At 45.9% G+C, this 43,030-nt stretch carries 42 protein-coding genes and 1 pseudogene; 26 read left to right on the top strand and 17 right to left on the bottom strand.

Annotated elements, in window-relative coordinates; genetic code table 11:
- Positions 1-154 precede the first annotated feature (154 nt).
- Entirely contained in the window at positions 155-2,152 is a 1,998-nt protein-coding gene (gene uvrB, locus AC5JL3_RS18195) for an excinuclease ABC subunit UvrB (protein ID WP_496075823.1), read from the top strand.
- A 91-nt stretch (positions 2,153-2,243) separates the two neighbouring features.
- On the opposite strand, the gene AC5JL3_RS18190 is transcribed toward uvrB, so the two are convergent.
- Positions 2,244-2,471, bottom strand: a complete 228-nt coding sequence (locus AC5JL3_RS18190) for a hypothetical protein (protein ID WP_496075822.1) — start codon at positions 2,469-2,471, stop codon at positions 2,244-2,246.
- 334 nt (positions 2,472-2,805) lie between these two features.
- Between AC5JL3_RS18190 and AC5JL3_RS18185 the strand changes: the two genes are divergently transcribed.
- Positions 2,806-3,174 carry a type II toxin-antitoxin system RelE/ParE family toxin gene (locus AC5JL3_RS18185; RefSeq protein WP_496075821.1) on the top strand — a complete coding sequence of 123 codons (369 nt, stop codon included), beginning with the start codon at positions 2,806-2,808 and terminating at the stop codon, positions 3,172-3,174.
- 13 nt (positions 3,175-3,187) lie between these two features.
- Positions 3,188-3,517: a helix-turn-helix domain-containing protein gene (locus tag AC5JL3_RS18180; RefSeq protein WP_496075820.1), complete on the top strand. Its 330-nt coding sequence runs from the start codon at positions 3,188-3,190 to the stop codon at positions 3,515-3,517.
- Between the two features lie 352 nt (positions 3,518-3,869).
- Here the strand turns inward: AC5JL3_RS18180 and AC5JL3_RS18175 are convergent, their stop codons facing one another.
- Together AC5JL3_RS18175 and AC5JL3_RS18170 are read right to left on the bottom strand one after the other, a co-directional pair.
- Positions 3,870-4,115, bottom strand: coding sequence for a helix-turn-helix domain-containing protein (locus AC5JL3_RS18175; RefSeq protein ID WP_496075819.1), 246 nt, complete (start codon positions 4,113-4,115; stop codon positions 3,870-3,872).
- 43 nt (positions 4,116-4,158) lie between these two features.
- On the bottom strand, positions 4,159-4,401 hold the full coding sequence (locus AC5JL3_RS18170; protein ID WP_496075818.1) for a hypothetical protein: 243 nt from the start codon (positions 4,399-4,401) through the stop codon (positions 4,159-4,161).
- Positions 4,402-4,428: 27 nt separating this feature from the next.
- Between AC5JL3_RS18170 and AC5JL3_RS18165 the strand changes: the two genes are divergently transcribed.
- From AC5JL3_RS18165 to glgX, 8 genes are all read left to right on the top strand, one after another.
- Positions 4,429-4,575, top strand: coding sequence for a hypothetical protein (locus AC5JL3_RS18165; RefSeq protein WP_496075817.1), 147 nt, complete (start codon positions 4,429-4,431; stop codon positions 4,573-4,575).
- Positions 4,576-4,641: 66 nt separating this feature from the next.
- Complete coding sequence (locus AC5JL3_RS18160) at positions 4,642-4,902, top strand: hypothetical protein (protein ID WP_496075816.1); 261 nt, start codon at positions 4,642-4,644, stop codon at positions 4,900-4,902.
- A gap of 30 nt (positions 4,903-4,932) precedes the next feature.
- Positions 4,933-5,307, top strand: a complete 375-nt coding sequence (locus tag AC5JL3_RS18155; RefSeq protein WP_496075815.1) for a hypothetical protein — start codon at positions 4,933-4,935, stop codon at positions 5,305-5,307.
- Between the two features lie 422 nt (positions 5,308-5,729).
- A complete protein-coding gene (locus tag AC5JL3_RS18150) occupies positions 5,730-5,855 on the top strand; it encodes a hypothetical protein (protein ID WP_496075814.1) in 126 nt (41 codons plus the stop codon).
- A gap of 162 nt (positions 5,856-6,017) precedes the next feature.
- Entirely contained in the window at positions 6,018-6,731 is a 714-nt protein-coding gene (locus AC5JL3_RS18145; protein ID WP_496075813.1) for a Crp/Fnr family transcriptional regulator, read from the top strand.
- Between the two features lie 340 nt (positions 6,732-7,071).
- Positions 7,072-7,785: a Crp/Fnr family transcriptional regulator gene (locus AC5JL3_RS18140; RefSeq protein ID WP_496075812.1), complete on the top strand. Its 714-nt coding sequence runs from the start codon at positions 7,072-7,074 to the stop codon at positions 7,783-7,785.
- A gap of 162 nt (positions 7,786-7,947) precedes the next feature.
- Positions 7,948-8,109, top strand: a complete 162-nt coding sequence (locus AC5JL3_RS18135; protein ID WP_496075811.1) for a hypothetical protein — start codon at positions 7,948-7,950, stop codon at positions 8,107-8,109.
- Between the two features lie 896 nt (positions 8,110-9,005).
- Positions 9,006-11,135 carry a glycogen debranching protein GlgX gene (glgX, locus tag AC5JL3_RS18130; protein ID WP_496075810.1) on the top strand — a complete coding sequence of 710 codons (2,130 nt, stop codon included), beginning with the start codon at positions 9,006-9,008 and terminating at the stop codon, positions 11,133-11,135.
- A 169-nt stretch (positions 11,136-11,304) separates the two neighbouring features.
- Here glgX and AC5JL3_RS18125 read toward each other — a convergent pair whose 3' ends face one another.
- The gene (locus AC5JL3_RS18125; RefSeq protein ID WP_192217377.1) at positions 11,305-11,505 is read right to left on the bottom strand and encodes a hypothetical protein; all 201 of its coding nucleotides are present in this window, start codon (positions 11,503-11,505) and stop codon (positions 11,305-11,307) included.
- 81 nt (positions 11,506-11,586) lie between these two features.
- On the opposite strand from AC5JL3_RS18125, the gene AC5JL3_RS18120 reads away from it, so the two are divergent.
- Positions 11,587-12,159, top strand: a complete 573-nt coding sequence (locus AC5JL3_RS18120; RefSeq protein WP_496075809.1) for a cysteine hydrolase family protein — start codon at positions 11,587-11,589, stop codon at positions 12,157-12,159.
- Positions 12,160-12,489: 330 nt separating this feature from the next.
- Here the strand turns inward: AC5JL3_RS18120 and AC5JL3_RS18115 are convergent, their stop codons facing one another.
- The gene (locus AC5JL3_RS18115; protein WP_496075808.1) at positions 12,490-13,419 is read right to left on the bottom strand and encodes a hypothetical protein; all 930 of its coding nucleotides are present in this window, start codon (positions 13,417-13,419) and stop codon (positions 12,490-12,492) included.
- 545 nt (positions 13,420-13,964) lie between these two features.
- Here AC5JL3_RS18115 and AC5JL3_RS18110 point away from each other — a divergent pair.
- Together AC5JL3_RS18110 and AC5JL3_RS18105 are read left to right on the top strand one after the other, a co-directional pair.
- Positions 13,965-14,681 carry a Crp/Fnr family transcriptional regulator gene (locus tag AC5JL3_RS18110; protein WP_496075807.1) on the top strand — a complete coding sequence of 239 codons (717 nt, stop codon included), beginning with the start codon at positions 13,965-13,967 and terminating at the stop codon, positions 14,679-14,681.
- A 243-nt stretch (positions 14,682-14,924) separates the two neighbouring features.
- Positions 14,925-15,641, top strand: coding sequence for a Crp/Fnr family transcriptional regulator (locus tag AC5JL3_RS18105; protein ID WP_496075806.1), 717 nt, complete (start codon positions 14,925-14,927; stop codon positions 15,639-15,641).
- Positions 15,642-16,233: 592 nt separating this feature from the next.
- Here the strand turns inward: AC5JL3_RS18105 and treY are convergent.
- Positions 16,234-19,053, bottom strand: coding sequence for a malto-oligosyltrehalose synthase (gene treY, locus AC5JL3_RS18100; protein WP_496075805.1), 2,820 nt, complete (start codon positions 19,051-19,053; stop codon positions 16,234-16,236).
- A 322-nt stretch (positions 19,054-19,375) separates the two neighbouring features.
- Positions 19,376-21,205: a malto-oligosyltrehalose trehalohydrolase gene (treZ, locus tag AC5JL3_RS18095; protein WP_496075804.1), complete on the bottom strand. Its 1,830-nt coding sequence runs from the start codon at positions 21,203-21,205 to the stop codon at positions 19,376-19,378.
- Between the two features lie 501 nt (positions 21,206-21,706).
- On the opposite strand from treZ, the gene AC5JL3_RS18090 reads away from it, so the two are divergent.
- Both AC5JL3_RS18090 and AC5JL3_RS18085 read left to right on the top strand, forming a co-directional pair.
- Complete coding sequence (locus AC5JL3_RS18090) at positions 21,707-22,513, top strand: YdcF family protein (RefSeq protein WP_496075803.1); 807 nt, start codon at positions 21,707-21,709, stop codon at positions 22,511-22,513.
- A 3-nt stretch (positions 22,514-22,516) separates the two neighbouring features.
- Entirely contained in the window at positions 22,517-23,404 is an 888-nt protein-coding gene (locus tag AC5JL3_RS18085; RefSeq protein ID WP_496075802.1) for an alpha/beta fold hydrolase, read from the top strand.
- A gap of 6 nt (positions 23,405-23,410) precedes the next feature.
- On the opposite strand, the gene rsgA is transcribed toward AC5JL3_RS18085, so the two are convergent.
- The 7 genes and pseudogenes from rsgA to AC5JL3_RS18050 all read right to left on the bottom strand — a co-directional run bounded on the left by rsgA (position 23,411) and on the right by AC5JL3_RS18050 (position 30,166).
- Positions 23,411-24,562 (bottom strand): small ribosomal subunit biogenesis GTPase RsgA, encoded by a 1,152-nt coding sequence (gene rsgA / locus AC5JL3_RS18080; protein WP_496075801.1) that lies wholly within the window; start codon positions 24,560-24,562, stop codon positions 23,411-23,413.
- Positions 24,559-24,828 carry a sulfurtransferase TusA family protein gene (locus AC5JL3_RS18075; RefSeq protein ID WP_496075800.1) on the bottom strand — a complete coding sequence of 90 codons (270 nt, stop codon included), beginning with the start codon at positions 24,826-24,828 and terminating at the stop codon, positions 24,559-24,561. The genes rsgA and AC5JL3_RS18075 overlap by 4 nt, the downstream gene beginning before the upstream one ends.
- Positions 24,825-25,946 carry a molecular chaperone DnaJ gene (gene dnaJ, locus AC5JL3_RS18070; RefSeq protein ID WP_192217366.1) on the bottom strand — a complete coding sequence of 374 codons (1,122 nt, stop codon included), beginning with the start codon at positions 25,944-25,946 and terminating at the stop codon, positions 24,825-24,827. The genes AC5JL3_RS18075 and dnaJ overlap by 4 nt, the downstream gene beginning before the upstream one ends.
- A gap of 157 nt (positions 25,947-26,103) precedes the next feature.
- Positions 26,104-28,074, bottom strand: coding sequence for a molecular chaperone DnaK (gene dnaK / locus AC5JL3_RS18065; protein ID WP_496075799.1), 1,971 nt, complete (start codon positions 28,072-28,074; stop codon positions 26,104-26,106).
- Positions 28,075-28,223: 149 nt separating this feature from the next.
- A complete protein-coding gene (gene grpE / locus AC5JL3_RS18060; protein WP_496075798.1) occupies positions 28,224-29,036 on the bottom strand; it encodes a nucleotide exchange factor GrpE in 813 nt (270 codons plus the stop codon).
- Between the two features lie 478 nt (positions 29,037-29,514).
- Positions 29,515-29,787 (bottom strand): annotated as a pseudogene (locus AC5JL3_RS18055) (zinc ribbon domain-containing protein); the annotation flags it as partial.
- A gap of 250 nt (positions 29,788-30,037) precedes the next feature.
- Positions 30,038-30,166, bottom strand: coding sequence for a hypothetical protein (locus AC5JL3_RS18050; RefSeq protein ID WP_496075797.1), 129 nt, complete (start codon positions 30,164-30,166; stop codon positions 30,038-30,040).
- A 321-nt stretch (positions 30,167-30,487) separates the two neighbouring features.
- Between AC5JL3_RS18050 and AC5JL3_RS18045 the strand changes: the two genes are divergently transcribed.
- The 4 genes from AC5JL3_RS18045 (at position 30,488) to AC5JL3_RS18030 (ending at position 35,849) form a co-directional block, all read left to right on the top strand.
- Positions 30,488-32,485 (top strand): GspE/PulE family protein, encoded by a 1,998-nt coding sequence (locus AC5JL3_RS18045; RefSeq protein WP_496075796.1) that lies wholly within the window; start codon positions 30,488-30,490, stop codon positions 32,483-32,485.
- A gap of 107 nt (positions 32,486-32,592) precedes the next feature.
- Complete coding sequence (locus AC5JL3_RS18040; protein ID WP_496075795.1) at positions 32,593-33,717, top strand: type IV pilus twitching motility protein PilT; 1,125 nt, start codon at positions 32,593-32,595, stop codon at positions 33,715-33,717.
- A gap of 136 nt (positions 33,718-33,853) precedes the next feature.
- Positions 33,854-35,071, top strand: coding sequence for a type II secretion system F family protein (locus tag AC5JL3_RS18035; RefSeq protein ID WP_496075794.1), 1,218 nt, complete (start codon positions 33,854-33,856; stop codon positions 35,069-35,071).
- A 190-nt stretch (positions 35,072-35,261) separates the two neighbouring features.
- Positions 35,262-35,849 (top strand): hypothetical protein, encoded by a 588-nt coding sequence (locus AC5JL3_RS18030; protein WP_192217360.1) that lies wholly within the window; start codon positions 35,262-35,264, stop codon positions 35,847-35,849.
- A 95-nt stretch (positions 35,850-35,944) separates the two neighbouring features.
- On the opposite strand, the gene bioU is transcribed toward AC5JL3_RS18030, so the two are convergent.
- Positions 35,945-36,985, bottom strand: coding sequence for a (S)-8-amino-7-oxononanoate synthase BioU (gene bioU / locus AC5JL3_RS18025; protein ID WP_496075793.1), 1,041 nt, complete (start codon positions 36,983-36,985; stop codon positions 35,945-35,947).
- Between the two features lie 363 nt (positions 36,986-37,348).
- On the opposite strand from bioU, the gene AC5JL3_RS18020 reads away from it, so the two are divergent.
- The 3 genes from AC5JL3_RS18020 to AC5JL3_RS18010 are packed head-to-tail and all read left to right on the top strand — an operon-like array spanning position 37,349 to position 38,435.
- Entirely contained in the window at positions 37,349-37,558 is a 210-nt protein-coding gene (locus tag AC5JL3_RS18020) for a DUF2997 domain-containing protein (protein WP_496075824.1), read from the top strand.
- A gap of 41 nt (positions 37,559-37,599) precedes the next feature.
- Complete coding sequence (locus AC5JL3_RS18015; RefSeq protein WP_496075792.1) at positions 37,600-37,986, top strand: DUF1257 domain-containing protein; 387 nt, start codon at positions 37,600-37,602, stop codon at positions 37,984-37,986.
- Complete coding sequence (locus tag AC5JL3_RS18010; protein WP_496075791.1) at positions 37,986-38,435, top strand: ferredoxin; 450 nt, start codon at positions 37,986-37,988, stop codon at positions 38,433-38,435. Before AC5JL3_RS18015 ends, AC5JL3_RS18010 begins: the two co-directional genes overlap by 1 nt.
- A gap of 87 nt (positions 38,436-38,522) precedes the next feature.
- Here the strand turns inward: AC5JL3_RS18010 and AC5JL3_RS18005 are convergent, their stop codons facing one another.
- Positions 38,523-38,804 (bottom strand): YiaA/YiaB family inner membrane protein, encoded by a 282-nt coding sequence (locus tag AC5JL3_RS18005; RefSeq protein ID WP_496075790.1) that lies wholly within the window; start codon positions 38,802-38,804, stop codon positions 38,523-38,525.
- 463 nt (positions 38,805-39,267) lie between these two features.
- Here AC5JL3_RS18005 and AC5JL3_RS18000 point away from each other — a divergent pair, with 463 nt between their 5' ends.
- On the top strand, positions 39,268-39,486 hold the full coding sequence (locus tag AC5JL3_RS18000; RefSeq protein ID WP_496075789.1) for a hypothetical protein: 219 nt from the start codon (positions 39,268-39,270) through the stop codon (positions 39,484-39,486).
- A 145-nt stretch (positions 39,487-39,631) separates the two neighbouring features.
- Here AC5JL3_RS18000 and AC5JL3_RS17995 read toward each other — a convergent pair whose 3' ends face one another.
- Positions 39,632-40,507 (bottom strand): sugar kinase, encoded by an 876-nt coding sequence (locus tag AC5JL3_RS17995; protein WP_496075788.1) that lies wholly within the window; start codon positions 40,505-40,507, stop codon positions 39,632-39,634.
- Between the two features lie 148 nt (positions 40,508-40,655).
- Here AC5JL3_RS17995 and AC5JL3_RS17990 point away from each other — a divergent pair, with 148 nt between their 5' ends.
- Both AC5JL3_RS17990 and rsmI read left to right on the top strand, forming a co-directional pair.
- Entirely contained in the window at positions 40,656-42,092 is a 1,437-nt protein-coding gene (locus AC5JL3_RS17990; protein ID WP_496075787.1) for a sensor domain-containing diguanylate cyclase, read from the top strand.
- 5 nt (positions 42,093-42,097) lie between these two features.
- Entirely contained in the window at positions 42,098-42,976 is an 879-nt protein-coding gene (gene rsmI / locus AC5JL3_RS17985; RefSeq protein WP_496075786.1) for a 16S rRNA (cytidine(1402)-2'-O)-methyltransferase, read from the top strand.
- Positions 42,977-43,030 lie beyond the last annotated feature (54 nt).

Raw genomic sequence — 43,030 nt, 5'->3', positions numbered from 1 at the left:
AATTGGGAATTGGGAATTGGGAATTGGGAATTGGGAATTGGGAATTGGGAATTGGTAAGGTGGATGACACAATAGACGACCGCTCCGGCTAAACGCAATTACGTGAGAAGTTACTTAGCATAGGTAATAGAGGCACCTCTTCATCTTCACTTCTATGGCGCAATTTAATCTGCAAGCTCCATTTAAACCGACGGGTGATCAGCCACAGGCGATCGCACAACTGACCTCCAGTCTACAATCCGGTCATCGCTTCCAAACTCTGCTCGGTGCAACAGGAACAGGCAAAACTTACACCGCCGCTAGTGTGATCGACAAGATAGGCAAACCGACGTTGGTGCTAGCTCACAATAAAACTTTAGCTGCCCAACTCTGTAATGAGTTACGCGAGTTCTTTCCCAACAATGCAGTTGAGTATTTCGTTTCGTACTACGACTACTATCAGCCGGAAGCTTATATCCCGGTTACGGATACCTATATAGAGAAGAGTGCAGCGATTAATGATGAGATTGATATGCTTCGGCACTCGGCAACGCGATCGCTTTTTGAGCGGCGTGATGTAATTGTTGTTGCGTCAATTAGCTGTATCTATGGTTTGGGGATTCCCTCGGAATACTTGAAAGCTTCGATACCCTTGCGGATGGGGAAGGAAGTTGACCAACGCCAGTTGTTGCGGGATTTAGCCTCGGTGCAATATTCTCGTAACGACATGGAGATGGGGAGAGGTCGGTTTCGTGTTAAAGGCGATGTTTTGGAGATTGGTCCGGCATACGAAGACCGGATTATTCGTGTGGAATTCTTTGGTGATGAAATAGACGCAATTCGCTACGTTGACCCTGTAACGGGTGAAATTCTCCAAAGTTTGGATGCTCTAAATGTTTACCCAGCGCGTCACTTTGTTACCCCGGATGATCGACTAGAAGAAGCGTGTGATGCGATTGAGGAGGAACTGCGTCAGCGTTTGGAGGAATTGGAGAAAGCAGGGAGTTTGCTGGAAGCTCAACGGCTGGAACAGCGTACTCGTTATGATTTAGATCTCTTGCGAGAAGTGGGTTACTGCAACGGTGTTGAAAACTATTCTCGTCACCTCGCAGGGCGCATTGCTGGAGAACCGCCAGAGTGTTTGATTGATTACTTCCCTAAAGATTGGCTGTTGGTGGTGGATGAATCCCACGTCTCGGTTCCTCAAATTCGGGGGATGTACAACGGCGACCAAGCCCGAAAGCGAGTGCTAATTGAGCATGGCTTTCGCTTACCCAGTGCAGCAGATAACCGTCCTCTAAAGTCAGAGGAGTTCTGGGAGAAGGTGAGTCAGTGCATCTTTGTTTCTGCCACACCAGGAGATTGGGAGATCGAACGGTCAGAAGAGCGAGTAATTCAACAGGTGATTCGACCGACGGGTGTGGTTGACCCAGAAATCTATGTGCGCCCGACGGAAGGACAAATTGATGACCTTTTGGGTGAAATTAAGGATCGGGTTGATCGGAAAGAGCGAGCGCTAGTGACTACCCTAACGAAGCGCATGGCGGAAGATTTGACGGAATACTTGCAGGAACGCGGCATCAAGGTACGCTATTTGCACTCGGAGATTAACTCGATTGAGCGGATTGAAATCTTGCAAGATTTACGTGAGGGTATGTTTGATGTCTTGATTGGAGTGAACTTGTTGCGGGAGGGATTGGATTTACCGGAGGTTTCTCTGGTGGCAATCTTGGATGCCGATAAAGAGGGGTTTTTGAGGGCAGAGCGATCGCTAATTCAAACGATTGGGCGGGCGGCCCGTCATGTCCGAGGGCAAGCAATTTTGTATGCTGATAATCTTACCGACAGCATGGCAAAAGCGATCGGGGAAACGGAACGACGTCGAGCAATTCAACTGGAATACAACGAGAAACACGGCATTACACCGCAGTCGATTATCAAGCGATCAAATAATTCGATTCTGGCGTTTCTGGAAGTGTCGCGGCGATTGAATGCTCAACAGTTAGAAGAGGTTTATGAACAGGCGGATGAGTTGCCTTTGGAGCAGATTCCGGGATTAATTGGTCAACTGGAAGAATTGATGAAGGATGCGGCGAAGAATTTGCAATTTGAGGAGGCGGCGAAGTATCGTGATCGCATTAAGCATCTGCGAGATAAACTCATAGGTCATTAAGCAGAATGGCATGAAGATAATTTGATTTGTAGTCGGCGCTTTAGCGTTAAAGCGCCAACTACGAATGGTGATGCTCGGCTTCATTGAGCAATTAAAGAGGTCGCTTAAAATAGGCAACAATTCCGGAGATTGAATACTCTCCGCCTCCCAATGGAGCTACTGCGACAAGCTCCCAGCGGTCTTGTGCCATATAATTCAGAAAATCCGTCCAGTATTTCCCTTTCCACTCGGCAACTTCCTCTCCTTGTATACGCAGCCAGTTAATCTCTTGAGTCCATCCTCTGCCTATCCAGGAATAGGCAACACTGCAATATTCCATTATTCGTACCTCTCCAATTGAGCTTCCAAAATTGAGGTGTTGTTTGGGAAAGCACCAGAGTTTAGAACTCCAAGGGTTGATCTTTCCCTATCTAAATTCTGCTAAAGCCTTATGAGAGCGATCGCACTCTGCCAACCTCTCAAAAAAGGCGATCGCTTCCACCTTACTGACTTTTAAAGAGCGATCGCCATCCTGCCCACCTGATGAGTGCGTAAAGCGTAGCTATCTCATAGAAAATCGTGGTTTAGATTTGGCATTTTTTTAATGCTCCATTATCACTCAAGATGCACAGCTTCGATTGACAATAATATGCCAGAACTAGCATATTTAAGGGATGAGTTCATCGTTGAAACCAGTTGAATGGGTTGGAAGTTCCCTTGAGGATTTGAAAGATTTCCCAGAGGAGGTTCAGCAAGCCGTTGGCTATGCCTTGTACTTGGCTCAATGCGGTGAGAAGCATCCTTGGGCTAAACCACTCAAAGGATTTAAGGGGGCTGGGGTGCTTGAAGTTGTGGAAGACTTTGATGGAGATACGTACCGAGCTGTATATACAGTGAAACTTGCTGGCGTAATTTATGTCTTACACGCTTTTCAAAAGAAATCAAAGCAAGGAATCGCTACACCACAGCAGGATATTGAGTTGATTGAAACAAGACTTAAACGAGCAAAAGAGCATTACGCAGAAAACTATAGCAAGCAGTAAAAGGGAGAGAGAAATGGCTCAGGAAATTAGAGTGCAAGCAAGTAGCGGTAATGTATTTGCCGATTTGGGTTTAGAAAATTCGGATGAATTGCTTGTAAAAGCTGAACTCGCACGTAAGATCAGCAGCATTATTACTAAGCAACACATGACGCAGGCCCAAGCAGCAGAGCTTTTAGGAATTGATCAGCCAAAAGTATCTGATCTAATCAACGGAAAGTTATCAGGATTTTCAACTGTACGGTTGTTTCGTTTTTTGAATGCTTTGGGTCGAGATGTGGAAATTGTAGTGAAAACCAAACCTAAATCTCGTTCACAAGCTCGAACACGAGTTGTTGCTACATAATCTTGGATACTTACAGATCGCCTTTCTGTGTGGCGATCGCACTTGCAATTGATTTTAGATTATCGTGGTTTCGGTACAACGGTTGTTAGAGGGAGAAAACTTGAGTAAAATCCCCTGCCTGGGGATACTACGAGCAGCACCGTGAAGAAGGCGATCGCACTCTCACTCCCATCAGCACGATCGCATTTAGTTCCTCAGTCAAACACACGAAGGAGCGCCTGAGGTGTGTTTTAGGTGGCTGAAAGTGAGCGCGTTTCCCCCTTAGCATCACTGCTAGCGTGCGATCGCATTCACAAGCACTTAATTAAAGTCAAAAGCCAGCAACACGAGCGCTACTGGCTACACATTTTTGCTAAGGCTGCTCCTCATCCTCAATCAGCTCACCTAGATATAATTCGATAAACTTCTCGGCGGCAGCTCGATTGATTCCCTTCAGCGCTTTGACAATATCTGCAACTGTCTCAGCCGTAGGGTCTGCCCGTTCGTGAAACCAACGATTAACAATAGTTCGCTCAATGCCTAACGCCACTGCCAGTTTGTTCTGGCTGATACTGTAGGTTTCCAATGCCTGCTTGAGGGCTTGCCCTGCTCTTCCCATGCCTCTGATCGTGTCAGAGGAATATAACCAAGTAAATGTGAATTTATTTGTTCACATCGTGTATGATTGAGACGTAAACAAGTAAGTTAACATTATCGACCACAAATAAAGTAAAGCCCCATGCAAGGAGGTGATGTCTAGACGGAAATCGTTTAGATGCAGCTTTGTATTGGTCTTCCATGGGCGATCGCTTGCCTGTGTATGTGTATGCGATCGCCTTTCCTAAAAAATGCAGATTCTGACTCCCCTCTCCTCGCAGGAGAGGGGCTGGGGGAGAGGTCTCCATGTCCATCTACCAACCGTAATAAAACTGATGAAGCATCGTGACTGGCTTCGCCTGAAAACTGAAGGCGAACAAATCTGTTCGCGCCTGCGACAGCAAAATTATCAATGCCATAAACAAACTCGCCGCTTGACCTGGAAAATCAGCGTAGAAGGCACATCTTATTTACTGACTTAGCAACCAGCACCCGTAAATGACTGGAGTCTCATCCCAAACGACACCACTCCAGCACGAGAAAAGCTCATGCGCGTCATTCAAAACACCCTCAACACAGTTACAAGAGAGGAAGTCAAAACCTACCAACGCATCGAGCAACCCGAAGACTTTACTCGTCCTTGGGCGATTGTGCGTCTCTTACCCGACCTAAGACGCTACACAGTTGCCAGATTCCACAACAGAACCGATGCCCAAGACCATCTCAGAGTCCTCAATCGCTTCATACCCGTTGCAGAATTTGAAGTCATCTTCGACACTCCTCCAGATTTAGAGGAAGAAGAGAACTAGCGCGTAAGTTCTATAAACACTAAAGTAACCATGACAACCTTATTTCGCCGGATTAAACCCTACTCATTTCCCATCACCCTCGACCTCATCGCCAAATTCCTGCACATCCCAAAATCACTACTTGTACGAGCTGAATGTTGGGCTTATGTTCTATTTGTCCATCGTTGTGACAAGGGAGGACAATTCATCAGCTACCGAAAACTTGCTATGTGGATTGAAGCTGTTGTTTCCCTAATCAAAACTTGCACTACCCTCGAAGACCTTTGGCAAATGGGGTTATGGATTAAACAAGAGTGCGACAAGTTTGACTACGAAAAGCCTGTTTTGGAATACCTACGCCGTGTCTGGGCAAAACACAGAGACTATCTCAGAGACTTGCAACAAGGAAGTGATGCAACAGCTTGAAAGATTGTAGCCATCTGCTGTTACTTTAACGTCATAAATAGCACTGAGCAGTTCAGCTAGAGAATTACTGGTAATGGGATGGTTCGCGATCGCCTTTGACGAGTGTGCTTGGCGCGACCGCCAAGCGTCACGCTAACTCTAAGAACGTTGCTATGCAAAGAAAGCTAATGCTGGTGTCGTTTGCCGAGGATACGCTCTACTAGCATAGGCTGATCGCAAAGCCTCCCAACGTTCTTGGTCGTGTGGCGGTTAGAACACGTTCGTCCCTCTGCCGACAGACAACCTCACCCTGTATTATCTGTTACTATGTAAAGTAGCGTACATAAGTTATTTAATAACCAAAGAATTCAACTGGCGACAGGAGTCCTCACCGATGCCGTTGGCTGTCTGCTTTAAGCAAGACTGGCTCGGAGAAGCTCCTAATGTCTGTATCTCAAAGCAACCGTAATCCGGTTGGTAATAAGTTGTTGGCTACTCTAGCTGCCTGTGAGTGTTATCAGGTTCTAAAACAGGAGTGCGATCGCCTGCGACTGGCTACATTGCTCTAGAACCCTTTGTCCGAAAGCGTACAGACTAACCTTCCCAAGCACCAATACTATGTACGTTAAAGGGCATAAACTGTCCAATTAAGTAATTCAACCCGCGACAAGAGTGTTCACCGATGCCGTTGGCTGTCTGCTTCAAGCGAGATCAGCTTAAGGAGGCTCCTCATGTCATCATCCCAAAGTTCGCGTAATCCCGTTGCTAACAAACTTCTAGCTGCTATACCTAAGGAGGAATACGATCGCCTCCTGCCTCACCTAGAACTTATCTCCCTGCCTTTGAAGTACGTCCTCCACGAAGCCGACGAACCAATCAAGTACGCCTACTTCCCCCTTAGTGGTGCCGTCTCTGTACTTAGCCTTATGGAAGACGGTGGAGCGATCGAAGCAGCGACGGTGGGTAATGAAGGCATGGTTGGCATCCCCCTGTTGTTGGGAACCAAGCAAATTCCCACTCAAGTGATAGCGCAGATTCCTGGCGATGCCCTACGCATGAAGGCAGAGGTGTTCATTCGCGAGGTCTACTGGGGTTGCCCACTTCATACCCTACTGCTACGCTACACGCAAACACTGATGAACCAGTTCGCACAGACAGCCGCTTGTAACAGTCTGCACTCGGTAGAAGAGCGATGCTGCCGTTGGCTGTTAATGACCCAAGATAGGGTAAACTCAGAAGACTTTCTCCTCACCCAGGAGTTCCTTTCGATCATGCTGGGAGTGCGCCGCGCTAGTGTGAGTGTGGTTGCCGCCATTCTTCAACAGGCAGGATTCATCCGCTACCATCGCGGCAAAATTACAATCCTCAACCGAGAAGGTCTAGAATCGGCTGCCTGTGAGTGTTATCAGACAATCAAACAAGAGAGCGATCGCTTGCTTGGGTGACAATACGTCAGTACGGTAAGGGACAGACAAAGCATTCGTACAGTTTATAAATTAGGAGGCTATCTTAATCGCCAAACAAAATGGAGTAGTTGTAATAGGGAGCATGTCAGTTTTGCAAATGAACTTTTGCCCTCGCCCCCCTCTCCCAAAATTGGGGGAAGGCGTTAGGGGATGAGAGCTTAAGCAGATAAAGCTGTCCTGCTCTCGTTGTAATGTTTATAGCGGTTCTCCGTTGCCTAAATCGCATGGTAGGGGTTAAGGCATTCGTGCCTTGACGGAGTCCTGCAAGAACCTCCAATTGAACCCCGCTATAGACGCGCCTACAAGACTTCTAGTGTCAATGTCCAAAGACCGTCCCCATCTAATTGAGAACCAACTTTTATCTGCCTTACCTACAGAAGAATACAAACGTCTCCTTCCTAACCTGGAATTTGTTTCCCTGAATTTTAAGCAAATCATCTACGCGCCCGACGAACCGCTCGAGTATGTCTATTTCCCTAAAAGCGGGATTATTTCTTTGGTGAACGTCACGGAAGATGGCAGGACAGTCGAAGCGGCTATGGTAGGCAATGAAGGAATGGCTGGCATCCCCGTCTTCCTGGGAGCCGATAAAATGCCTGCTCTGGCGATTTCGCAGGTTGTTGGCGATGCTCTGCGGATGAAGGTGGATGTCTTCAAACGCGAGGTTACCCCAAGTACTTCACTTTACAAGCTGCTGCTGCGCTACACGCAAGCACTACTTAACCAAATCTCGCAATCGGTTGCCTGCAACTGCCTACACCCGGTAGAAGGGCGATGCTGCCGCTGGCTGTTGATGTGTCACGACCGAGTGAAGTCAGACCAGTTTATGCTTACTCAGGAGTTAATCTCTCAAATGTTGGGTGTGCGCCGTGCCAGTGTCAGTGAGGTTGCCGCTACTCTTCAGAAGGCGGGGCTAATCCGCTACAGTCGTGGCAAGATAACAATTTGCGATCGCCAAGGTCTGGAATCAGCTTCCTGTGAGTGTTATCAGGTCGTTAAAGAAGAGTTCGATCGTTTGCTTGGCACTCCCTAGTGGGTAAAGTGCAATTCAACCCAAGGCTTAAGCACCTAGGCGTTCGACGCAGAATTCTCTAAAAAATGTACGGTGACGGACGGACAAATAATTGCCAAAACCATACATTAAAAAGAGTACAAATAAGTGTTACAGCGCTTGCTGAACTTTCCTCAGACAGTTATGCAAAGCCTCCAAAACCAAATCATTGAAAACCAAGCCATCTCCAAGAAAACTAAAGACTTGATTGACAAACTGCTGTTAGGAAAATTTTCCTTTGCTGAGGTTGCCAAGATTGTGGGCGTTTCAGAGCAGTGGCTACAGGCTTATGTCAATCCTAAGTAGAAGTTGCTATTTCAACTTGTGCTTTCTTACACATAAATAAGAGAGCGAAATTGCTAAAAGTTTAGCTGGCTATTAGGAGCCTATCCTAAACTAGAGAAAATATGTGATTAGAATAACCAAACCTTCTTATCTGCCGCCAATTTTCAGTGCGGTAGGGATAAGCAGGCTTGAAAAGTAGTTAATCGTTGCTGATACACTCTTGGTACAACTAAGTAGGTCGGCACTAATATTTACTGTTGAGGCAAGGTAGAGGGCAGAAGGCAGAAGGGAAGAGGATTTTAGTCTCTTAACATTTGTTGACATACCGTGGTTTATCTGTGTCTACCTACTTATATAGAAGCGAGAAGACTACCGAAAGCGTGTACAAAGCTTCGGTAGATTTTTATTTTTAGCTTTGTCAAAAACTCAACACGGAAGGTCTGGAAATAGATATAGCGGTTCTTTTAAAGGATGAGGTACAAGGTTCTGAGTTTTTGGGAATTGGGAATAGGCAAGAAAGTTAAGATGTACTCACTCACTGATACGAGAATCACTATAGCTTTCTATCCGTAGGCAGATTGGGTTTCTACCAAGAGTCGGTAAACTGGCTTGAGGTTGCCGCTTTATCTAAATCTAAGGAGTAGGTTTGAAAAGCCTGAGTTAGAAGACTTCAGGGTATTTCCGTTGGGTTTAAAAGCACTGTGAAAGAGAAAATTTGTCTTTCGTATTGAAAAGCCATTGATACCCTAAAAAGCTATCTAGTAGGCTACTCTTCAAACCTATTCTAAGAGTCTCCAAGCATTAAAAACAAGAGCAATTATTATCAGGTTACGCTTGGAAACTATTTTTGTTTTATCAACTCCTCAAAGCGGGGAGTTGATTCTGGCTGAATATTGGTTTTTATGGGAGATTCATGTATGCATATAGCACTCTGGCCTGGTAGAGTTTATCCCTTAGGATCGGACTGGGATGGCAAAGGTACAAACTTTGCGTTGTACTCGGAAAATGCCACAGGTGTCGAGCTTTGTTTATTTGATAGAGAGGACAAAGAGACACGGGTAGAGTTGACTGAGGTCAGCAACTTTGTCTGGCACGGCTATCTGCCTGGGATCAGTCCCGGTCAACGCTATGGGTTCCGCGTGCATGGGCCGTGGGCACCCCAGGAGGGTCATCGCTTCAACCCCAACAAACTGCTGATTGACCCCTATGGCAAGGCAATTGATGGCGAAGTTGGCAATGGTCCGGAACTGTTTGCCTACTCTTGGGATTCACCTGAAGAAGATCTATCATTTTCTGATCTAGATGATGCCCATCTGGTTCCAAAGTCTGTTGTTGTGGATGAGTCCTTTGATTGGGGTGGTGACAAGCTGCTGCGAATCCCCTGGCATGAAACGGTTATTTATGAGACTCACGTCAAGGGTTTTACTAAGCTGCACCCGGATATCCCGGAAAACCTGCGGGGGACTTATGCAGGAATGGCACACCCTGCTGCGATCGCACATCTTCAGAGGCTAGGAATCACAGCGGTTGAGCTGATGCCGATTCATCACTACTTGTCCCAACCCGGACATCTAGTTGACAAGGGACTAAAAAATTACTGGGGCTACGATTCCATCAACTACTTTGCTCCCTTCTCCGGCTACAGTGCCAGTGGGACTCTGGGAGGACAGGTTAATGAGTTCAAGCAGTTGGTCAAGGCGTTGCACAGTGCTGGGATTGAGGTGATTCTGGATGTCGTCTACAACCACACGGGCGAAGGCAATCATCAGGGTCCAAATCTGACTCTGCGAGGCATCGACAATGCCACTTACTACCGTCTGGTAGAAGACGATCCCCGTTACTACATGGACTATACAGGCTGCGGCAACTCCCTAAACGTGCGCCATGCCCAAGTCCTGAAGCTAATCATGGATAGTCTGCGCTATTGGGTGACGCACATGCACGTCGATGGCTTCCGCTTTGATTTAGCCTCAGCGTTGGCGCGAGAACTCTATGAAGTGGATAGTCTGGCAGCATTCTTTGACATCATTCACCAAGACCCAACCTTAGCAGGTGTGAAGCTGATTGCTGAACCTTGGGACATTGGAGAAGGTGGCTATCAAGTTGGGAACTTCCCAGTCCTCTGGTCGGAGTGGAATGGTAAGTATCGCGATACCATGCGGGACTACTGGCGCGGCGAGGAGAGTGGATTAGGGGAATTTGCTTACCGTTTCACGGGCAGTCCTGACCTGTATTTTCAGACGAATGGACGGCAACCCAATGCAAGTATCAACTTCATCACTGCTCACGATGGTTTCACCCTGAACGACTTGGTTAGCTACAACGAAAAGCACAACGAGGCGAATGGGGAAAACAGCATGGACGGTGAAAGCCACAACCGTTCTTGGAATTGTGGCGCGGAAGGTGAAACTGATGACCCAGAAGTGCTGCGGTTGCGGGAGCAACAACGGCGAAATATGCTCACTACCCTAATCCTGTCCCAAGGCATCCCGATGTTGCTGGGGGGAGATGAAATGGGGCGCAGCCAAAAGGGCAACAATAATGGCTACTGCCAGGATTCAGAGATCTCCTGGTTCGACTGGGACTTGGTTGAGGGAAATGATGAGCTGTTGAATTTCACCCGCGAACTCATCTACTTCCGCCGTCAGCATCCGGTATTTCGGCGACGCAAGTGGTTCCAAGGTCAAGCAATTCACGGAAAAGCCATTAGTGATATCGCTTGGTTCAATCCCGATGGCAGCGATATGACTGACGAGGAGTGGGAGGTTGGTTATGCCAAGTCGATTGGGGTGTTCTTGGATGGAGGTCAAATTCCCAGTCCCGGCCCCCAAGGTCAGCGCGTCAGCGATGATAGTTTTCTCCTGTTCTTTAACGCCCACTATGAAACGATCGAGTTTGCCTTACCCGATGGGCTATCTACGAAGGAGTGGTCTGTTGTGATTGACACCAAGGAGCCTCGCTTCGTCAAAGAGGAGAAGGTTTACACAGGCTCTCAAGCGGTGCTAGTGACAGGGCGATCGGTTGTAGTGCTACGTCGTACTGCTTAGATCGTATTGCTACCAACTTACGGTCGGCTCAGCGGTTGGAAGCGACAACCTGACAAAGGATACTATTGAAAATCCCACCTCTTAAAGGGGTGGGATTCTTTTGGGAATATGGAACAGTTGCAGGTGAAACGTCTTTTAGCCTACTTAACCCTACTTTGGGTTAGGTCGTTCACTCTTGCTCGTTGTTGTCTTCAGGACGTTGAGTAGCAGCCACATTCTCCGGAGCTTCATCGGGTCGGGTTGGAGTGCTACTTTGGGTAACAATATCAGGAATGTCTACTGGAGCATCATCCGTAGAATTAATTACACCCTCAGCATTGGTATTGGGTTTTATGGAAGACCCTTTATGGCTAGCATGACCACCAGGCATGAGTTTATCCTCAAATTAGTAACTGAATATACCTCAGCTTAGATTTCCTGTTGTGAGGAATACCCTATCCTGAGACTGAGCTTGAATTTATCCACTTCTGTGTTTGCGATCGCTTTTCCAATGTCCGAGCCATTAATCATTGTTGATGTGCAAGTGGGTTTCATCAACGAATTTACCCATCACATCCCACAACGAGTTGCCCGTTTAATCCAGCGCCAAGAGTATGCACCCATCCTTTTTACGCGGTTCATCAATACCCCAGATGGCCCCTACCAACAACTTCTCGATTGGCATAGCTGCGACAGTGAACCAGAAATTCACATTGCCCCAGAACTAGAACCTTGGGTAAAACCAGAACGAGTATTTTCTAAACGGGGGTTGTGCGGGATGCCAGATGAACTCACTTCCTACCTTCGCGAACAGCGTATCGAACGGCTTTTCCTGGTTGGTATTGATACTGATATGTGCGTGTTGAAGATAGCAATGGATGTTTTTGACATTGGCATTGAACCGCTCATTCTTACTGATTGCTGCGCTAGTACGGCGGGATTGCAAGCACACTTGGCAGGGCTAGCAGTACTCAGTAGAAATATTGGTGCCAACCGTCTGCGTGAAGCGGGGCTTTCTGAGGGGTTCCTCGCTGCACCAAGTTAGGAGGATTGTTGGGTGATATTGAAATCTTTCACTTGCCCGATTCGCCGCCAGGGACTCAAGTCCCTGTCTAACAGATCAAGTCCACTTAAGTGGACTAGTGCATCAAAGCACAAGTTTCTGACCACTTCGCCTAATGATGGAGAGATAGGGCGCTTTTACTGGTCTGTTATTTCTGCCCTACTGCACTAGGAGTCTACTTTTTAGTCTACTTAAGTGGACTTTTGCTATGAGACGGGGAATTCATTCCCCGGCGGATGTGAGGATTAGTGCAAGATTTGAGGCTGAGATACGTCCCAATGTTTTTGCAAAGCGTACCAGGGCGGCTTTAAGTTACGCCTCTGCTGCTTCAATAACCTTCATGGGTTGAGACGGTTTTATTCTCGAACTATAGAGGTCAACGAATCTTTTAAAAAGCAACATCGTTTCCTGATTTGAAGCCCTACATGAGCTGAATAAGCGCTCGACATTTCTTTCAGCTATTTTTTGTAAATAGGGCAAGTCTTCAAAGAGTGTTAAACAAGAAGCAAAATGCAAGAGGATTTGCAATAAGGGTCTCGGCCACCCTAGATTACTGTAAATATCTATGCATAACCTATGTTCAGTGTCACTTATGGGAAGGGCATTGAAAATCACAGTTATACGCTTGTTGCCGTAAACCGGGATACTGAGTTCCACAGTATAAGGATTATGCAAAATTAAGTCCACTTCTACAATTGGTGATCGCCAAATTCTTAGAGGATTAACGGGAGAATCTAAAATTGTCTGAAATCTGATTATTCCACCAGAGTCTGTCGGCTGAAAATCGCTAACATTAATAACTTTTAGGTTATTAAGGCTAAAGTTGTGAATTGTTTCCAGATGCTTTAGGTTCAATAAATGATAAATTTGGCAGAGATAGGGAAAAGGCAAGATATATTCCTGGCTGATCAGATGTTGCTCTTGCAACTCAAGCAGTCTCGCTTGAGCTGTACAGGGATATACTTCATCCTGGTAAAGAGTTAAATCAGTTCGGTATCTCTGGAGCGTCCTTAACCCACCACTATTCAAGCTTTTCTCTGGCTTCAAAGACAACCAACTTATAAAGAAGAAAGAAGCTGTAAATAGGTGTACAAGTTCTATTGCAGATAAGTAGCCATCAGTAAGAGAAGCAATACTTCTATCAGCAATCCCGAATATAAAAGATGGAATACCTAGGCTCCAAATATTGTTTCTAAGCTGAGTTACAAAAAGAGAAATTGCTCCAGATTGATTGTTATTCATAGATTTATAGCTATTTTTATTTTAGATAAATATTTTTTATTTCCTTCATAAGCAAGCGTTATCCCAAGGGATAACCCAGTGGAACAAATACCTTGAAGATTTCAGGTAAAAATTAAGCAATAACCAAATGTCTAAACAAGAGCGATTCCATTGCTCTGATTGCAGCTAGACTGCTAAGAGAAATTCCATCTTGAACCGATATACTGCCCTTAGATAAAAGTTAACACCTAATGATTTTTCTACCCTCTATCTCAGGAACAGGCTAATTTTCTATCAAAATAAAGAGTTATGTTAATTTAGTAGGTATTAATAATTACAAATATCTGAACAAAATATATAGGAAATAGGCACTCTCAAGACTCCGCCGCCTATACCGCAAGCGGTATAGGCGGCGGAGAACGTCAACTGTTAACCTATAAAAAGGTAGGGTTTCAATTTTTTGGTCAATCAACACCTTAGACATTCGGATTAGAGTCTGAATTCTTCTCCCGATGCCATCACTTGTTTTTTACAACGACTCAACTCTAGGAGAGTCCTAACACGAAATGTCTGAACCCTCGCCCAAGGCAGTGAATCGATTGCTAGCTGCTTTGCCAGATGCTGAGTACCAACACCTTGTTCCCCATCTAGAGTACGTCCCGCTCCCTCTGAAGCAAGTCCTTTACAAGAGGGGTGAATTAATCGAATATGTTTATTTCCCCCATCGGGCAATCGTTTCTTTGGTTTCCACTCCGGAAGAAGGATCGAGTGTCGAAGTCGGTTTAGTGGGTAATGAGGGGATAGTGGGTATACCCGCCGCTTTGGGAGACAATATCGCGACTACAACTGCAATGGTGCAACGAGAAGACTCTGGCATGAGGATGGAGGCAAGCTTGCTTAAAACCGAGTTTCAGCAGGGTGGCTCACTGCAAAATCTGCTGCTACGGTATACGCAAGCACTGTACGCCCAAACCTCGCTAACGGCTGCCTGCAATGGTTTGCATCAGCTCGATGAGAAATTTGCCCGTTGGCTATTGCTCGTCTGTGACCGTGTAGAGTCAAACGAGTTGCAGCTCACTCAGGAATTTATCTCCCAGATGCTGGGTGTGCGACGTGCGGGTGTTACGGAGGCGGCTAACCGTCTTCAAACGGCAGGACTGATTCGCTACATCCGTGGCAGAATTACCATCCTGAATCGGCAGGGATTAGACGCTGCTTCCTGTCCGTGTTATGGAATCATTAAAGGCGAGTACGATAGGTTGCTAGGCACTGAGAACGGTTGAGAGATCTTAGTCAGATAGAGGGGCGAGATCGCACTGCTGCGGCAGCAGTCTTAAAACTCAGCCGCCTCTATCGCAAGCGATAGAGGCGGCTGAGAATGTTTAATAGTTAGAATATAAAAATCAGGTTTTCAATTTTCTGGTCAATCGACACCTTTTGACATTCGGACTAGGCTCTAAATTCTTCTCTTGATGGCGTCAGTTGTTTTTTGCAACGGCTCAACCTTAGGAGATTCCTAATACCCGATGTCTGAAAGCTTCCCCCAGGCAGTCAATCGACTGCTAGCTGCTCTGCCAGATGCAGAGTACCAACACCTTATTCCCCATCTACAACACGTCTCCCTCTCTCTTAAACAAGTCCTTTACGAGGTTGGTGAACCTATTGAATACGTCTATTTCCCCTATCGGTCAATAGTTTCTTCCCTCTCCACTATGAATGATGGCTCGATGGTTGAAGTCTGCTTAGTGGGTAATGACGGAATTGCAGGTATCCCTGCCGCTTTGGGAGACAACATCGCCACCACAACCGCAACGGTGCAGATACCCGACTCTGCGATGAGGATGAAGGCAAACTTGCTAAAAACCGAGTTTCAGCGGGGTGGTTCATTCCAAAGTCTGCTGCTGCGGTATATGCAAGCACAGCACGCCTTCGTTTCGCAAAACGTTGCCTGCAATCGCCTCCATCAGCTCGATGGGAGACTTGCTCGTTGGCTGCTGCTCGTCTGTGACCGTGTAGAGTCAAAGGAGTTGCCACTGACTCATGAATTTATCGGTCAGATGCTGGGTGTACGACGTGCTGGTGTCACGGAGGCAGCTAACACCCTTCAAAAGGCAGGACTGATTCGCTACAACCGTGGCAAGATTACCATCCTGAATCGGGAAGGATTGGAAGCCTTTTCCTGTGAGTGTTATGAAATCATCAACGGTGAGTACACTAGGTTGCTAGGTACTGGGCGCGGTTAGTTCGTTTCGACAGAAACCCAACGCTGATCGGGTAAGCGTTGGGAGGATGTCACGTTCCAGATGAGGAGTGAACTAGGCAAGTTAGGAGTTGGGGTGCGATCGCTGTAGTCTCACCAAAACTTCCGAAACTGAGATCTTTCACCAGTTGCAATAACCCGCCAGGGGTTCAAACCCCTGGCTAACAGCAAAAGTCCACTTAAGTGGACTAAATACTTACTGTCCAAGGATTTCAGTCCATTTTAAGGGACTTGGGCTATTAGCCGTGGACTTGAGGATACGGCGGGTATAAGGGTTTGTTGAGAAGGGTGCAAGATCTCAGTTTTAAGCGACTCCAAGAAACAGAGTACTTCTTAGTCCATTTCAATGGACTTGAGCTATTAGCCCGGAGTTTAAACTCCGGGCGGGTTTCGGGAAAACGAATCAGCCCTGTCCAGACAGGAGCTTCCGGTCAGAGCAATCTTCAGGTATGTACTGTGATAGCGCTAGACCAGCTTGGCAGAAATAACCCACCAGTAAAAATTACTCCCTAGCTTTTCTTGCCCAGAGGAACTAATGGGAAACTTTCGCCGTGAAGGTCTAGTGATAGCCAGGATTACTGGTTGTGCTGGCTGACGAGCAAGGCTACGGGGAAGTGTTGCAGGATTTGAGCGATCGCACCCGTGCCAGAAATCGTCTGACCTGTGATCGCATCTCGCCAGCTAGACTGGATTCCTTGTGGAAGCTGTAACTGAGTATCTGCCCAGACTTCACCGATAGGATATTCCCCTGGCTGAACTAAGCTAGTGAAGAATCGAGGGGCAATTGCGATTACGCTGCGCGTACCGGCAGAGCCGGTCGCGGTTGTATCCCCAAAGCTTCTCGCGAACGCCACAATATGTTCCTTAAACTTTCCACTAACCTCAATTGGCTGATAATCTCCCTTCTGGAAAACGTCCAAATTCTCTTTTCTCGCTTGAAGAACTTTATGAGTCAGGAACAGCTTAATCCTGCCATCTTCCTTAGTAGAAAGTAGCTCATCAGTTAACTTCCCAATATCGGTATCTTGTCTCTCCTTAATCTCCTTCAAAAACGAGATTCTTAGCGAGTAATCCACCGGACGACGGTTATCCGGGTCTACCATACTCAAATCCCATAACTCAGTTCCCTGATAGGTATCAGGCACACCAGGAGCGGTATATTTCAGCAAAACCTGTGAAAGCGAGTTAAAGATTCCATATCCAGCCACCCACTTCTGGAACGGGAGAAACTCCTTCATGAACTCATTCGAGTCAGAAGGCTCTAAAACCTTCTCCACAAAAGCAAGGAATCCTTCTTCATAATCACTATCAGGGCGTAGCCAAGCCGTATGCAGCTTAGCTTCTCTTACAGACTTGAGCATATAGTCTTTAACCCGTCCAACGAACGACTCATTCTCGCTTTCATCAAACGGATAAGAACCAAGCAACGTCTGATAAAAGAAGTATTCATCATTGGGAACCGGAACCGCTCTCCCCCTCAACTCGTTTTTCTTAGAACGATTGAGTTGAATCCAAGTTATCACCTGTTTTTCCCATTCGTCTGGTATTTCTGAAAGTACATGTAACCTTGGTCGGACATCTTCCCCCCGCTTGGTATCATGGGTGGCAGTAGCATTCATCTTGTGAAGCCAAAGCGCACTTTGTTTTTGATTGACTTCATGAAACTCGTCGAGGGTGATGCCAAATTTTCCAGGATTGCCCCCCACTTCGTTCAAAGCGAGATAGCGGTTATATAGATAAAAGAGCGTGTCCTCAATCCCTTTCGCCATCAAAGGGCCACTCAACTGTTGGAACCTCATCACGAAGTGAAGCCGTAGAGCTTTTTGTTCTTCTGTTAACCCCTCTTCCCATTCAAGTAAGAGCAATTTTTCGATATAGTTAAGTTCGTTCAAGAGTAGCGGAACTCGTCCTCTTGCTTCTTCGATCGCTTCCTTGATGTAAATGCGATCGTCTTCACTTATTCCATCCCCATTGACGTAGGTGCGATAAACTGGGAAAAGGCACAATACTTCTGAAAGGGTTCTTTTCAGACCATTCATGGTAAAGTCAATACCCAATCGGGATTGACCTGCTATTCTTTTCAGAATTTGAGCTAAATTATCTACATCTCCCGCCAAATTCTTCTCAACGATTAGCTGTTTTTTCTCAATAAATAGCTGCTCGTAAGAGGTTTCAGAGTTACTGAATCTCCTGTATATATCACTGAATTGTTTCTCGCTCTCAGTTTTGCAGAAAATACCATTGACATAGTTCAAAAAATCATAGCCACTTGTACCCTGAACCGGCCAACCGCTAGGTAAATCTTCTTCAAGTTCCAAAATCTTTTCAACAGTGATGTAGACATCTCCTGTTTTTTCCCGAAGCCGCTTTAGATATTCTGTTGGGTCATAAAGTCCATCAATATGGTCTATTCTTAATCCGGTTATTTTACCTTGTTCAACTAACTGGCTTATCAAATCATGAGTTTTGTTAAAAACCTTAAGTTCTTGCACCCTCATGCAAATCAGTTCATTAACAGTAAAAAATCTTCGATAATTGATTTCTTCTGCACCGACTTTCCAAAACGATAGGCGGTAGAACTGCTCTTGTAACAAATGATCGAGAAGATGGAAACTATCAGGGTTCCCCTTCTCTCCATTAAAAAACTTCACATTGCTATCAATGAAGTCTTTGACTTCCGGATTTTGTGTATAGACTTCCCACAAAAGTACTTTAACAAAAGCTATCTGACCATATCGTTCTTTTCCTTTAGTTTCGTTAGGTATGCTTTTTATCAGATAAAGAATACCCAATAACTTGAGGAAATCTGGATGGCGCTTCCCTAACTCTCTTGCTAATTGTCCTAAATTCTGACCGATAAACCGACCATACGATTCAATTCGGACAGGTAATTTCAAAGCATAGTAATTAACGCTTAACCCATTCTCCTCATAGTTGATCTGAATCTCGCCATTCTCCAAAGCTTCTCCATAAAAACTGCCCATCATTGGGGCAAGTACTCGTCCCTTAGTGTCTTCATAAGGGTGTTCCCATTCAATATCGAAGTAGTCACGATAATCCGAATCAGGCCCATTTTCTAGAACATCCATCAGCCAAGTATTTTGGCTTTGATAAGCCATGTGGTTGGGAACAATATCCTGCACCCATCCCATGTCATGGTTCTTAATTTCACTTGTTAGTGCTTCAAAATCTTCTGGCGCACCTAATTCTGGATTCAGTTGAGTCGGGTCAACAACATCATAGCCGTGGGTACTGCCTGGTGTGGCTTTAAATATCGGTGAAGCGTAAAGGTCAGAAATACCTAACTCAGCAAGATAAGCAATGATATTTTTTGCTCCCTCAAACTTAAATTCCGACTGAAATTGAATTCGGTAAGTTGCTCTGGGAATTCGCATGATTGAATGATTACTCCTAATAAATATTTTTGGCTAGTCAATGTAGAGTCTGTTAATAACGTACCCTATTCCAGTTGGTACAACACAAAACTGTGGAATCTAATTGTCACGTCCTGTTCTTGCCTCAGTTTGTCTGGCAATGCTACGATGCTGTTGTCAAGTTAGATTTATTAATGAGTAACTTCAAAGGAAGTAGAGTAGGGCGCACAGCCGTGCGCCCCTACAGAGGTTACTGGAAGTTAAAGATAACCCTGCATTTTTCCCTAAACGATCTACTACGCTTTGTTGCTTGCAAAACTGACATGGAGCCAACTTCAATTCATTAGGCTAAGGGTTCCAATTCGTAGAGTACGAAACTTTGTGGACGAATTGTCACTTCCTGTTCTTGCATCAATTTATCTGGCATTGTAGAACCTGCACCCAGCCATTTAGAATCCGAAGAATCCAAAATCTTTCGCCAAGTACCACCTGAAGATGTTTCTTGGAAAGTGACATCTTTGTCATTGAAGTTCATCATGCATAGGATTTGGCTCTCACCACTCCCACGGCGGAGAACTAGAAGCTTTTGTTCCTCAGCAGCAGATGCTTGGAGATTTTGCTTATCGAGATTTTTCAGGGCAGGTAGGGTACGGCGTAATTGAATTAAATGCTGATAAAGTTCTAGCAGGACTTTGTGTTTACCTTCTTGCCGTTTCTCCCATTTCAGTTGAGATTGTTGGAAAGCATCAAGACTAAAGGGATCGATAAATTCGCCTTCTGCATGGAAGTCAGCAAACTCTCTTTTTCTTCCCTGCCTTACTGCCTCAACTAAATCTGGGTCTGTGTGGCTTACAAAGTATAGGAAAGGAGAGTCTTCTCCATACTCTTCACCCATAAATAGCATGGGAATGTAAGGAGAAAGCATCAACGCGCCAGCCGCAAGTTTTAAACCTTCAAAGGATACTAGATGGGTTAAACGCTCACCTAGCATTCGATTACCAACTTGGTCGTGATTTTGGGTGCAGACGACGAATTGATGACCAGGGCGATCGCGTGCATCGCTACCATGGAATCTCTTACGATGAGGAGCGTATTCCCAGGAGTAAACAAAGCTTTCTTTATAGGCTTTTGCTAGCTGTTCGATTTTGCCGAAATCTTTGTAATATCCTGTCTGTTCTCCAGTGATTGCTGTATGAATCGCGTGATGGAAGTCATCACTCCACTGGGCATCCATCCCATGTCCACCCAATTCCTTCTCACGAATTACCCGAACATCGTTTAAATCGCTTTCAGCAATTAGATAAAATTTTCTACCCAGAGAAGCGGAGAGGGCTTCAACTTTTTCTGCCATGTCTTGTAAGACGTGTTTTGCCCCCAAGTCATAAATGGCATGGATGGCATCTAATCGCAGCGCATCAAAGTGGTAGTTCTCGAACCAGTACAGGGCATTTTCAATAAAATAATTCCGCACCCCCTCGCTGTGAACATCATCAAAGTTGATTGCTGCGCCCCAAGGAGTTTTGTACGCCTCCGTAAAGTAGGGCCCAAACAAACTGGTGTAATTTCCTTCTGGTCCAAAGTGGTTGTAAACCACATCAAGAATGATTGACAAACCTTGCTGATGGCAGGCATCAACCAGTTTCTTCAATCCTTCAGGGCCACCATAGGAATGCTGCACCCCATAGGTATAAACGCCATCGTATCCCCAGTTGCGATCGCCTGGAAATTGGGCAACAGGCATAATCTCGATCGCATTTACCCCAAACTCTTTTAACTCACCTAAGCGGGGAATAATTGCTTCAAAAGTCCCTTCTGGCGTGAATGTGCCAACGTGCAATTCATAGATAATCATTTCCTCCAAGGGAACACCCGACCAACCCGAATCAGTCCAGCCGGAGAAGCTATGATCAACTACCTCAGAAGGTCCATGTACATCTTTAGGTTGAGAATGAGAAGCAGGATCGGGTCTATTGTCTCCTTCTATTTTGTAGAAATAAAGTGTTCCGGGTTCAACGCCTTCAGCTAGTACCTTAAAGTACCCCTGCTCATCCTTTTGCATAGGGATTAAACGGTCTTCAGAGGAGACAATTTGTAGAGCTACCTCGTCGTGAGGAGGTGCCCAAACGGTAAATTCACAACGACCATCACCAAGATAATTAGAACCAACTTTCATCTTTAATTCTCCCCACTCGGAATGTACATCTAGTTTTTTTGATTAAGCTACAAACATCAAATCAATGCAATAGAAGTTGTGTCTATTGAGCCTGAGTAACATCAAGGAATTGCCCACGTTAAAATAATTTGTATCAGTAGACACTCAATGGTCAATTCAAAGGAAATAGGCGATCGCTTTTTAGTTTCTCAAGCTATTACAATTAACGATTTCAGTAACCACAGCTTGTGTTGTGGCATGAAATATTACCGCTCTCCTGCTTGAAAATTGAAAAGCGCAATACGTGTTTGTTCTACTAAATATTTACTTTTCCTACATTTGAGTAATCATTAAGTTCAGTAAACCTGGTTTTGATTTTCTCCCCTTTGAAGCGGTAGAACATCTTTCTATCGGGAGAGACTGGAGTGTTAGTCATCAAACAAGGACTGCCTTGATTGAAACGAAGGCTATAACAGACTAGAGACTATAGCTTGACAATAGTACCCAACTCTGCTGACTTCAATGTTTGATTCACCGTTGTGCGATCGCCAATTTACCCAGTTTCCTCTGTTCTCGAACTGGGGACAGTTTGATTGGCTTAAAATTCCCTTGCTAGTAGTACCACTCCTTTTGGTGTTTTTCGGAGTGCGCTTGCTGCTTAGGCGTTCACGCTGGAAACGTCAGTTCAGTAAGCCTAGAGGAATTTTATTGCTAAGTGCTGTCACTGCCACTTTATTGGTATTGTTGGCAGTGGCAGATAAAGGACTGATTCTTTTCCTGCCAGTTGATTCGGGTACAGCAGTACAAGCAATTGTCGTGCTGGGGAGAGGAACAGAACTTGGGATACCACGCATTGATGTTGCGGCTGAACTATGGAAAGCTAAACGATCGCCTCTAATTTTTGTGAGTGGTACGGGGGATACTGCCAGGATGTTGCCGCTATTTGAGAAGAAGGGCATTCCTGTGCGCTCGCTAGATGGGGAAGATTGTTCGTTAACGACACCGGAAAATGCCTTGTTCTCGGCGGCAATTTTACAGGTACAAGGGATTCGGCAAATTCTACTGGTTACTGATGGGCCCCATATGTGGCGATCGCTTCTTGATTTCCGCGATCGGGGTTTTAGTGTGATTCCTCATACCAGCCCTCTGCCCAACAACATATCCTTTATGGACAAAGCTTTTCTCACGTTTAGAGAATACCTTTTCCTAATCACGTCTGGAATACGTGAACTGTTTCAGGGGCAGCGAATCCCTAACTTGAATAATCCAGAACTTGTAAACCTGGTACAAAAAGCTGAACAATATGGTCAGCAGCGCCGCTTTCCCTAATTTATGTCTACCGATTTTCTTCCGTTTGAAATTGCTCAGCTAACTGAGTCTACATCGATTGCTCTTGCTCAGAGTATCCAGCAAATTGCCATTACAGCGCCTCTAAGTAAGCAACCGATTACAACAACCTATGTGCGTCAGGGTAGTGGTGGAACGCCAATTTTATTGCTGCATGGTTTTGACAGTTCTGTGTTTGAGTTTCGCCGTTTGCTCCCACTACTTGCGGCTGAAAATGAAACTTGGGCAGTGGATTTGTTGGGTTTTGGCTTTACAGAACGCTTGACAGAAATTCCCTTTAGTCCAGCAGCTATTAAAAGTCATTTCTATTACTTCTGGAAAACACTGATTAATCAACCTGTGATTTTAGTGGGTGCCTCGATGGGAGGGGCAGCCGCGATTGATTTTACGCTTGCCTACCCAGAAGCTGTAAAAAAGTTGGTGTTACTTGATAGTGCTGGCTATACGGCTGGTCCCAATGTTAGTAAGTTTATGTTTGGACCATTAGGTGCCCTAGCTACGGCATTTTTGAGTAATCCAAAAGTCCGTCAACGGATTAGCATCAATGCTTACCACGACAAAAGCTTTGCCTCGGTTGATGCACAACTGTGTGCAGCGTTGCATTTAAAGTCCCAAGGTTGGCAGCAAGCTTTGATTGCTTTTACAAAAAGTGGAGGCTACACCTCGTTTGGAGAGAAGCTGTCAGAAATTAAGCAGCCGACGCTAATTTTGTGGGGAGAGTCTGACCAAATTTTAGGGACTGGTGATGCGTATAAGTTTAAAGAGGCGATCGCAAATTCCCAACTGATTTGGATTCAGAATTGCGGTCACGTTCCTCACCTTGAGCAACCTCAGATAACCGCTAAGTATATTCTAGAATTCCGAGATGATTAAGCCCATTTACAAATCCGTGTCCCTGTCTTTATACATCTCATCCAGTGCTTGCTGTTGAGCGCGACGGGAAAGCCGACGATATTTCTTACTTTCTAGTTTAGGTTCGTACTGAGTTTGTCCTTTCCCTTTATTTTTTGCCTTCAGGGTTGACTCTGGATCAGCTTGTTGATTCAGATGCTCTTTCCATGCGATCGCATCTTCCAACAAATCCAAATAATACCCATATCGCTCCCAGTCACCCCGCACTGCACAATTCGGTTCGTCTCGATGCAGGCAGTTGCTAAAGTGACAGTGATTAGCAGCTAGTCGCTCCCGTGCTTCTGGAAAATACTGAGTTAACTCTTCCGGACTACAATCAATGTCAGGCTGGTTAAAGCCTGGAGTATCTGCCAGGAGTCCACCCCCAGGCAACTCAAACAGTTCAACATGACGGGTTGTATGGCGCCCTCGACTGAGTTTGCCGGATACTTCAGCCACCCTCTGCCTAACATTTGGAATTAGCTGATTGATGAGGCTAGATTTACCAACACCAGAGGGGCCAGCCAAAATCGTGACTTTCTGGCTCAGTTGCTTACTTAGTTCCTCTACCCCCTGATGAGTATGAACGCTGATAAATACAGGTTCATAACCCCAATCTTTGAGGTGATTCCTCCACTCTTCCAACTCTTCATCAGGTACTAAGTCCTTCTTATTCAAGCACAAGCAGACATCTAACCCCGTAGACTCAGCCTTAACCAGAAATCGAGTCAGTTGGTAAGGGTCTAAGGGAGGGTCTACGAGGGCAAAGACCAGGAGAATTTGCTCGGCATTGGCAACTGGGGGACGGTCTAGCAGGGTTTTGCGGGGTAAAACGTCTGATATCGCTCCCCGTCCATCTACCCAGTCGGGTTCTTCCACCAAAACGCGATCGCCCACCATCACCCGCTTACCAATTTTCTTCAGCCGCGTCCGGCGAGTACACAGTAGTTGAATATTATGAGTTTCTCCCGTAGCAACGGAAGAGGGAGATTTTAGATCTAGCGATTCGTTACTATGGCTAGTACCACCTAACCCAGAATCGAGCTGCACCTGATAGAAATTTGCCTGCACTGCCACTACTGTTCCCAGTAACGGCGTGGAAACTTGGGACAAATCAGAATCAGGTGATGCACCACTCATGCGGAGGCAAGCGGACGACGTACCTTCAAGGCAAAGTAGTCAGTGCGATCATTGACTTCCTCAATGGAGTAGCCCTCCATCGCCAAACTATCCGGCACCTGCTCAATTGGTTCTCCAGGGTCGAGCCACACTTCTAATAAGGCTCCTGGTGTCATTTGCTCCAGGCGGAGTTTGGTACGCACGAAGTTAATCGGGCAAGGTGTCCCGCGCAAATCTAACTGAGCATCAGGCATCGAGTTTGGTATCGATGCCGTTGGGTTACTCATCCGCGAAACAGCCCTCCCAAAAAGCCTTCTAGACCACCCTTACCTGTGCGATCGCCTTTGATTTTTGCCAGCTTCTCTAACAGTTCCCGTTCTTCAGCCGTAATCCGATTCGGGATATCAATCAAAATTGTAATCAGATGGTCGCCCCGGCTGACTGGGTTCCCTAGCTTGGGTACACCGTGATTTTCCAGTGTCAAAACCGTGCTTGGCTGTGTTCCTGGAGGAATCGTTAACTCCACTGGACCATCCACTGTATTGACTTCCAGACGACATCCCAAAATCGCTTGCAGATAGCTGATCTTTATCTCAGACAGAACATTAATTCCATCCCGATGAAACTCGGCATCTTCCTCAATAAATAAGTAGACGTACAAGTCTCCAGGAGGGCCATTCCGTGCCCCTGCGTCTCCTTCTTTAGAAACCCGCAGGCGAGTACCATTATCTACTCCCGCTGGGATGGTGATTTTCAGCTTTTTCGTTTCTTGTTTGCGACCCGCACCGCCACAATTTTCGCACTTATCCTCAACCACCTGTCCATCACCATTACAGCTAGGACATACAGAGACTTGAGTAAATTGCCCAAAAGGTGTCCGGGTCGCCCGACGCACTTGTCCCGAACCGCTACAAGTGGGGCAGGTACGCGGTCGAGTTCCTGCCTTAGCACCTGTCCCGCTACAGACGTTACAGTTTTCTAAATGAGGAATCCGGATTTCCTTTTCACCGCCAAATACAGCTTCCCGGAATTCCAGCTTCAAGTCTAGTCGCAGGTCATCACCTCGCGCTGGACCGCTACGCCTCCGAGTACCTTGCTGACCCATGCCAGCCCCGAAGCCGCTGAAGAAGCTTTCAAAAATATCGGCAAAGCCCATGTCCCCAAAATCTGGGTAGCCAGCTCCCGCGCCCGAAACACCAGCTTCTCCGAAGCGGTCATAGCGTGCCCTAGTTTCTGGTTCTGAAAGGACTTCGTAAGCTCGATTAATTTCCTTAAAGCGCTCTTCAGCCCCTGCTTCCTTATTGACATCAGGATGATACTTCCGAGCAAGGCGACGGTAAGCTTGCTTCAGTTCTTCTTTGTCTGCGTCACGAGAGACGCCAAGAGTCTCATAAAAGTCAGCCATAAAGCGCTGATCGGTGTTTGGTTATTGAATAGGGGCGGACTTGTGGACGTTAGGTAATAGAAGTAAAGCGACGGATCGCTTCTAACGATCACCCATACATCCATATCATTGTCTATCAGAAAACAAGCTGAGTGCTACCTAGTTTTATAAGCTTGCCTTAATCAGCGTCAACTGGCTCGTAGTCAGCTGTCATTGTTTCATCATCAAAGTCAAAAATCAAACCTTCCTCTTCTGTTGGGGCATCAGAATGGTTGCTAAATTCCGGAGCTGCACTTTCCTCCTGTGGTTCGGTAGACTCATCGCCATCCACATTGCGTGAAGCTTGCCCATACACATCAGCACCAATCGCAAATAGAGTTTGTTGGAAGTCGTCTAGCCGTTGCTTTGCTTCCTCAACACTAGCTGATCGATCACTAAACACGGCAAGCAGCTTTTGCTTTTTCTCTTCACCTTGCACCTTGAGTTCTTCACGAACTAGGTTGCCGTTGTCCTTCAAGGTCGTCTCATAGCTGTAGATATGGCTATCAGCTTGATTTTTGAGTTCAACTAATTGAACACGGCGACGGTCGGCATCAGCAAATTTTTCTGCCTCTTCCCGCATCCGTTCCACTTCAGTTGCACTCAATCCACCTGTGTTGGTAATCCGGATACTTTGCTCTCTACCTGTACCTTTATCAGCCGCTGAGACTTTTAAAATCCCGTTGACATCAATTTCAAAGGACACTTCAATTTGAGGGACACCGCGAGGCGCTGGGGGAATACCCGTCAGCAGAAACTTGCCCAGGCTTTTGTTATCCTTTGCCATTGCCCGTTCTCCCTGCAACACATGGATTTCTACAGATGTTTGTCCATCGGTTGCAGTAGAAAATATCTGAGACTTACTGGTCGGAATCGTCGTGTTCCGCTCGGTGATTTTTGTGAAGACTTCTCCTAAGGTTTCAATACCCAGCGATAGAGGGGTTACGTCAAGTAGCAGTAAGTCTTCAACTTCGCCACCTAAAACACCACCTTGAATCGCTGCGCCTAGGGCGACGGCTTCATCAGGGTTAACGGAACGATCAGGAGACTTACCCCCAAAGAACTTTTTGATGGCTTCCTGTACCGCTGGGATGCGGGTCGAACCACCAACTAAGAGAATGCGGTCAATATCCTCTGGCTTGAGGTCACAGTCTTTAAGCGCCTGAGTCACTGGCTCAATTGTGCCCTGAATGAGTTCGCTTGCCAGTTCTTCAAATTTTGCTCGTGACAGTTCCATCTCCAAGTGCTTGGGGCCTGTTTCATCGGCTGTGATAAATGGCAAGTTGATTGAGGTTGTCACCATGCTGGAGACTTCAACTTTTGCTTTTTCAGCCGCTTCTCGTAAGCGCTGAAGTGCCATTTTGTCACTTCCCAGGTCGATTCCTTCAGCGTCCTTGAAGTTTTCAGTCATCCAGAGAACAATCACATTATCGAAGTCATCCCCTCCCAAGTGGTTGTTACCAGAGGTTGCCTTGACTTCAAATACGCCGTCTCCCAGTTGCAAAACGGAAACATCAAAGGTGCCACCACCCAAGTCAAACACCAAGATTGTTTGTTCTTGATCTTGTTTGTCTAGACCGTATGCCAGGGAGGCGGCTGTTGGTTCATTAATAATTCGCAGGACTTCTAGACCTGCAATTGTTCCAGCATCTTTTGTAGCTTGCCGTTGAGCATCTGTAAAGTATGCCGGAACCGTAATCACGGCTTGCTCGACAGTTTCCCCAAGAAAGTTTTCTGCATCAGCTTTCAGCTTTTGCAAAATCATTGCGGAGACTTCTTGAGGGGTATAGTCACGACCTCGAATCTGGACATCGACGGTATCATCTCGACCTTTGACGCAGGTATAGGGTACCCGTCCTCGCTCGGTCGCGGTATCATCCCACCGCCGTCCGATGAAGCGCTTAATGCTATACACAGTATTCTCGGCATTCGTCACTGCTTGCCGCTTTGCCAGTTGACCCACTAGGCGTTCGTCTGCTTTGCCAAATCCCACTATACTCGGAGTGGTTCGCCCACCTTCCGAGTTGGAAATGACGATGGGCTGACCCCCTTCTAAAACAGCGACGCAACTATTGGTCGTGCCTAGGTCGATGCCAATGACTTTTCCCATAGTGCTTCGGCTTAAAGATTATGTAGAGTTTTTTGAATGTCGTTAAATCGAATACAAGACCGGATTTTACCCTGGCTCAACACTCCTTATTTACTGGCTCGTACTCATGCTTGAAGCTCGAAGCCAAAGGACGGTTAATGGGCTTGCCACTAGGTTTCTGGGATACCTTCCTCTGAGGTTACCACGGGTTCCGCAGCCGCAGCAACTTTGACCATAGCATGGCGCAGCACGCGATCGCCGATGAAGTATCCTCGCATTAGCTGTTCGATTACTACTCCTTCTGGGTATTCGTTTGTCGGTTCCCGCATCACCGCTTCGTGGAGATTCGGGTCAAACTCTTGCCCTTCTGCACGCATCGGAGAAACACCAATACGCTTGAGACAGTCTACTAGCTGCTTATAAACACCCTGATAGCTTTTGTGAATTGCCATTTCCCCATCCGATTGGGGTTTGATTTGCGATCGCGCCCGATCAAAGTTATCGACTATTGGCAGCAACTCACTGATGGTATTCCGCTTGACTTGCACCTCCAAATCTTCTTTCTCTTTCGAGGTACGCTTGCGGAAGTTGTCGAAATCTGCTGCAATCCGCATTGATTGCGTTTTAAAGGACTCAGTTTGCTGAGAAATTTCTTCTAGTTGAGCTTTAAGCGCCTCATTTTCCCGCTTCAAGCTTTCTAGTATCGCTAAGTCCATCTCCGCCGGTGACGAGGCTGAACCATCTGCCTCTACTGCCACAGACTCCCCAACTTCTTCTTGTTCCGTTACAACTGAAGCTTCATCTAGGTCAACCACTAGATCATCCAACGTGGGTAGTGACTCCAAATCAACTTGGCTAGTCAAATCCACCTCTGCGGCTGCCGACTCTCCACCCTGATTTTTTAAACTGTCATCCATCAGCTCATCTGTCTGTTGTGTCGTGTTATCTGGCTGCTTTTCTTCGTCGATCATTACTCCACTCATCCCAATTAAAAGACTGCTAGTAATTGCGGTCTTGTTTGCCTATTATTTTCCACTAGCAACCCAACTCCTAATCGGTTTTTTTCGGGTTACAGCTTGAGGAAACAGTACCCAGCGGGGTAGGATTACTAATCTTTCAAATCCTATCCTACCTAGGTTGAACACCAACAGCTTCCTTAGGGCAGACATCAGGACTTTCTAAGCAACTCCCTGCTGGTTTGTCTACATACTTTATCCGTTTAGGCTGTAAAACCGTTCCGCCTGGTTTACATATAACACAATGTAACATTTTTTAAACAGCATTAACGTTTACGGCTGGGCTTCCTATACAGCTTTCACCTCAATTGCTGTTTGAGTTTTGCCTTCCTAGCCCCTGCTCAACGACTGAATTCTTCTACCGATGCCATCCTAGCTATGACTGGGGAGCTTAACACAGCTATTGACATCCTCCCCGACAATCAAGGTGCGGGGATTCCAAAGATCACTCCTTGGGTTTCCTCTTTCCACGAGTTGATTTGCTTGAAGGAGTTTCCCCACTCAAGTATTGATCAGTCTCTCCAGAGGCGTTAGTTCCGACGTGACCCGCCGTACTTAGTCCTTTTTCTAATATGTTCCGCGCCGCGTTCCAGTCCCGGTCTTGGGTATGCCCACAATGAGGACAAACATGAGTTCTGGTGCTAAGAGTCTTTTTGACAACCTCACCACAGTTAGAGCAATTTTGACTGGTGAAATGGGGCGGAACTGCCACAGGCAAGCATTCCGAACGAAACGAGCAGTTCTAATTGCTTCATCCAGCGCTTGATACTGCTCATCGAGTCCTTCCAGTTTTGCCTCAAATACCAGCATATTTACGTCATGTTCACTTACGTAATTATACGATGTTACGACCGAATAAATTCGGTTATTCGCTTATATCCCCCGGAGTAGAGCGCGGGGGCTTTACGCATCACGACTCGTAAATAACTCGCCTACAGAAAATATGTCTGTAGGGGGAGTTTTCTCTATTATGGAGGTTGAGGGAGGAATGAACTGACCTTTGGGATCACCTTGCGATCGCTGACAAAGCTTTGTCCGAGCGGTGCAAACGCGAGTTGGTAAAAGCTATCATCAATAAAATATTCTACATAAAGCATGATGCTGCTTCTGCTCGCACCTAAAATTTTATCAAGTTCAGATATCTTTCAAACTGGCGTTTCCTCGTCGTCAGGATATTTGTAATTACGCACGTGTGGGCAAGACAGCATAACGTGATAAAAAGCCTTTTCCCTAAGGGTTTACGAGGTAACCGCCTTAAGGAAAGAGCGACGGTCACGCCGCTCAAGTCAAAGCGTGTCAGTTGACGCTTGTTGCCCCGAAGCTCCCTTTTCTCAAATGCTATTGAATCCATAGCTTTTGGGAATAATTTCGTAATGTCGGAAATAACTTATAACGTAAGGAGATATTCAAGAGCCGCTATGACTCAATCCTCATCACCACGGCGTGCCCTTATTGTCCGTAACGATTTTTCGCCCTTCGGCAATAAGTTAATTCAAGCGGGTTACGTTGACAATGACCAGATGCATCAAGCACTGGTCGAAACCCGCAAGTCAGGAAGACCACTGACAGAGATTCTCGAATCGGTCACAGGGCGTCAGTTGTCACCTGACTTACTACGCCAATACAAAAAACAGCAATTATTTGAACTAAAAGTTCTTTACGGGGTTGAGTCTCTCGATCCGGAAATCAGTGAGATTTCCAATCACCAAGTCGGTCAATTGATCGATACTCTACTCCCCATTGATATCTGTCGCCGCTATCGCTTAGTCCCACTCGCAAAAAAGGAAACGCAGCCTCCATCAATCTTGGTGGCAATGGTTGACCCTGATAATTTAGATGCCCAGGATGATTTGACCCGGATTCTGCGTCCTCAGGGTATTGCCTTGCAACGGATGGTCATTACCCAAGAAGATTATCAGCAGCTAATTTCTAGATACCTTGATGAACAACTTGCTCGTCAGAAGCAGCTAGAGGTCGAAAAAGCTGTAGATGTCAAAGAAGACCTTGAGAATTTAGATACTCTTGACACGTTGCAGGATGCACCGGATGAAGTTGAGGCAGATTTAGATTCCTCTTTGAATGATGCCTCTGGTGCCCCGGTAATCAACATGGTTAACAAAATCATGGCGAAGGCACTGCAAGAGGATGTCTCTGACATTCACGTTGAACCCCAAGAAGAATCTTTACGCATCCGCTTTCGTAAAGATGGGGTTTTGCGTCAAGCGTTTGATTTACCCAAGAAAATCACGGCAGCAATTTCCGCTCGATTCAAAATTATGGCGGAGTTGGACATTGCGGAACGACGCCTACCTCAAGACGGGAAAATCCGGCGGATGTTTCAAGGTCGCAAAGTGGACTTTCGAGTCAGTACTTTACCCAGTCGCTACGGCGAGAAGGTCGTTTTGCGGATTTTGGACAACTCCGCCACGCAGCTAGGTTTGGACAAGTTGATTACAGACGAAGACACGCTGCAAATAGTTAGAGAAATGGCAAACAAACCATTTGGGCTAATCTTGGTGACAGGACCCACGGGTTCTGGTAAATCAACAACTCTATACTCGATGCTGGCAGAACGGAATGACCCTGGAGTCAATATCAGTACTGCCGAAGACCCAATTGAGTATTCCTTACCAGGAATTACTCAGGTGCAGGTGTTGCGAGAAAAAGGCATGGACTTTGCCTCAATTCTCCGGTCTTTTCTGCGACAAGACCCAGATGTGATTCTAGTTGGTGAAACACGGGACAAAGAAACCGCGAAAACCGCGATTGAAGCGGCTCTTACAGGGCACTTGGTGTTAACAACGCTTCACACTAATGATGCGGCTGGCGCGATCGCACGTTTAGACGAAATGGGCGTTGAACCCTTCATGGTATCCGGCGCACTGTTGGGTGTATTGGCTCAACGCTTGGTGCGACGTGTTTGTTCAGATTGTCGCATCTCTTATCTACCAAGCTCAGCGGAACTCGCTCGTTTTGGTTTATCAGCTTCCAATGAGGGAGAAATCACCTTATATCAAGCCAATACGTTGCGAGCTGAGGAAATTCAGGAGGCGAGAAATACAGGTAAACTTTGCACAAAATGTAGTGGTGTTGGCTATAAGGGACGGGTTGGTGTCTATGAAGTCATGCGTGTTAGCGAAACTGTCCAAACCCTAATTAACGACGGTGCCCCCACTGAGCGGATTAAGGAAGCGGCAGTAGATGAGGGAATGGTCACATTACTCTCCTACAGCTTGAACCTAGTGCAGCAAGGCTACACCACACTCGAAGAAGTGGAACGAGTCACGTTTACTGATTCCGGACTAGAGTCAGAACTTAGAGCCAAACGCAAGACTTCCCTCACTTGTCGGACTTGTGGCGCAGACAATCAACCAGAGTGGCTCGACTGTCCTTACTGTATGACCCCTCGTTTTTAGCCCTAGATAAAGTTGTTAGTTTTTAGGATTTATAACGTTTTTTAACTAACAACTAACAACCAAAAACTAACAACTAACAACTAACAACTACCTCAGGAGACAGCGTCATGGACTTGATGATTGAAGACTTAATGGAGCAGCTAATTGAGCTGGGTGGCTCCGATATGCACCTTCAAGCGGGTGCCCCCGTCTACTTCCGGATTAGCGGGAAACTCCAGCCGATTAGCGAAGATCCACTGACCGCTCAAGAGTGTCAGAAGCTGATTTTCAGTATGCTCAACAACACACAACGTAAGGATTTGGAGCAGAACTGGGAATTGGATTGTTCTTATGGGGTTAAAGGGTTAGCTCGCTTCCGCGTCAATGTTTACAAAGAGCGTGGTTACTATGCGGCAGCATTAAGAGCCTTGTCTTCTAAGATTCCTAACTTTGACCAATTGGGACTGCCAGATATTGTTCGGGAAATGAGTGAACGACCGAGAGGCTTGGTTTTGGTGACAGGACCAACAGGTTCTGGTAAAACCACTACACTAGCGGCGATGGTTGACTTAATCAACCGCACACGAGGAGAACACATTCTGACGGTGGAAGACCCAATAGAATATGTATTTCCAAATGTCAAGAGCTTGATTCACCAACGTCAAAAGGGTGAAGACACAAGAAGCTTTGCTAATGCTCTGAAATCAGCACTACGGGAAGACCCTGATGTAATTTTGGTTGGGGAAATGCGGGATTTGGATACAATTTCTCTTGCTATTTCTGCGGCTGAAACGGGTCACTTGGTAATGGGTACCCTCCATACCAGCTCAGCGGCTTCGACGGTAAACCGGATTATCGACGTGTTCCCGCCAGAACAACAACAACAAATTAATGCTCAGCTATCCAACTCGCTAATTGCCGTCTTTAGTCAAACCCTAATACCTAAGAAAAGTCCGAAACCGGGTGAATTTGGTCGGGTAATGGCTCAAGAAATTATGATCGTGACACCTGCGATCGCAAACCTTATCCGAGAAGGAAAAGTGGCTCAAATGTACTCCGCGATTCAAACGGGGATGAAGATGGGGATGCAGACGATGGAACAGTCTTTAGCTAATCTTGTTAGATCAGGTCAAATCTCATTTGAGATGGCAGCATCCAAGAGTTCCAAGCCTGACGAATTGCAGCGTATCCTTGCGGGTTCAGCAAGTTCGGCTAATATCAGCGCCAGAGTTCCTGCTAAGCAGACTCGCTAGGTTTCAGTTAGTTTTGAGTGTTACAAGGCGGGTGCAGTGGTATCTGCCCTGAGTCTTTAAGACTTACATAACACTTGAAACTAATAACGAAATAAATGTTTTACTCAGCTGCTTTACTTTCATCTAAACGCAAGCCATGCCTACCTTCATTGCTGAAGTTCGGGACGTCAGAGGAAACGCTAAGAAAGAAAAAATTGAAGCGACTTCTCCCGAACAAGCCCGTAGCATCCTCCAAAACCGCTATCCTATCGTCGGAAACATCAAGAAAAGCTTCGGCATTGACTTTGATGTAAAAGAATTCATGACAAGTTTTAGCTCTGTCACAATCAGAGATAAGGCTGTCTTTTCGCGCCAATTTGCTGCCATGGTCAATGCTGGGGTGGCTATGGTTCGCTGCCTTGGTGTCTTATCAGAACAGTGTCCTAAGCCAAAGCTGAAAAAAGCCCTAGTTGCTATTAGCGGTGAGGTGCAGCAGGGAACAAATCTCTCTGAGGCAATGCGTAAACACCCAGAGTGTTTTGACACCTTGTACGTTAGCATGGTTCAGGCTGGCGAGGTTGGGGGTGTTCTTGACGAGGTACTAAACCGATTAGCCAAAGTTCTTGAGGACATGGCACGGTTGAGAAACCAAGTCAAGTCAGCCTTGGCTTACCCTGTGGCAGTTGGCATCATTGCGGTTCTTGTCTTTTTCGCGATGACGGTGTTTTTAATCCCGATTTTTGCTGAGATTTTTGAGGAGTTGGGTGTAGAGTTACCAGCTTTGACCCAATTTATGGTCAATATAAGCGAAATCCTCAGAAGCTGGAGAATCATTATTCCGATCGCCTTTATCATCATTGTCAGCATCGCCTTCCGGTGGTATTACAAGACACCAATTGGTCGTTTACAAATCGATGGCTTTTTGCTGAAAATGCCCCTATTTGGTGATTTGAATCAAAAAGCGGCAGTTGCTCGGTTTTGTCGAATTTTTGGGACGTTGACTCGTTCAGGAGTACCAATTCTCGGAGCATTAGATATTGTTCGCGATACCTCTGGCAACCAAGTCATTGCCAATGCTGTGGAGGCAGCGAAGCAAGATATTCAACAAGGTGGGATGATTAGCCTTGCCTTGCAACGAGATCAAGTGTTTCCACTCTTGGCAATTCAGATGATCAGTATTGGTGAAGAAACGGGTGAGTTGGATGCCATGCTGATGAAGGTAGCTGACTTCTATGAAGATGAAGTAGAGCAAGCTGTTAAAGCACTAACTAGCCTCATTGAACCGATCATGATGGTTCTCTTGGCAGGGATGGTAGCTGTAATTCTGCTTTCCATGTATCTGCCTCTATTTAAGGTCTATGATGCTTTGGGATAGAAGTCAAACGGCTTAAAGCAAGAATAGGAAGTTTTAAGTTCCTGTGGCTTTTTAGCAGAGGGTTTTCATCGTTGATTCAGAGGTCTGAGGACGTGCAAACCCTCTATTTGTTTAGAAGTCATCTGGCTAATCCGCTTTACTAGACTGTTAAGAAAAATTTAGTTAATTATCGCTCTTTAAATCTAGAAAAATGCCTATTAAGCAATCGGATTACGAAGCTAGCTTAGCGGAGTACAGCAATCATGAGGCAGCGATCGCACTGCTTAAGAAATATCGGCCGTATCTAGAGATGATTCCGAGTATGCGCCGACCCGACGAAAGCGTGATTACGATTCCCTTGCCGATTGTGCGTATCCGCAATCCTCAACCACCAGGACATAACACTGCCAGTGGTCTTACTAGCTTACAGGGAGCTGTTTGCTTGCCCTGTGATGTTGCTATTTTGATGTGCGATCCGGAATGGAAAATTAAGATGGGGGTTGAGATTCTTGTCTTTATCCATCGCCCTCACGAGGACTTTTCCGACTTATTAAGTCGTTGGCGTCAAACACAAGTGTTGTTAGACAAAGACTACGAGTGGTTGATGCCTATCCGCTATCAACACGTACTTAGCGAGGGAGATAATCGCATTTATCCACTGTTTGTTGTATTTCCAGAGACTCCTCAACGAATTCAACGAGGCTTGTTGGGTGCAAGTCTACCTTTTATTGTGGAGATGCCAGAAATTATGGAGGAGGAAGAGTTAGGAACGTTGTCTCCTGAAAGTCCTCCGGCTTGATGGTTGGTTGTTAGTTCTTAGTAGTTAGTAGCAAGAAAGCCTACTAACTACTAAGGTTTAAGTATTAAGACCACCTCTCATTGATTTCTGCCAAACTATCTGACAAACTGCGGCATCACTTCGGCAGCCGTAAATAAACCATAAATCCCTCGTTGGTGCAACGACACTCCGGCTTTGAGGTAGCCGAATGCGGGACCACAAACATTGGCTGCCATGCTGGTTTCATCACCAAGGGTAAAGGTATGAGTCGAAATTTTGCCCTCGAAGGTACGACCAGTCACTTGGACATTGGTACTAAGAGGTTTTTTGGCGTTGCGTGTATCAACAATACCACCAACAGTAACGCGATCGCGCGGACAAATTCCCGCTAGTTCCAACATCACATCATCGGCGTGTTCCATATTCTCCAGGCTCAAGATGCCGTTCGTCTTTTCTAGTAAAGCTTCCACCTCAGCATCACTCATTTCCCTAGCACGTTCAACATCATAACCAGGGAGGTGAGCAATATCCTCTCGAATCGTTGCCCGGTAAGCTTCCCAATTCGCAATCCCGACCCCAAAGGTAATTTTCACCTGATGAATCTCGGCATAACTTTGAGCGGCTAAAGCGGCGGCGGCTGTTAATAACCCTGGTGTCGCACCACAGCCCGTCATGTAAGTGATGCCTGCTGCTTGGAGTTCAGCTTGTAACTCCAGCAACTGCTCGACTGCACTGGTACGCTTCAGGGCATCGACTAACACACCTTGCCATCCAGCTTGAATAAATTGACGTGCTACGGATGACATAAAGGTGTTGGGCAAATTTGGCAATGCTAGAAAATACCCATCAACAGACGCTTGTTCAATTAAGTCTGAAATACTGTGGTTGCTGAGGGTACCCGTTGGCTCTAAATAACCTAATGAACCCTGAGAGGCGTAAGTAGCGATACAGGTATCAGGATTCAATCCAGTCGCCTCATAGGCATAACCTTTTTGGTCAGCGGCGGCTACCCAAATCATTTCACGCTTGGGGGCAAGGACTCTGGCGGCGGCTTGCCCTAACCCCCCAAAGCCCAGAACGCCTACCCGTACTGGTGTCGTTATTAGAGAATCAGCCGTTGTCACATTAGCTGGACTGGTGCTTTGCTTTTCACTCATAATGCCTGACTTCAATAAAACAGACTTTAATTATCTGAGTTCCTGGCTCTACAGATCAGCCCAAAGACACAAGTAAGGTTAAATTTGGATATGTATAGTTTTATTAACACCTATTATTTAGGGAATGTCATAGCTTGACGGCAGTATAAAGTTAAGAGAAACTACTTAAAGACTAGAGTACGATCCCGGCTTTTTACTAAGTTTTGTTGAAATATGATTCGGAGTGAGGCGATTGCTCACGATTGATTACCTGTTTACTAGCCAATTAATTGGTTAGTAAACAGGTATGAAGGCTCCGCGCAAGCGATCGCTAAAATCACTATCCACCCGGAATTGAGGATTACCCAACAGTCAGCCATGAGCATGGAAACCTTGGAGTTTGTCATCTATCCAGATGGTCGAGTACAGGAAAAAGTTACTGGTATTGTTGGAGCCTCTTGTGCAGAGGTGACAGCAGCCATCGAAGCTCAATTGGGGCGAGTCGTCTCTCAAGAGCAGACATCAGAATATTTTGCCCAGCCGTTGAAGCAGTCAGCAACAGCAACCGCTCAAGCGACATTCAGCAATTGGTAAGTTTTTTTTGTTCAATATAAAGTAAATTATTTCAAACTAAGATGTCACATTTCAGCAACATTAAAACACAAATCCGCAACGTTGTCTCTTTGCAAGCGGCTCTGTCAGACTTGGGAGTTGACTGGAAATCTGGCCCTCGCTCAGTTCGAGGATACCAAGGTCAGACCCGCACTGCCGAAGTCGTCATAGAACAAGACAATGACTATGACATTGGTTTTAGTTGGAATGGAAATGAATACGAACTCGTTGCCGACTTGCAGTACTGGCAGCAGCCCTTGTCTGTCGATGGTTTCCTCAATCGGGTAACCCAGCGTTATGCCTACCATACCGTAATGCAAGAAACTGCTAAGCAAGGCTTTCAAGTTGCCGAACAACAACAAAATCAGGATGGTTCAATCCGCTTGGTAGTACAGCGCTGGAGTGCTTAATGTCTGATTCCTCATCGTCACTGGAGCGTTCGGGTCTAGAGCCAGAATTAGGAGGTATCTTCCGGGATGCTCCAGAGCGTTCAGGTTTGGAGCCAGAACTGGGAGGGACGTTACGGCAAAAGGGTGTTTATGTTGATGAAATCACCTGTATTGGTTGCAAGCATTGTGCCCATGTTGCCCGGAATACATTTTATATCGAACCAGACTACGGGCGATCGCGTGTAGTTCAGCAAGATGGGGATTCAGAAGAGGTGATTCAAGAAGCAATTGACACCTGTCCAGTCGATTGCATTCATTGGGTTGATTACACCGAACTGAAACATCTTGAAGAAGAGCGGCAATATCAGGTAATTCCACTTGTCGGCTATCCACTTGACCCTAGTGTCGTTGCTACCCTAGCTCGGCGTAAGAAGCTGAATCAACAGAATAAAAAGAAAAGCCATTATTAACTTTTAATACAAAAAACGAACAGTCGGTTTGGTACAGCTTCTTAGTCGAACAATCCTCAATGCTTAAATGCAATTGGGGATTTGCTTTTATTTAAGAGGGTGGTGTTCACTGAGAAGTTTCTCCACTCTTGCTTCATCGACTCTAGCTGTTAGTCTTTTGGCTTCGTGGTTGTCTCTAGTGGTTTTCGCCATGCTGATTGTAGAGCCAACCGTGAAGGCTAAACCCATTCCCATATAACCTTTTACCCAATTATCCACAGGCAGGTTCAGAATACCAACACTCATAGCCCCAACAGACAGGACAAAAGAAGCCCAAGCTTGAACAATCCAACCTGTACTGTGGACTTGGTTATTCAATGGTGATTGCATTGTCATTTCTACCTCAACGGAAATCTTTAATAGGTTATTCGCATCATATTGATCGCAATTTAGAGATAGAGGAGCAAATAGACAGTTTTTACAACTTGCACAAGGAACAGTTGTGGTAGTGCTTACGTCACCTGCGCCTCCTCGTTGATTGTCTTAGCTGTTTTTGAAGTCACGAAGGGAACGCGATCGCTTTTTATTCATCTGAGGTAAGCTCCGCAAACTCCCTACCAGCTTTGATCGAACCAGCAGAGTATTACTAATTGTGACTAAGCTCACAAAACACAACGATATATATCACCATTCATTAGCACGTAACTCACACAAAAACAACAGTAATGTCACCCAAAAAATCGACTTGACTCACCTAAAAAGTGGGTAATTGTCACGATGATTGTTCGTGTTCAATCACTTCTAACCGATGTAAAACGACTCATAGTAAGAGTATCGAGTTCTATGGAGTCCGATGTACGTTCAAGTTCGCCTCTTACCTGGTGCTATCTCCGATTTATTTGCTCATGTCAGCACTTCTGGAACAATTACACTAGCTGACCGATATGGGTTAATGGCTGCACTGCTAGAAGATTCCCTCACCCAAGAAGAGAGAGATGCAATTGATCGCTTATTGCGTGCCTTGCGTCGGGGACGGATGAAGGTAGTCAGTGAGATTTCTGCTTTAGCTTGAAGCTTTCAACATCTTCCTTTCAAGCAGTATTTTGTTACGATTCTCAACTCCAAGCCTTATTTCGTTGACTGTTCGCTGGGTAAATAGGAGTGTCAACAGTCAATAAGAACCAGTAGAGTATGTAAGTTAAATTTGTTGTCGCTTATCAACCAGGATTGGAATCGTTTTCCATCCAGCGACGAGTCCCAAAGAATTCACAAGAACGAGAGGCAATTTTTGTCGCAGCGTTTAGGGCATCGGTAAAGTTTTGCTCTAGGATGTAGTGACAGAAAGCACCGTGGAAGATGTCACCCGCCCCCATCGTATCAACGGCATTAATCTGGGGGACTGGCAATTCACCTGATACACCATCGCTAAGGTATTGGATTGGTTTTTCGCCTTGGGTGATGGCAATGTGAGGAATCCCCATAGCAGCAAGATAAGCAATGACTTCCTCACAAGTAGTACAACCTGGTGGATAGAAATTAGCCGAGCAAATTGCATAATCCACAAATGGCAATATTTCTTCAAATCCAGGCTTCCAGCTACCTCCATCAATGACAATTGGAATATTATTATTTTTTGCGATTTGAGCGATCGCAAATCCAACCAGCATTTGATGACCATCAATCATCACTAAATCGACAACATCTAAGCCAATAGTTGTAGGCAGTTGTTCAGCACTAATTTGTATCCTAGTAGCATTGATTGAGATCACGGCGCGATCGCCAGTGGTTTCGGTAACGATGATAGAAGAAACAGGTGGCGGTTCAGTAGTAGTAGGGGCAAGATCAGCAACAGTCACTCCATAATTTTCTAAATCACCTCGAATTAAGTAGGTGATTGGGTGAGTGCCAACGACACCGAGTAGTGTTGTTTGATTACCCAGGTAACTAAACGTTACTGCTGCATTCGTGGCTGGTCCACCAGCGGTAACAGTGTAGTCAGAAGCAACAGTTTTTTGATTGTTATCCGGAAGCTTTTCGGTTAGATAAACCAGATCTAACGTTACCATTCCAACAAAAAGTCCCTTTCTTGCCATCGACTCTCTCCAGTTCAGGCTGACGCTCAAAATTGTAGAGTTTAAATTTCAGGTTTTGCTTCAACATGTGTTGTCCCTTGGAGGGAAGACAATATGGACACGTTAGGCATATTGTTTGTTATCCGCTCTTAAGGAGCAGTAGCGATTCATGCTGGAACCTGTAAAAAATTTCTTTTCCTCAAGCTCTTTCATCCCCCATGGTCACTGCTACCTGTGGAAGCCAGAACTTGTCTGGTTACACGTAGCGTCAGACTCACTAATTGGGTTAGCGTATTTTTCAATTCCAATTATGCTAATCTACTTCGTCCACAAGCGACGGGATATGCCCTTTCAAGGAATCTTTCTAATGTTTGGGGCGTTCATCATTTCTTGTGGAACAAGTCATCTGATGGCTGTCTGGACACTCTGGCATCCGGACTATTGGCTGTCTGGAGGGATTAAGCTGACTACAGCGTTAATTTCCTTGTACACAGCTATAGAACTATTTGGCTTAATTCCTCAAGCTTTAGCGCTGCCTAGCCCTGCTCAATTAGAAGCAACTAATCAAAAACTCGCTCAGGAAATTGGTGATCGCATCTTAGCCGAAGCTGCACTTAAACAAAGCGAAACTCGCTTTCGTTTAATCTTTGAGGATGCGGCAACTGGAATTGTACTTGCGGACGTTTCTGGAGAACTTATGGCAGCAAACCCAGCTTTCCAAAAGATGCTGGGCTACAGCGAAAACGAATTGAGTAGGATGCATTTCACACAATTCACTCATTCAGACTTTATCTCAACTGAAGCGGAGCTTTATCAAGAGATGGTCGAGGGTCTTCGCGACTTCTACCAGCTAGAAAAGATTTATATCACCAAACAGAAGCAGATGGTGTGGGGACATCTCACTGTTTCCTTGGTGCGTGATGCCGAAGACAATCCCCAATTCTGCATTGCCATGGTAGAAAATATCACAGAGCGCAAGCAGTCAGATACAGCGCTACGACTCTACCAAGAACACTTAGAAGAACTGGTGGGAGCGCGAACGGCTGAACTGACAAAGGTAAATGAGCAACTCTCCTGGCAAGCAAGCCACGATGCTCTCACGGATTTAGTGAATCGCCGTGAATTTGAGAAGTGCTTAGAGAGAGTCGTTAGTACGGCGAGGGCTTCCGATCAGGAATGCACACTTTGTTACATGGACTTAGACCACTTCAAAATTGTTAATGATACCTGTGGTCATCTGGCTGGTGATGAACTGCTACGCCAAATCAGCGCCTTACTGCAAAATCGGTGCCGCAAATCGGATACTTTAGCTCGCTTAGGCGGTGATGAATTTGGGTTGCTACTTTATCAATGTTCTTTAGAGGAAGCCACACGAGTTGTTCAGAAACTGCACAAGTCTATTCAAGAGTTCCGATTTGTGTGGCAAGACCAAACCTTTACCCTTGGTATTAGTATTGGGCTTGTATCAATCAACGACTGCCGTTTAAATCCAGAAAATATTCTAAACGCAGCAGATACGGCTTGCTACTCTGCAAAGAAGCAAGGGCGCAATCAAGTACATATCTACCGAGTAGATGAGCGGGAACTACAAGAACAACAGCCATAATTTTCATGGAACTAGGAACGCTTTATGTAGTAGGAACGCCGATTGGCAACCTGGAAGATATGACCTTTCGGGCGGTACGGATTTTGCAATCGGTAGATGCGATCGCAGCAGAAGATACACGCCATACGGGAAAACTATTGCAGCATTTTCAGATACATACACCTCAGTTGAGCTATCACGAACACAATCGAGTTCAACGTCTTCCAGAGTTACTCAGTCAACTGCATGAGGGAAAAGCGATCGCATTGGTTACGGATGCTGGAGTACCGGGAATCTCAGACCCTGGCTATGAGTTAGTTAAAGCTTGTAATGAAGCCGGGATAACAGTTGTACCCATTCCTGGGGCTACGGCTGCCATTACCGCACTCAGCGCCGCAGGACTCCCAACAGACCGATTTGTGTTTGAAGGCTTTCTACCTGCAAGTGGTCAAGAGCGGCGAACACGTCTAGAATCTCTGGAAGCAGAATCTAGAACTTTAGTTTTTTACGAATCTCCTCATCGCTTACGAAAGAGTCTGCAAGATTTGGCAGACCATTTGGGAAAAGACCGTCAGATCGTTGTGGCACGAGAGTTAACGAAGTTGTATGAAGAGTTCTGGCGAGGCACAATTGAGGATGCGATCGCTCACTATACCCAGCGTGAACCCAAGGGAGAATTTACTTTAGTTGTTACGGGCGCTCAAGTTGTGACAACAGTGCTATCAGAAGATGCTCTAAAAGCAGAGTTGCAACAGATAATTGCTCAAGGAGTATCGAGATCGCAAGCATCGCGCCAGTTAGCGCAACTCACCAAACTTCCTCGGCGTCAACTCTATCAGTTAGCTTTAGCGATTCCTGATCAGGCTCTACCGGAAGTGAATACTTTAGATGAGAGTGGGGAGTAGGGAATTGGGAATTGGGAATTGGGAATTGGGAATTGGGAATTGGGAATTGGGAAT

The sequence above is a fragment of the Symplocastrum torsivum genome, assembly GCF_059505465.1.
This window is presented reverse-complemented; position numbering and strand designations above follow the sequence as displayed.

Bases quoted from the DNA above. Each gene is read 5' to 3' on its own strand.
- uvrB (WP_496075823.1), top strand. From the start codon at position 155: ATGGCGCAATTTAATCTGCAAGCTCCATTTAAACCGACGGGTGATCAG.
- AC5JL3_RS18190 (WP_496075822.1), bottom strand. From the start codon at position 2,471: ATGGAATATTGCAGTGTTGCCTATTCCTGGATAGGCAGAGGATGGACT.
- AC5JL3_RS18185 (WP_496075821.1), top strand. From the start codon at position 2,806: ATGAGTTCATCGTTGAAACCAGTTGAATGGGTTGGAAGTTCCCTTGAG.
- AC5JL3_RS18180 (WP_496075820.1), top strand. From the start codon at position 3,188: ATGGCTCAGGAAATTAGAGTGCAAGCAAGTAGCGGTAATGTATTTGCC.
- AC5JL3_RS18175 (WP_496075819.1), bottom strand. From the start codon at position 4,115: ATGGGAAGAGCAGGGCAAGCCCTCAAGCAGGCATTGGAAACCTACAGT.
- AC5JL3_RS18170 (WP_496075818.1), bottom strand. From the start codon at position 4,401: ATGGAGACCTCTCCCCCAGCCCCTCTCCTGCGAGGAGAGGGGAGTCAG.
- AC5JL3_RS18165 (WP_496075817.1), top strand. From the start codon at position 4,429: ATGAAGCATCGTGACTGGCTTCGCCTGAAAACTGAAGGCGAACAAATC.
- AC5JL3_RS18160 (WP_496075816.1), top strand. From the start codon at position 4,642: ATGCGCGTCATTCAAAACACCCTCAACACAGTTACAAGAGAGGAAGTC.
- AC5JL3_RS18155 (WP_496075815.1), top strand. From the start codon at position 4,933: ATGACAACCTTATTTCGCCGGATTAAACCCTACTCATTTCCCATCACC.
- AC5JL3_RS18150 (WP_496075814.1), top strand. From the start codon at position 5,730: ATGTCTGTATCTCAAAGCAACCGTAATCCGGTTGGTAATAAGTTGTTG.
- AC5JL3_RS18145 (WP_496075813.1), top strand. From the start codon at position 6,018: ATGTCATCATCCCAAAGTTCGCGTAATCCCGTTGCTAACAAACTTCTA.
- AC5JL3_RS18140 (WP_496075812.1), top strand. From the start codon at position 7,072: ATGTCCAAAGACCGTCCCCATCTAATTGAGAACCAACTTTTATCTGCC.
- AC5JL3_RS18135 (WP_496075811.1), top strand. From the start codon at position 7,948: ATGCAAAGCCTCCAAAACCAAATCATTGAAAACCAAGCCATCTCCAAG.
- glgX (WP_496075810.1), top strand. From the start codon at position 9,006: ATGCATATAGCACTCTGGCCTGGTAGAGTTTATCCCTTAGGATCGGAC.
- AC5JL3_RS18125 (WP_192217377.1), bottom strand. From the start codon at position 11,505: ATGCCTGGTGGTCATGCTAGCCATAAAGGGTCTTCCATAAAACCCAAT.
- AC5JL3_RS18115 (WP_496075808.1), bottom strand. From the start codon at position 13,419: ATGAATAACAATCAATCTGGAGCAATTTCTCTTTTTGTAACTCAGCTT.
- AC5JL3_RS18110 (WP_496075807.1), top strand. From the start codon at position 13,965: ATGTCTGAACCCTCGCCCAAGGCAGTGAATCGATTGCTAGCTGCTTTG.
- AC5JL3_RS18105 (WP_496075806.1), top strand. From the start codon at position 14,925: ATGTCTGAAAGCTTCCCCCAGGCAGTCAATCGACTGCTAGCTGCTCTG.
- treY (WP_496075805.1), bottom strand. From the start codon at position 19,053: ATGCGAATTCCCAGAGCAACTTACCGAATTCAATTTCAGTCGGAATTT.
- treZ (WP_496075804.1), bottom strand. From the start codon at position 21,205: ATGAAAGTTGGTTCTAATTATCTTGGTGATGGTCGTTGTGAATTTACC.
- AC5JL3_RS18090 (WP_496075803.1), top strand. From the start codon at position 21,707: ATGTTTGATTCACCGTTGTGCGATCGCCAATTTACCCAGTTTCCTCTG.
- AC5JL3_RS18085 (WP_496075802.1), top strand. From the start codon at position 22,517: ATGTCTACCGATTTTCTTCCGTTTGAAATTGCTCAGCTAACTGAGTCT.
- rsgA (WP_496075801.1), bottom strand. From the start codon at position 24,562: ATGAGTGGTGCATCACCTGATTCTGATTTGTCCCAAGTTTCCACGCCG.
- AC5JL3_RS18075 (WP_496075800.1), bottom strand. From the start codon at position 24,828: ATGAGTAACCCAACGGCATCGATACCAAACTCGATGCCTGATGCTCAG.
- dnaJ (WP_192217366.1), bottom strand. From the start codon at position 25,946: ATGGCTGACTTTTATGAGACTCTTGGCGTCTCTCGTGACGCAGACAAA.
- dnaK (WP_496075799.1), bottom strand. From the start codon at position 28,074: ATGGGAAAAGTCATTGGCATCGACCTAGGCACGACCAATAGTTGCGTC.
- grpE (WP_496075798.1), bottom strand. From the start codon at position 29,036: ATGAGTGGAGTAATGATCGACGAAGAAAAGCAGCCAGATAACACGACA.
- AC5JL3_RS18050 (WP_496075797.1), bottom strand. From the start codon at position 30,166: ATGCTTTATGTAGAATATTTTATTGATGATAGCTTTTACCAACTCGCG.
- AC5JL3_RS18045 (WP_496075796.1), top strand. From the start codon at position 30,488: ATGACTCAATCCTCATCACCACGGCGTGCCCTTATTGTCCGTAACGAT.
- AC5JL3_RS18040 (WP_496075795.1), top strand. From the start codon at position 32,593: ATGGACTTGATGATTGAAGACTTAATGGAGCAGCTAATTGAGCTGGGT.
- AC5JL3_RS18035 (WP_496075794.1), top strand. From the start codon at position 33,854: ATGCCTACCTTCATTGCTGAAGTTCGGGACGTCAGAGGAAACGCTAAG.
- AC5JL3_RS18030 (WP_192217360.1), top strand. From the start codon at position 35,262: ATGCCTATTAAGCAATCGGATTACGAAGCTAGCTTAGCGGAGTACAGC.
- bioU (WP_496075793.1), bottom strand. From the start codon at position 36,985: ATGAGTGAAAAGCAAAGCACCAGTCCAGCTAATGTGACAACGGCTGAT.
- AC5JL3_RS18020 (WP_496075824.1), top strand. From the start codon at position 37,349: ATGGAAACCTTGGAGTTTGTCATCTATCCAGATGGTCGAGTACAGGAA.
- AC5JL3_RS18015 (WP_496075792.1), top strand. From the start codon at position 37,600: ATGTCACATTTCAGCAACATTAAAACACAAATCCGCAACGTTGTCTCT.
- AC5JL3_RS18010 (WP_496075791.1), top strand. From the start codon at position 37,986: ATGTCTGATTCCTCATCGTCACTGGAGCGTTCGGGTCTAGAGCCAGAA.
- AC5JL3_RS18005 (WP_496075790.1), bottom strand. From the start codon at position 38,804: ATGCAATCACCATTGAATAACCAAGTCCACAGTACAGGTTGGATTGTT.
- AC5JL3_RS18000 (WP_496075789.1), top strand. From the start codon at position 39,268: ATGTACGTTCAAGTTCGCCTCTTACCTGGTGCTATCTCCGATTTATTT.
- AC5JL3_RS17995 (WP_496075788.1), bottom strand. From the start codon at position 40,507: ATGGCAAGAAAGGGACTTTTTGTTGGAATGGTAACGTTAGATCTGGTT.
- AC5JL3_RS17990 (WP_496075787.1), top strand. From the start codon at position 40,656: ATGCTGGAACCTGTAAAAAATTTCTTTTCCTCAAGCTCTTTCATCCCC.
- rsmI (WP_496075786.1), top strand. From the start codon at position 42,098: ATGGAACTAGGAACGCTTTATGTAGTAGGAACGCCGATTGGCAACCTG.